This is a genomic window from Pannonibacter sp. I15F10I1, assembly GCF_900185665.1.
Taxonomy (GTDB): domain Bacteria; phylum Pseudomonadota; class Alphaproteobacteria; order Rhizobiales; family Stappiaceae; genus Pannonibacter; species Pannonibacter indicus.
Genome location: NZ_FYAN01000026.1, coordinates 286,533 through 343,343 on the forward strand (window position 1 = coordinate 286,533; position 56,811 = coordinate 343,343).

Consider the following 56,811-nt stretch of genomic DNA (forward strand, 5'->3'; position numbering starts at 1 on the left):
GATGATCGTCATCACCCACTACCAGCGCCTGCTCGATCATATCGTGCCGGATGTCGTCCACGTTCTGTCCAAGGGCAAGATCGTCAAGACCGGCGGCAAGGAACTGGCGCTTGAGCTGGAGAAGAACGGCTACGCCGATTACGCCGGCGCGGCGGCCTGAGCCACGGGGAGTGACCATGACTGCGAACCTGCGTGTCGTCTCGACACAGGCCGAAACCGATCTTGAGGCGCATTTTGCTGCGCTCAAGGACGGTGGCGCCGATCTGATCAGCCTGCGGGAAGCCGCCTTCGCCCGGTTCCGGGCGACCGGCCTGCCGCACCGGCGGATCGAGGAGTGGAAGTACACGGACCTGCGCGCCTTCCTGAAGAGCTACGCTGCCCCGGCAGCCGCGGCTTCCCTGGAGGCGGTCAAGGCTGCTCTCGCAGATGCCGAGACCTATGCGGAGCTGGAGCGCCTGCGCATCGTGCTCGCCAATGGCCGTCTTGTGGCCGAAGTGTCCGATCTGACGAAGCTGGAAGCAGCTGGCGTTGAGGTTTCAAACTTCAATGACGCTGTGAAAAATTCTGCACAAGCCCTTCTTTCCAATTCGGAAATCGCCGGAGTTAATCCGGCACTTGAACTCAATACGGCGCTGCTGCAGGGCGGTGTGGTGCTGAAGGTCAAGGCGGGCACGGCCGTGGACCTGCCGGTCGAAATCGTGCATCTGGCGCTTGGTGGCGCGGTCTATTCCCGCGTGCGGACCGAACTGGCCAAGGGCGCGAGCCTGACCCTGCTGGAGAGCTTCGTCACCGCCGGTGAGGATGCTGTCGTCAACGCCGTCTCCGATCAGGTGCTGGCCGATGAAGCTGCACTGACCGTAACCCGCCTGATCGTGGGCTCGGGCCGTGCGCCGCATATCTCCACCGGCTTCTCGCATCTTGGCGCGAAGGCCGAGCTGAAGACGCTCGGCTTCATCGCCGGGACCGACTTTGCCCGCAACCAGTCCTACGTCACCTTTGCCGGAGAGCATTCCACGGCGAAGCTCTATGGTGTGACCATGGTGCGCGGCCAGCAGCTGGGCGACCAGACGCTGGTGGTGGACCATGCGGTGCCGAACTGCGAGAGCCGGGAATTCTTCAAGACGGTGATCGACGCCGGTGCGAAGGGCGTCTATCAGGGCAAGATCATCGTGCGGCCGCACGCCCAGAAGACGGACGGCCGCATGATGACGCAGGCACTGCTCCTGTCCGAAGATGCCGAGATGGCCAACAAGCCGGAACTGGAAATCTTCGCCGATGACGTGCAGTGCGCCCACGGTGCGACGAGCGGCCAGATCGATGAAGACCTGCTGTTCTACCTGCGCGCCCGCGGCATTCCGGAGGCGGAAGCCCGCACCCTGCTGGTCCTCGCCTTCCTGTCGGAAGCCATCGAGGAATTCGGCAGCGAGAGCGTGACCGAGCTGCTGGAGACCCGCGTGCGGGAGTGGCTGGCTATCGCCGGCTGACCGTAAGCTGCTGTTGATTGGAGAGAATGATGACCGCCAGCCAGACTGCTGCTGCCCCTGCCACCGGCTATGACGTTGCCGCCGTGCGCCGTGATTTCCCGATCCTGTCGCGGGAAGTCTACGGCAAGCCGCTCGTCTATCTGGACAATGGCGCCTCGGCGCAAAAGCCGCAGGCGGTCATCGATGCCATGGTGAAGGCCTATTCGCAGGAATATGCCAACGTGCACCGTGGTCTGCATTTTCTCTCCAACACGGCGACGGAGAACTACGAAGCCGCGCGCGAGACCGTGCGCCGCTTCCTCAATGCGGGATCCGTGGACGAGATCGTCTTCACCCGCTCCACGACCGAGGCCATCAATCTCGTGTCCTACGGTCTTGGCCCGGACACGTTCGGCCCGGGCGATGAGATCGTCTTGTCGATCATGGAGCATCATTCCAACATCGTGCCCTGGCACTTCCACCGCGAGCGCAACGGCGCGGTGCTGAAGTGGGTCTATGTGCGCGAGGATGGTTCCTTCGATCTGGAGGCCTTCGAGGCTGCGCTCACGGAACGCACCAAGCTCGTCGCCATCACCCAGATGTCCAACGTGTTGGGCACCGTGGTGCCGGTGAAGGACGTCTGCCGCATCGCCCATACGCGCGGCATCAAGGTGCTGGTGGATGGCAGTCAGGCTGCCGTGCACATGCCCGTCGATGTGCGCGACATGGACTGCGACTACTATGTGCTGACCGGCCACAAGGTCTACGGCCCGACCGGCATCGGCGTGCTCTATGGCAAGCCGGAGGCGCTGGAGCGGCTGCGCCCGTTCTGCGGCGGCGGTGAAATGATCGCCGATGTGACCGAGGATATCGTCACCTATGCGAAGCCGCCGCACCGGTTTGAGGCCGGTACGCCGCCCATCGTGCAGGCGATCGGCCTTGCCGCTGCGCTTGACTACATGGACAGCCTCGGGCGCGAGAACATTGCCCGGCATGAGGCATCGCTGCTGGCCTATGCCACGGAGAAGCTCGCCGGTTTCAACTCCTTGCGCATCTTCGGCTCGGCGCCGGGCAAGGGCGCGATCATCTCCTTCGAGATGAAGGGCGCCCATGCGCATGACGTGGCCACCGTGCTGGACCGGGCAGGCGTCGCGGTACGGGCCGGCACCCATTGCGCCCAGCCGCTGCTGGCGCGCTATGGCGTCACCTCCACTTGCCGTGCCAGCTTCGGCCTTTATAACACCTTCGAGGAAGTGGACGCCCTTGCGGCCGCCCTGCAGAAGGCGCAGGACTTCTTTGCCTGAGGATCGACCCATGAACGACAGTCCCGCTCACGTTTCCGCTGAGCCGGAAACCGCCGCAGACACCAGCTCTTCCGCCATCCCGGCCGAGGAACTGGCGCGGATGACCGATGACATCATCGCGGCGCTGAAGACCGTCTATGACCCGGAAATCCCCTGCGACATCTACGAGCTTGGCCTCATCTACAAGGTCGATATCGAGGATGACCGCTCGGTGAAGGTGGACATGACGCTGACCGCGCCGGGCTGCCCGGTGGCCGGGGAAATGCCGGGTTGGGTGGAGAATGCCATCAGCGCGGTGCCCGGCATCGGCGCCGTCGACGTCAGCATGGTGTTTGACCCGCCGTGGACGCCGGACCGCATGTCCGAGGAAGCCCGCGTCGCGCTCAACTGGTATTGAGCGCGGGCAGGGGAGGCAAGCCGGTTGGAAAGCTGAGCGGAATCCCCATATAATACCCATCGGTTTATTTGAAGGGGGCATTTCCCCCGCAAAGGAACAAGCCCATGGCACTGGCCCGCAAGATGCAGATCATGAAGGTGAGCCCGGCAGCCGCAGAGCGCGTGCGCGAACTGGTGGACGGCGCCGATGAGCCCAAGGCCGGCCTGCGCATCAGCATCAAGAAGGGCGGCTGCGCCGGCATGGAATATGCCATGGCGCTCGTTGATGGCGTTCAGCCGGGCGATGACGTGATCGAGGCGGATGGCGCGAAGGTCTTCATCGATCCGGCGGCGGTGCTCTATCTGATCGGCAGCGAGATGGATTTCGAAACGACGAAATTTCGCTCCGGCTTCGTCTTCCGCAATCCCAATGAAGTGTCTTCCTGCGGCTGCGGCGAATCCGTATCGCTGAAGGCGGCCGATCCGGCTGCGCTTTCCGCCTGACACGTCTTTCGCCTGACATCTCCGCCAGAATCTTCAGAAGGCAGATCCATGAGTTTCTTTGCCCGCCTGCGTGAGGCCGCCGGTCCGGACTGGACGGCCTATGTCGAGCATTCCTTTGTCCGCCAGATGCAGGACGGCACGCTGCCGCAAGCCGCTTTCCGGCATTATCTGGTGCAGGACTATCTGTTCCTCATCCAGTTTGCCCGGGCCTATGCGCTGGCCATCTACAAGAGCCCGACGCTCGGCGACATGCGCCACGCGCTTGCCGGGGTGAAGGCCATTCTCGACATGGAGATGGATCTTCACGTCGAGCTCTGCGCCGGCTGGGGTCTTTCGCGCGAGGATCTGGAAAAGGCGCGGGAAGAGCGCCAGACCATGGCCTACACCCGCTTCGTGCTGGATGCGGGCGGGCAGGGGGATCTGCTGGATCTTCTCGTCGCGCTGGCCCCTTGCGTTCTGGGCTATGCCGAGATCGGCGCCAGGCTCGCAAAGACGCCGTCCGGCTCGGACCCACAGAACCCTTATGCCCGCTGGATCAGTGAATACGCCAGTGAAGCCTATCAGGACGTCGCCAGCGGCTTTGCCGCCTGGATGGACCGGCTGGCGGCAGACTATGAAACACCGGCACGCAAGGCCCGGCTGGAGCATCTGTTCCGGCAGGCCAGCGTTCTGGAGGCTGATTTCTGGCAGATGGGGCTGGACGGGGCCTGAACAGTGCCCGAACAGGGCGCGGTCCACTGAGGGGTGTCAGGCGACGCGGCTGCCGTTCTGATGGGCCGCAAGCTCGTTGCTCTGCAAGCTGCGGACGGCGTTGCGGCCGCTGTGCTTGGCGGCATAAAGTGCAGCGTCGGCGCGGCCGATGATCATCTGGCTCGTATCACCGCCTTCATACAGACTGACGCCGATCGACAGGGTCAGGCGGCCCAGATTTTCACCCGTCGAGCGCTTCACCAGTTCCTTGCCCATGACGGCCTTGCGGATCTGCTCTGCCACCTCCATGGCATCGTCGATCTGCGCCTCGGGCAGGATAATGGCGAATTCCTCGCCACCGTAGCGGCAGGCAATGTCCTGACCCTTGATGCTCTGCTTCACGGCCAGAGACACGAGCCGCAGAACCTGATCGCCGGTCTGATGACCAAACCGGTCGTTGAAGCTCTTGAAGTGATCGATATCCGTCAGCAGCAGGGCAAAGCCTTCGCCGGTGCGTGAAGCCAGTTCGATCGCCCGGTCAATGGCAAGGTCAAAATGCCGCCGGTTGCTGAGCGTGGTCAGTTCATCGGTGAGGGATTCGTAGCGGATCGCTTCGAGGTTTTCCTTGAGTGTCCGGATCTGCCGGTTCGATTCCAGCAGCTGACTTTCGAGATTGCGGTTGGCTGCAATGGCGGCATGGGTCGCCTTGACCATGGCCGAGGTCAAATCCCTCAGCCCTTCATCATTCAGCGCTTCATGCAGCTTGCCCAGAACATTGTCGAGGGCTCTTCCGAAGTCAGACGTCGCATCGGTGCTGATGCGGATCGCATCGACCAGGTCCTGCACTTCTTCGGCAACGCGTGTGCCCACCTCGTCAACCCGGTCACCAAGCCGGTTGGGAGACAGGAAGCGCGAATAGATTCGCTGCAGATCGTCGGCTGAGATCGAGCCCTTCGTCGCGATCAGATCGTTGATCGCGCGATTGAGGGCCTGGTTGAAACCGGCCGCATATGTATACCAGGTTTCGTAATTGCGCGGATGCGCAGGAATCACATTGCGTCGAATATACGAGAGCGCCGCTTCACCATAAGTGATGGTTCTCTTGAAATCCTCCGCATCTGCCATCCTGGCCCCCACCAAAAAAGAGCGCCACTTGCAAAGAGGCGCTTCGATATGTTGTAACACTAGTAGTATGTAATTTAACGCTGAGTTAAATTGCGCATAAATCTGGGGCGGTTGCCCTCCGTTCTACTGTATACAATGTTTCCGTTACGGCCAGAGATTGCCCTGTACGTTCCGGCTGCAGTTGGCGCAGGCTGCGTTGCCGCAGCAAAACGCCGCCGCACTGATCAGATGCGGCGGCGCTTCCACACCTGACTTCAGAACCTGGATCAGGACGCCTTTTTAGCGCGCGGATCCCGGAGCAGGAAAGCGGGAATGTGATCGCCGAGGCCGATAACCGGCTGGTCGTCATCCTGATGGCGGCCGCGGCGGTTGTTGCCGCCGTTGCGGTCGCGCTGCGGCTGATTGCGGTTGCCGTCGCGGGGGGGCCGGTCGTTGCGCTCGCGGCCGGTGTCCTGCGGCTGTGCCTGCTGCGGGGCAATGCGCGGCTGCGGAGCGTCTTCCGCCATCACGGCCGGCGCCGCATCCTGCACCTCGGCCGTCTCGCTCTTGCGCGGACGGCGTGTCCGGGTGCGGGCGGGTGCCTTGGCCTCAGCAACCTCTGCAGCTTCCTCGCGCGGGCTTTCGTCCGGCGCAGCCTCCTGGGTGCGGCTGCCGCCGCGGGGGCGGCGGGCAGGGCGCTCGGCTTTGGCACCGCCGGAGCGGGCGGCCTTGCGGCGCTCCTTGCGCTCGGCAATGGCAGCTTCAAAGTCCAGCGGCTCGCCCAGCCAGTCGATGCTCTTGCCGATCACCTTCTCGATGGCGCCCAGATACTTCTGGTCGTCGCCGTCAACCAGCGTATAGGCAACGCCGAGGCGTCCGGCGCGGCCCGTACGGCCAATGCGGTGGACATAGTCTTCCGCATGGATCGGCACGTCGAAATTGAACACGTGGCTCACATCCGGAATGTCGAGACCACGGGCAGCCACGTCGCTGGCGACGAGCAGCTTCAGGTTCCCCTTGCGGAAATTGTCCAGCATGGTCATGCGGGTGCGCTGGTCCATGTCGCCATGCAGCGCGCCGACATTGAAGCCATGCCGCTCCAGCGAGCGGAACAGGGTGGCCACGTCAACCTTGCGGTTGCAGAAGACGATGGCGTTCTGCAGATCTTCGGCCTGGGCGAGAAGATCGCGCAGGGTCTGGCGCTTCTCGTAATCCTCGCCGCCGGTCGCCACCAGATGCTGGGTGATGGTCGAGGACGTGGAGGAGCGTGTCGAAACTTCAACCTTGGCCGGGTTCTGCAGGAAGGTCTCCGTCAAGCGCTGGATTTCCGGCGGCATGGTGGCCGAGAAGAACAGGGTCTGGCGGGTGAAGGGGATCAGCTTGCAGATCCGCTCGATGTCCGGGATGAAGCCCATGTCGAGCATGCGGTCGGCTTCGTCGATCACGAGGATCTCAACGCCCTGCAGCAGCAGCTTGCCGCGCTCGACGTGATCCAGCAGACGGCCCGGGGTGGCGATCAGAACGTCGGCACCACGGTCAATCTTCTTGTCCTGCTCGCCGAAGGAAACACCACCGATCAGCAGGGCGACATTCAGCTTGTGGTTGACGCCGTACCGCTCGAAATTCTCCTGAACCTGCGCCGCGAGTTCGCGCGTCGGTTCAAGGATCAGGGTGCGGGGCATACGTGCGCGGGCGCGGCCCTTTTCGAGAAGGGTGAGCATCGGCAGCGTGAAGGAAGCCGTCTTGCCGGTGCCTGTCTGGGCGATGCCCAGAACATCGCGCCGTTCCAGCACGTGGGGAATGGCGCCCTTCTGGATGGCAGTCGGTTCGTTGTAACCGGCAGCGGTGACTGCCTGAAGTACTTTCTCGCTGAGGCCGAGAGTGTCAAATGACATTGAGAACGAGGTCCGATTCTGGGTCGCTGTAGCTGGACGGACCCAAGCTCTGCCCGGGTCCGGAATTGGCGCCACCCTACAGTTAAAGGCCCTCTTGTCAATGTTTTCCTGAGGTTTTGACCCTGAAACGGCCCTGTTAATGCTAACAGCCGCCAGTTGGGAGCAAATCAGCAGGCACGCGGGCGCCTGCCTCTCATCGCAAATGCCGCAGCTTGACTTCGCCGTCAGCTTGAAGCGGGCGCTTCACGCTCAGATATCGAGGTCATGCGCGAATTCGGCGCGGTCCTGGATGAAGCGGAAGCGGGCTTCCGGCTTGTTGCCCATCAGCTGTTCGACGGTGTCGCTGGTGCCGGCCTCGTCGCCCGCCACCACCTGCACCTTCAACAGGGTGCGCTTGGACGGATCCATGGTGGTTTCCTTGAGCTGGCCCGGCAGCATTTCACCAAGGCCCTTGAAGCGGCCGATCTCGACCTTGCTCTTGCCCTTGAAGACGGTGGCCATCAGCTCGTCCTTATGCTCATCCGTGCGGGCATAGATGGTCTTGCCGCCCTGCGTCAGGCGGTAGAGCGGCGGCACGGCGAGATAGAGGTGGCCGTTGTGGATCAGCTCCGGCATCTCGCGGTAGAAGAAGGTGATCAGCAGCGAGGCGATATGCGCACCGTCCACGTCGGCGTCGGTCATGATGATGACCTTCTCGTAGCGCAGGTCCGCATCCTTGTAGTGGGTGCGGGTGCCGCAGCCGAGCGCCTGGATCAGATCCGCCAGCTGCTGGTTGGCGACCAGCTTGTCACGCCCGGCATTGGCAACGTTCAGGATCTTGCCGCGCAGGGGCAGCACGGCCTGATTGTTGCGGTTGCGGGCCTGTTTGGCGGAGCCGCCGGCCGAGTCACCCTCGACGATGAAGAGCTCCGTGCCTTCCGACTGGTTGGCCGAACAATCCGCCAGCTTGCCCGGCAGGCGCAGCTTGCGCACGGCGGTCTTGCGGGCCACGTCCTTTTCCTGGCGGCGGCGCAGGCGTTCTTCTGCCCGGTCGATCACCCATTCCAGCAGCTTGTTGGCCTGGGTGGGGGAGGCGGTCAGCCAGTGGTCGAAGGCATCGCGCAGGGCATTCTCAGTGATGCGCGTTGCCTCGTTCGTGGCCAGCTTGTCCTTGGTCTGGCCGACAAACTCCGGCTCGCGGATGAAGACCGACAGCATGCCGGCGGCCGAGGTCATGATGTCTTCCGAGGTGAGGATCGCGGCCTTCTTGTTGCCGACGAGATCCGCATAGGCCTTGAGGCCGCGCAGCAGTGCGTAGCGCAGGCCCGCCTCATGCGTGCCGCCTTCCGGCGTCGTCACCGTGTTGCAGTAGGAGGACAGGAACCCGTCGCCCGCAAACCAGGTCACGGCCCATTCCACGGCACCATGCTTGCCGGGCTGGCCCAGCTTGCCGGCGAAGATGTCGTCGATGACCTTGCGCTCCTTGCCGAGCTTTTCGGAAAGGAAGTCCTTCAGGCCGCCAGGGAAGTGGAACACGGCTTCGGCCGGTGTCTTGTCCTTCTCGTCCAGAAGCGCCGGGTCGCAATGCCAGCGGATCTCGACGCCGCCGAACAGATAGGCCTTGGAGCGGGCCATGCGCAAAAGACGCGCCGGTTCGAACTTTGCTTCCTTGCCGAAGATCTGCCAGTCGGGCTTGAAACGCACCAGCGTGCCGCGCCGGTTCTGCACGTCGCCGACGAGTTCCAGCGGCCCCACGGGCTTGCCGCGCTGGAAGACCTGACGGTAGAGCTTGCGCGCCCGCGCCACCTCGACCACCATTTCCTCCGACAGGGCATTCACCACCGACGAGCCCACGCCGTGCAGGCCGCCCGAGGCCTCGTAGACCTTGCTGTCGAACTTGCCGCCCGCATGCAGCGTCGTCATGATGATTTCGAGCGCGGACTTGTCCTTGAACTTGGGATGCGGATCGACCGGAATGCCGCGGCCATTGTCCGTGATGGTGATATAGCCATCGGCGCCAACGGCAACGTCGATCCAGGTGGCGTGTCCGGCCACCGCCTCATCCATCGAGTTGTCGATGATTTCGGCAAAGAGGTGATGCAGCGCCTTTTCGTCGGTACCGCCGATATACATGCCCGGACGGCGCCGCACCGGCTCAAGGCCTTCCAGCACCTCGATGTCGGCTGCCGTATAGTCCTCACCGGCTGCGGAACTGCGCTGCGGTGCCGGGCTTGCCGCTTCAGCCGGTGCTGTTGCGGCCGCTAGGACGGCGGGCGCGGGCGCAAGGGCTGCTTTGCTGGCTGCCTTGGGGGCTGCCTTTGCGGGCGCACTCCCTGCCGCTGCTGCTGATCCTGCGAAGAGATCTTCGTCTGCGCTCATGCCGTTTCCATGTTCCATAGTCTGTGGGGCAGGCCCTTGCGTGTGACGCAAATGGCCGTGCCGTGTGTCCGGTTCCCGTTGCCGGAGTCCGATTCGCTGCTGCCCGATTCGGCGCGATTGTCTCAGCCGCCAGCCTGCGGCGAAAGGGGAAAGCCCCGGAACCGCGCGGATTTCCAACGAAACGGCGCTTTTGAACGGTCTGGACAACCGAATGTCAACCGCTTTCATCCAGTGTGAGTGCAAGGGCCGTCCGGCCCCGCGCCAGTCCCTGCCATGAAGCAGCAAGAGGAGCTGTGCAGCCGTGAATGGTTGCCCGGCTTGCTTTTTGGAAGGTGTTCTGGCGGCAGGACGCGGCAGAAACCTTGAGCTTTGCGGCGCTCAGGGTGGCGGGATTGAATAAAAAACAGACGCGAGTCTGTGGCGCCGCCGCAACAGTCAGACGCGATGTGATGCGCTATGACTTGTGGCGCCGGAATTGCCGCCGTTCAGCCACGATTGGGCTTCAACCCTTTCTGGCATGGAAGGGCAGAATGATCTTCAGCAAATTGCCGCCGCCCCCTTGGGGGAATGAGTGGCAGGCATGAAGAGCGAGGCAGTCAAGCGGGCATACGCATCAGTGTGTATGCCATTGGATCAGGGGTTTGGTGTGCGCGTTATCTTTGCGTTGAACAGGACAGGGAATGACGGGATGACATCCCGAGTCTGTCTTTACAGCGGTGAAACGCATTCCTCTTTCCTTGGTTCCATCTCCCGCAGATTTTTTTCGCATGGTGCCGCAGCTGCCAGCTCAAATACCGGCGGCCGGAACGCTGCTGGCCCAAATGCTGCCGGAATGCCGGGGTATTTTTCTCTCCATCGAATTCACACAGGGCCAGCGCCGCACGGCGCCACGGGCATGGCGGTCAGGCTGGCTGCCAGCCGCGCTGCAGCTTTGGCCGGAAAAGGTGCGCCAGTCCGCACCAAGGTGAGATCCAGAGTCATGCGTATCTTGCGGAATCTCGTCCAGATAGCCGGTCTGCAGCTCATGCTGTTGGTGCCTGCTCATGCCTTTGACGGAACACCGGCCAGCAACGAGCAGATCACGCCGGAGCGCATGACTGCGAGCGAGGCGCTGCGCCTTGGCGCCAGGAAATACTATTCCGGCGACAAGCAGGCCGCCCTTGATTCCCTGCGCTACGCGGCCGAAAACGGACAGCCGATGGCTGCCTGGAAGCTGGGCCAGATGTATGCGGCCGGTGACGGCGTTGCCGAGGACGACTACAAGGCTTTCGAGTATTACAATCAGGTCGTAAGCCTCTATGGCGACGAAAGCCCCACCTCTCCGCAGGCACCTTTCGTCTCCAGCGCCTTCGTGGCGCTTGGCAAATACTACATGACCGGCATCAAGAATACGCAGGTCAAGGCCAATCCGGCCCGTGCCCGCCAGATCTTCACCCACGCCGCCTCGTATTTCGGCGATGCGGAGGCCCAGTATGAGCTGGGGCAGATCTACCGCGAGAACAATGATCTGATGGCCGTGCGCTGGTTCAACCTTGCGGCCCTCAAGGGGCACATCGGGGCGCAGGCGCTTCTGGGCGAGACCCTGTTCAACCTGGCCGACTCGCTGGAAAACCGCGAACGCGGGCTGATGTGGATGACCATTGCCCGCGCCCATGCGGCTGAAGAGGGCGTTGGCGATCTGGGCTGGGTCGTCGACATGCAGGAGCGGTATTTCTCGCTGGCAAGTGAGGATATCCGCCGCTCCGCCGCCCGCCGTGCCGATGCCTGGATGGCCAAGCATGAGCCGATGCGCGCGCCTTCTGCCGAAGCGCTCAGCGCATCGACGCTGCGGTAACATCTCTTTGCATCACGTGGAAATTGACGCCTGTGGCCTGCGCCGCAGGCGTTTTGCCATTCCGCGCCGCAGGCGTTTTGCTATTCAGCCACGGGAAGGGCATCCGGCGCATTACGCCTTGAAATCGCTCAAACGCCGCACGGGCTTGATCAACTTCCGATGAGCCAAGCTCATTCGAAGTTGGCATAAGCCAGATCCGTGGGCTCGCCGGTTTCAGGCACCGGAGCTTCAACCGAAGGGCAGGGGGCCTTGCTCACGTCCCAGGAGGTCACGTTCTGTGACATCACGCATTGGGCGATGACGCCGCGCAGGCAAATCACATCGCCCACGTGATAGTCCTGACTGTTGGCCTTGCAGATGCAGTTGACCTTCGGCTTCTCGCCGGCCCCCGCAGGAGCCGGGAGAGTTGCCGTGATCAGGGCGGGGATCAGTGCCGATAGCAGAGCCCCGGGGATCAGGCGCAAGGTCTTCATGGCTTGAGCGTAGCACGGGAGGCGCGGTCTTCAAGCCGCAAGGGCACTGATTACGGTAATCACACCCGGATGGCGACGGCTCACCAGCCGTTTACACGCGGCCACCAGCCCGTCACGGCACCGCTTTCGATCATGTTGGTAGCCGTATAGGCCGCCGCCGTCATGCAGGCGTGGCTGGGCAGAACCCGGAACCGCGAGCCGGCCGGATAGGCCGAAAGATCCACCGGCGAGCCGTCGAGGCTCGTCACATATCAGGCGGCGAGGTCGACCCAGACCGGCACATGGTCGGAGGGCTTTTCCCAGCCGCGAACATGGGCGTCGATGCCGCAGCCGCGCATCAGGTCGCTTGCCTGCGGCGACAGCAGGATGTGGTCGATGCGGATGCCGTTGTTCCGCTGCCAGGCGCCTGCCTGATAATCCCAGAAAGTGTAGGTTTCGGCGGCATCCGTCGAGGCGCGCACGGCTTCGGTGAAGCCGAGATTGACAAGGCTGCGGAAGCGGCTGCGGCTCTCGGGCTGGAACAGGGCGTCGCCCAGCCAGTCCTGCGGATTGCGCGCATCCTTCGGCTCGGGGATGACGTTGTAGTCGCCCAGCAGCAGGAACGGCGTTTCTTCGGCAAGGCGCGTGCGGGCATGGGCGATCAGCCGGTCCATCCAGCGCAGCTTGTAGGGGAATTTTTCCGTGCCCAGCGGGTTGCCGTTGGGAAGGTACAGGCAGCCGACGCGCAGCGCCCCGCCGTCTGTCGAAACGGTTGCTTCGATGTAGCGGGCCTGCTCGTCGCTGTCATCGCTCGGCAGGCCGCGCTGGATGTCCTCCAGCGGCTGGCGGGAGAGGATCGCAACACCGTTGAAGCCCTTCTGCCCGTGGGTGGCGACGTGATAGCCCAGTTCCTCGAAAGGCGCGGAAGGGAAGGCCTCGTCCACCGACTTGATTTCCTGGAAGCAGGCAATGTCCGGTTTTGCCTCGGAAAGCCATTGCAGCGCCGTGTCGATGCGGGCCTTGACCCCGTTGATGTTCCAGGTGGCGATCTTCATCCCCGCAGCCCGTCCTTCTGCCGATCTCATGTTTTCCGGCTGACAGTGTTAGCAGGCACATGGGGGGATGGCCAGAGAGGGGGGATTGGCAGCAGGTGGATTGCAAGGAAATGCTGGTGTGAGTGGGCAACTTGCCTTGCTCCAGCTCTTCCATCGTCATCCCGGCCGAAGCGAAGCGGAGAGCCGGGACCGGTGAGCCAAGGCCTTCCAGATATGGTTCGCGGCACAAACAACAACTGCCCCGGCTCACCGGTCCCGGATCGCGCGGCGCGCGTCCGGGATGACGATGGAGAGGTATTGTAAACACTTGGCGCATCCAGCGCGGAACTGCGCCGGACTGCGCCTCAGATCGTAAAACTCGTGCCGCAGCCGCAGCCGGCGACGGCGTTGGGATTGCGGATCTGGAAGGACTGGCCCATCAGATCGTCGATGAAGTCGATTTCCGAGCCTTCCATGTACTGGAGCGACACCGAATCGACCAGAACCGTGGCGCCCTCGCGCTCGATCACCAGATCATCCTCCTCGCGGGCGGTGACCACGTCATACTTGTACTGAAGGCCCGAGCAGCCGCCGCCTTCGACGCTGACGCGCAGCATGGAGCCGGGCGTTTCGCCGGAGAGAATCTTTGCAACACGGCGGGCGGCGCGGGCGCTCAGGGTGACCGGGGTGGCGGCTTCCAGGGTGTCTGTGCTCATGAAATCGGCTTCCCTTGGGGTGCGGCGCTGGATTTCTGCAGGAAAATGGCCATATCCAGCCATTCACAGGGTGTCATCACAGTTGCGCCTTGTCTTGACTAATAGGTATGTACGCATTGGGCCTGCGTCAATTGCAGAAGCGCAAGGTCAGGAATGCCGTCCGGTACGGTCTGCTTGCAGGTGGGGTGATTTGAATGACAGTAGCGAGCCTTGGTTATGGGGCGCAGGCACGGGCCGTCTATGCACAGGACCCGGCACAGACGCAGGGGCGTCTTCACCCCGAGCCGGAGAGCCCGACGCGCACGCCCTTCCAGCGCGACCGGGACCGCATCATTCATTCCACCGCCTTCCGCCGCCTGAAGCACAAGACGCAGGTTTTCGTCTATCACGAGGGCGATCACTACCGCACGCGTCTGACCCACACGATCGAGGTGTCGCAGATCGCCCGCGCGCTCGCCCGCGCCCTGAGGCTCGATGAGGATCTGGCCGAATGCCTGGCGCTCGCCCATGATCTCGGCCACACGCCCTTCGGACATGAGGGCGAGGATGTGATGCATGAGTGCATGGCCCCTTACGGCGGCTTTGACCACAATGCCCAGTCCCTGCGCGTGGTCACCTCGCTGGAACATCGCTACGCCGAATGGGACGGGCTGAACCTCAGCTGGGAAACGCTGGAAGGCCTTGTGAAGCACAACGGCCCACTGGTGGATGCCTCCGGCGCGCCCCTCGGCAAGTTCAAGGACAGCGTGCTGCCCTTCGCCATCCGCAGCTATGCGGACAAGCAGGATCTGCGCCTCGACAGCTGGCCAAGTGCAGAGGCCCAGGCCGCCGCCATTGCCGATGACATTGCCTATGACGCCCATGATCTCGATGACGGGCTGCGGGCGCGGCTGTTCAACATTCAGGACATCGCCGAAGTGCCGTTCCTGGCGGATATCCTGCAGGAAGTCGACAGCCGCTATCCGGGGCTGGACGAGCCGCGGCGTATCCATGAGATCGTCCGCCGCCAGATCACCCGCATGGTGGAAGACGTGATCCGCGAGGGCATCCGCCGCCTGCGCGAGCTGCAGCCGAAAAGCGCCGAGGACATCCGCAACGCCGGTCATCCGGTGGTGGACTTCTCCGCCGAAATGAGCAAGGCCGAGAAAGAAGTGAAGCGCTTCCTCTTTGCCCGCATGTACCGGCATCCGGATGTGCTGTCGGTGCGCAAGCTGGTGGCGCGGATCACGCGCGAGCTCTTTGCCCATTACATGGCCACACCGGCCGACATGCCGCGCGAATGGGCTGCCGGGGCTGCCGGCCTTGCACCGGAAGCGAGGGCGCGGCGCGTGTGCGACTTCATCGCCGGCATGACCGACCGCTATGCCATCGAGGAACACCGCCGCCTGTTTGACGATACACCGGATTTGGGCTAGGCCCGCCGCCAGACATGCCCCAGGGTGAAACCGGGGCGCTCAAGCCATTCCTTTTCAAGACAAGCCAGATTGGCCATACGATGAACATCTTTGCTGAATTCACCACCCGGGTGCAGGCTGCCGTCAAGGCGCTCGATCTTCCCAGCCCCTTGAGCGATCAGGATCTTGCCCGCATCACCGTGGAAAGCCCGCGCGATCCGGCCCATGGCGACCTTGCCACCAACGCGGCCATGGTTCTGTCCAAGCCGCTCGGCATGAAGCCGCGCGATCTGGCCGACCAGATTTCCGCAGCTCTTGCCAAGGATGCCGAAGTTGCAGAGGTCAGCGTTGCCGGTCCCGGCTTCATCAACCTGCGCGTCAAGCCCGTGGTGTGGCAGCGGATCCTGAAGGCTGTCGTCAGCGGCGGCCTTGACTTCGGCCGCTCCGCACTGGGCGGCGGCGCCAAGGTCAACGTGGAGTATGTTTCGGCCAACCCGACGGGCCCGATGCATGTGGGCCATACGCGCGGCGCGGTCTTCGGCGATGCGCTGGCCAACCTGCTGGCCTATGCCGGTTATGAAGTGACCCGCGAATACTACATCAACGACGCAGGCTCGCAGATCGACACGCTCGCCCGCAGCGCCTTCCTGCGCTACCGCGAGGCTCTGGGCGAGGACATCGGCGAGATTCCGGCTGGCCTCTATCCGGGCGACTATCTGAAGCCGGTGGGCGAGGAACTGGCCAAGGCTCATGGCAAGGCGCTGCTCGACATGGGCGAGGATGCGGCTCTGCCCATCGTCAAGGAAGCTGCGATTTCGGGCATGATGGAGCTGATCCGCGGCGATCTGAAGCTCCTCAACGTGCATCACGATGTGTTTTTCTCCGAGCGCACCCTGCATGAGCGCAGCGAAGGCGGAGAATCGCCCATCGACCGGATGCTGGACGTGCTGCGCGGCCGTGATCTCGTCTATGAGGGCACCCTGCCGCCGCCGAAAGGCCAGTTGCCGGAAGACTGGGAAGACCGCGAGCAGACCCTGTTCCGCGCCACCGGTTTTGGCGATGACATCGACCGGCCGCTGAAGAAGTCCGACGGCTCCTACACCTACTTTGCCGCCGACGTTGCCTATTTCCTGTCGAAATACGAGCGCGGCTTCAAGGAGATGGTCTATGTGCTGGGCGCCGACCACGGCGGCTATGTGAAGCGTCTGGAGGCGGTCGGCAAGGCCATCTCCGGCGGTTCGTCCGAAGTGATCGTGCGCCTGTGCCAGCTGGTGAAGCTGTTCCGGGCGGGCGAGCCCGTGCGCATGTCCAAGCGTGCCGGCGATTTCGTCACCCTGCGCGATGTGGTGGAGGAAGTGGGCCGCGATCCGGTGCGCTTCATGATGCTGTTCCGCAAGAATGACGCGCCGCTCGACTTCGATTTCCAGAAGGTGACGGAACAGTCGAAGGACAATCCCGTCTTCTACGTGCAGTATGGCCATGCCCGCTGCTGCTCTGTGCTGCGTCAGGCGGCTGAGGAGCTGAAGGGACAGGATTTGTCGGACGCTGCGCTTGCCGCGGTGAGCTACGAAGGCCTGAGTGATTCTGGCGAACTGGAGCTGATCGGCAAGCTTGCGATGTGGCCGAAGATGGTCGACGCCGCCGCCGAGGCGCATGAGCCGCACAGAATCGCGTTTTTCCTGCACGATCTGGCAAGTTCCTTGCATGCGCACTGGAACCGTGGCAAGGAAATGCCGCAATTACGTTTTATTAACCCTGAAAATACAGAGTTGACTCTCGCGCGTCTTGCTCTTGTGAGGGCAGTATCTTTGGTTCTTGCTTCTGGGCTTGCAATTCTTGGAGTCGACGCCCCCCAGGAAATGCGCTGAGGCAGGAGAGCGTGTCCGGCCGGGTGATCCCGGATAGCCAGTTGGCCTGGCCGGATGCCATCGGTGGAACGCAACACGAATATGTCTCAACGCTCTGACTTTCCCAGATCCGATTCTTTCCGTGAGGCAGATGCTGCCGCACGGCATACGGACGATCAGCTGGGCGCTGAGGATCCGCTGGTTCAGCTGGCGCGCATCGTCAACCGCAACCGTCCCGCATCTTCAGAATCTGGCGGCGATTACTTCGCAGCACTGGATCAGGATGATCTGCTGCGGGAGCCGGCGGGGCAACCTCCGGTTTCCGAGCCTGCCGGCTACGGCGGTGACGAGAGCCAGGGCGCTTACGGCCAGCCGGAGAGCTATGCTGGCCAAGAGGCTTATTCCGGCGCCGGATCCTATGCGGATGAGCCGTACGAAGCCTATCCGGACCAGCCGGACTATGGCGCTCCGGCCGTGGCCCTGCCTGAGGACTTCCATCTGGAAGACCCCTATGGCACTCCCCGCAGCGAGGAGAGCGGCTACCCTGAGGTCGTGTCGCAGCCTTTCGTGACACCGGATCTGCGCGGCGGCGGTGATCCCTTGCGCTATGAAGAGGCAGAGCCGGCGCAGTATGCCCCGTCAGTGGAGAGCTATGGCTTGCGCGGCTCGTCCGGCCTTCAGTTGGACGAAGATGCCTTCGCCTCTTCGCTGGCTGCCGGTGAGGGGGACTATTACGCTGGTGAGAGCGCTGAGGACGAGGCCGTTGCCAGCCTGCGCCCGGGCTTGAACCTGTCTCTCGATCCGGAAGAGCTCGCGGGCTATCCGCAAGATGATGCCGCCATGACCGGCGGCGAGGTTTACACAAGTCAGTCTTATGGCGCATCGGCCTATGCTGACGAGGGCTACGCAGACGATGGCGCTTACCCGGCAGAAGAAGCCTATACGGAAGCGGCTTATCCGGCTGAGGACTACGCTGGCAATCTGACGGCGGCTGGCAGCCGGTATGACGCCGGGGATCAGGGCGCGTTGCGCGGGTCTCTGGATCGGGGAAGCGGTTTTGATTTTGCTGCCAGCCTGGAGCAGGGGCTGGAGGATGAGCTGCAGGGCGCCTTCGAGGCAGGGCTTCAGGAACAGGGCCGCGTTCAACCGGCCTCTTCCTTCGCTGGATATGGCGAGGAGAGGCCTGCTCCTTCCGCTCATGGCCCAGAGGGGGGATCCATGGCGGCAAGTCTTTCGGCCGCTCTTGCCGGGTCGCTGGTGTCTGCGCTGAGCGAAGAGGTTTCTCCGGCCGGGGCAAAATCTGCGGAACGGACCTTCAAGCCGCGCGCAACACCCCAGATGCCTCAGGCCAAGGCCGAGCCTTCGAACAAGGCCGCCAGTGCGCCGTCCTACGGAGGCTATGACCCCGAGGCCCTGGCTGCGGCGCCCCAGCCGAGCAAGGCGGCCACCGCTGCTGTTCCCTTTGTGCCGGATGCCACGCAGCCCTGGCCATCGCTGGCGTCCGATGCAGCCGTGCGCAGCGCAAAGGAGGCTTCGGCCAGCTTTGCCGAGCTTGATGATCTGGTCGGGTCCCTGTTCAAGGATGAAAGACTGCAGCGGGGCAATGAGCCGGAGCGCAAGTCCTCCGGCCTTGATCCTGCCGATATCGATGACATGGCCTGGCCGGACGCCTTGCGCAATCTTCCGCGTGAGGCCGGTCCTGTCGAGGACGACCTGTCTGAGGGCGAGATTGCCGATATCTTTGCCCAGAGCCGTCCGCAGGCTCAGCAGCTGCCGCTGCTGTATGACGAGGACGAGGCACCGCCCCCTCCCGGTGGCTATGACCTTGATGCGGTGGCCCGTGCCATGCAGGAAAGCGATCCGACGCTTGCGGGCGCCGGTATCCTTCCGCCCCATTCCGCCTATGAAGAGCAGGCAGCTCCGCATTCGGGCAACAACCGCCGGGGCCTGAAGATTGCCGCCGCCGTGCTTGGCGTTGCCGTTGTCGGAGGGGCTGCCTTTGCGCTGCTCGGATCTGGCGGCTCGTCCGTGCCGGATGGCCCGCCGCAGGTGATTGCAGGGCTCGAAGAGCCGCTGAAGACCTATCCCGAACCGGCCGAAAGCGGCGCCAGCCAGCCCGCCAAGCTCATCTATGACCGTGTTGGCGGAGAGCCGGCCGATGGTGAGCGCATGGTCGTGCAGGACAGCCCGGAGCCGGCCGAACTTCCCCCCGCACCGGTGGATGGTTCTGCATCGGATCTGACGCCGGGGGCACCGAAGCGGGTGCGCACGCTCGTGGTGCGGCCCGACGGCACGATTATCAACGGCGCTTCGAGCGCTGACACGGCCGGTGCAGGGACAGTACGGACCGTTTCGCCCACGCCGGTTGCGCAGACCCCGGCACTGGAAACGCCGGGCATGCCCGGCGCAGCCGGTGCACTGGCTCCGGTTGCGGCCCTGACGCCGGCGCCGGGCGCCGAGGAGGCCGCAGGGCCTCTGACGCCGGTAACGCCGGAAGAACAGCGGGCTGCGGATGCGATTTTCAACGGTGCAACACCGCGGGTGAAGCCGGGTCCGGGCGCGCAGGTTGCGGCTGTTCAGCCGCAGCCGGTTCCGGCCCAGCCTTCCACGCCGCAGCCTGTCAATTCCGGACCACTCAACCTGACTCAGCCGGCGGCACCCCAGCCCGTTGCGGCTCAGCCCGCGCAGCAGCCGCAGGCCACCGCTCCGGCCGCGTCTTCGATTGCGCCGGGCACCTATGTGGTGCAGGTGACGTCTCAGCGCAGCCAGGAACAGGCGCAGACCGCCTACGCCGCCCTTCAGCGCCGCTACCCGTCGGTGCTGGGCGGGCAGACGCCGGTGATCGAGCCGATCGAGATCGAAGGCCGCGGCACGTTCTACCGCGTGCGCATTCCGGCCGGGTCCAAGGACGCTGCCGACGCGCTCTGCGGCAGCTTGCAGTCCGCCGGCGGCGATTGCTTCGTCCGCCGCAACTGAGACGGACAGCCAGAGACGAAAAAACGCCGGTCACGTGACCGGCGTTTCTCTTTTAAGGGTAATGCTTTACATCAATGCCTTCACAAGGTGCGGCAGGCTGCGCTCCAGCCGGTAGTCGATGGAGGAGTGGTTGTCCGGGAACTCCTCATAGACATGCGCGACGCCCCTTGCGGTCAGCGTCTGGTGCAGGCGGCGGGCGCCGTAGAGAAGATTGTACTGGTCGACGTCACCGCAATCGATCCACAGCGCCTTGAGGCTTGCAAGCGCGTCCAAATGCTGGGTGACGATCTGCGCCGGGTCATGTGCCAGCCAGTTGGCCCAGCGTTCCGGGATGAGCTCGCATGTGCCGGAGGTGACCGGCAGGCGGATGCCGCAGAAACTGTCCGGGTCCGGATCATAGCTCGCGGCCATGGCGAGAGACATCAGCACATGCATGTCGGCGCCGGAAAACTTCGGTCCTGCCTCGAAGTCGGTGATGAAACGCTCCACCGAGCCGCCCTTGCGCGCCAGCGTGCGCAGCACGTTGGGCATGTCGGGCAGGTAGCACAGCTCGAAACCCATGTCGCCGGAATGACAGGCGGCCGCCGACCACACATCCGCGTGCCGCATGGCATGCATGATGGCGCCATAGCCGCCGGAAGACTTGCCGAAAAGCCCGCGCTTGCCCTTGCCGCCGCAGCCGAAGCGGCCCTCGACCGCCTCCAGCATCGGGCCGGTGAGATATTGCGCCCACAGGCCCATGGCGGCCGAATCGACATACTGGTTGCCGCCCAGCCGGGTGAAGCAATCGGGCATGGCAATGACAACCGGGGGCAGGGTGCCATCTTCGATCATCCGGTCCAGCCGCTCGGGCAGGTTCTCGCCGAAATTCTTCCAGGCGGCATGGCCGGGGCCCGATCCGGTGAAGCCCGCAAGATCGACGAGAAGCGGAAGCCCCTTGCCATCATGGCCATGGGGCACGTAGACGATGACCTCGCGCTCTGCCGGATCGCCCAGGAGATTGGCTGCCAGCAGGGGGCTTGCGACCGTGAGGCTGTGAAGACTTCCCTTGGGTGTGTCGTGGCGCTTGCGCATGATGGCATCCTGTGATTGGCACATGGGTCTCAGGGCATGTTTATGAGCCAGGCGCACAGAGGGTGCAAATCAGCCCTTTGTGCGGCCTGACAGATCCGGGCGGTTCCTGTGGAAGGACGCCCGCAAAGGTGTTTGATGACGAAGGCATTCATCACGGGCTGTGCGGGGCTGGAACTTTCGCAGGATGAGCGCGCCTTTCTGGCTGCCGAAGACCCGTGGGGGCTCATTCTCTTCCGCCGCAACTGCGAGAGCCGCGAGCAGATCGGGGCGCTGACAGCCGCCTTCCGTGAGGCAGTTGGCCGCAGCGATGCGCCCGTGCTGATCGACCAGGAAGGCGGGCGGGTGCAGCGCCTGCGCCCACCGCTCGCCCCGTCCTATCCGGCTGCGCGCCGCTTCGGAGCGCTTTATGAGCTGGACCGGGAAAAGGGCCTGCGCGCCGCCTTTCTCGGCGCGCGGCTGATCGCCCATGACCTGGCCGAGCTCGGCATCACCGTAGACTGTATGCCCGTGCTGGACGTGCTGTTCCCGCAGACCGTGGATGCCATCGGCGACCGGGCCTATGCGGAGGAGCCGGAGACGGTGGCGGCACTTGCCCGGGCCGCCTGTGACGGCCTGCTGGCAGGCGGAGTGCTGCCGGTGATCAAGCATCTTCCCGGACACGGGCGGGCGGAAGTCGACAGCCATTTGGAACTGCCGCGCGTGCGGGCACCGCGCACTGATCTGGAAGCGGTGGACATGCTGCCGTTCCGCAAGCTTGCAGATTTGCCGCTGGGCATGACCTGTCATCTGCTGTTCGAGGATATCGATCCGGATCATCCGGCCACCCAGTCGAAGATCATCATTGAAGAGGTCATCCGCGGCCAGATCGGCTTTGACGGCGTGTTGATGAGTGACGATCTTTCCATGGAGGCTCTGGGCGGCGATATTGGCAGCCGGGCTGCGAAATCCTTTGCTGCGGGCTGCGATCTTGCGCTTCACTGCAACGGGGATCTCAAAGAGATGCGGCAGGTGGCGGCAGTTGCGCCGGTGCAGCAAGGCGGCAGCCTTGACCGCTGCGCGCGGGCCCTTGCCGCGCGCCGGATGCCGGAAACGGGCTTTGATACGCTTGCGGCGCGGGCGGAAATGGATGAACTGCTGGGCGGTGCGGGGCTTGCCTGAATTTGTGTGACCCGGAACCAGCGCGTGAAGGAAACGGCAGATGGTGATACAGCCGGACTTTCTGGAAGGCCCGCCCATCGACAATGAGCGGGCGGTGTCCGATCCGCAGCTTGTCGTGGATGTGGACGGCTTTGAAGGCCCGCTCGATCTGCTGCTGACGCTGGCGCGCGGCCAGAAGGTGGATCTCACCCGCATTTCCATTCTGGCGCTGGTGGAGCAGTATCTTGCCTTCGTCTCCGAAGCCCACAAGATGCGGCTGGAACTGGCGGCCGACTATCTGGTGATGGCGGCCTGGCTCGCCTATCTGAAGTCGCGCCTGCTGATCCCCGAGCAGAAGAACGAGGATGAGCCGACAGGCGAGGAACTGGCCGCAGCACTCGCCTTCCGCCTGCAGCGCCTTGAGGCGATGCGCAATGCTGCCGCTGCGCTGATGGCGCGCAACCGGCTGGGCCGGGATGTGTTTGCCCGCGGCGCGCCGCAGCAGCTCGCCGTGCAGCGCAAGAGCGTCTGGACGGCGACCATCTACGAGCTTCTGACCGCCTATGCGGCGCAGCGTCAGCGCCAGTCGGTCACCCACGTGCGGGTGCGGCTCAGGACCGTGTGGTCACTGCAGGAGGCGCGCGAAATCCTCACGCGCCTTGTCGGCAGTATGGCGGACTGGGCGCCGATCAATTCCTATCTGATGGACTATCTGATGGACGATCAGGAACGGGCGACCGTGCTCGCCAGCACGTTCTCCGCCAGCCTCGAAATGGTGCGTGAAGGGCATATCGAGCTGCGCCAGTCCGGCCCGTTCGAGCCGGTCTATATCAGAAAACGGCAGGAGGGTTCCCGCGATGGCGGATGAGATCGACCGGGATGGCCTGCGCATGGTGGAGGCGCTGCTCTTTGCCTCTGCCGAGCCGCTGGCGCGGGACGACATTGCCGCCCGGCTGCCGCAGGGCATGGATGTGGATGGCCTTCTCTCGGAGCTGAAGCGCCATTATGCGATGCGCGGCGTCAATCTGGTGCGGGTGGCCGGCAAGTGGGCCTTCCGCACCGCCGAGGATCTGGCCTATCTGTTGCAGCGCGAGGCGGTGGAACAGCGCAAGCTCTCGCGGGCGGCGCTGGAAACCCTTGCCATTATCGCCTATCACCAGCCGGTGACCCGCGCCGAGGTGGAAGAAATCCGCGGCGTTTCGACCAACAAGGGCACGCTGGACGTGCTGATGGAAACCGGTTGGATCCGCATGCGCGGCCGCCGCAGGACACCGGGCCGCCCGGTCACTTACGGCACCACGGATGCCTTTCTCGACCATTTCGGGCTGGAGGTCATCGGCGATCTGCCGGGCCTTGAGGAGCTGAAGGGGGCAGGGCTGCTCGACAGTGCCATCCCCGCCAGCTTCCATGTGCCGATGCCTGACGATTCGGATGCCCTTGCCCCGGATGAAGATCCGCTGGAGACAGGGGAACTGTTCGATTTCGAGGAGCTTGAAGAAGAGGAACCGCAGCAATGAGCGCAACCGCCCTGAAGGAACGGCCCGAAAGCGGCGATACCCCCGGCTGGGGGGCGCGCGGCACGGCGGGGGCGGCTTTCGCAGCTGGTCTGGCCTTCGAGAATGTCTTTCATGCCTATGATGGGGTGCCGACGCTGCATGGTGTCAGCCTCAGCATCGAGCCGGGCGAAATTCTCTGCCTTCTGGGGCATTCGGGCTGCGGCAAGACAACGCTGATGCGCATTGCGGCCGGTGTCGAGCCGCAAACGTCCGGCCGTGTGCTGATCAACGGTGAGGAAGTTGCCGGGCCTGCCCGCTTCCTGCCGCCCGAGAAACGCGGTGTGGGCCTGATGTTCCAGGACTATGCGCTGTTTCCGCATCTCACCAACCGTGAGAACGTGATGTTCGGCCTGACGCAGTTGAGCCGTGATGCGGCCCGCTCGGTGGCCGGGCAGATGCTGGCGCGGGTGGGGCTGGCGGGCTACGCGGATGATTATCCCCATTCTTTGTCCGGCGGCGAGCAGCAGCGCGTGGCGCTGGCCCGTGCAATTGCGCCGCGCCCTGGCATCCTGCTGATGGATGAGCCGTTTTCGGGCCTTGACCGGCGCCTGCGCGACGATGTGCGCGAGGAAACCCTGATGATCCTGCGCGAGACGCGGGCGACCTGCATCATGGTGACCCACGACCCGGAAGAGGCGATGCGCATGGGCGACCGGATCGCCCTCATGCGGCGCGGACGGCTGGTGCAGTTCGGCACGGCGCGGGAGCTTTATCTCCAGCCCACAAGTCGGTTTGCCGCCCGTTTCTTCTCCGAGGTCAATGAACTGGAGGGCGTGGCCACGGCAGACGGGCTGGACTGTGCCCTGGGCCGGCTGGCGCTGGAGCCGGAGCGCTGCTTGCCTGCCGGCACGAAACTGGACATCTGCGTGCGCCCGGAAGGCGTGATTCTTTCCGGCGCAGAGGGCAAAGGCTGCAAGGGGCGCATTCTCAGCCGCCGCTTCATCGGCATGGCAGATCTGGTGCTTGTGGACGTGGAAGGACTGTCCCAGCCCCTGAAGGCGCGGTTGCGCGGTGATGAGGGCCTTACTGCAGGTTCCGATGTGAGTGTGGAGCTTGATCCACGGGATGTACTTGCCTTTGCCAAAGAGGCCGTAACCGACTAGAAGGAGCTTGCGGGGCCGTGTTCCGGGTCCCACATCTATCGGGCGCGGCGCTTCCTGGAAAAGCGTCCTGCGCCAGGGGCAAGGGTGCACGAGGGCAGGGCATTGCGTATCTGACCCATATTGGGAGTTCAGGGAATGAGTATTGGTATCTGGCAGCTGCTGATCATCGCAGTGATCGTCATCCTGCTCTTCGGGCGTGGCAAGATCTCCGACCTGATGGGCGACGTCGCCAAGGGCATCAAGAGCTTCAAGAAGGGCATGGCCGAGGACGACACGGCCGAGAAGGCTCCCGAAGCGTCCAAGACCATCGAACACAAGCCGGCCGATCCGGTTGCTGCCGACAAGGTACAGGACCAGTCCAAGGCTGGCTGATCCGTCAGTCGCTTTGTCGCTAGGGATGGCGGTTATTCATGTTCGATATCGGATGGGCTGAACTTATGGTGATTGCCTGCGTGGCGATCATTGTCGTTGGCCCGAAAGACCTGCCGCGGATGCTGCGGACCTTCGGTCAGATCGTCGGCAAGGCGCGGCGTATGGCGAACGAGTTCCAGTCGACCTTCAATGATGCCATCCGCGAGGCTGAGCGTCAGGCCGACATCGACGACATGCGCAAGGCGGCCGACGCTGCTGCCAACTTCAATCCTCTGGGGGACCTGAAGAAGTCGATTGAAGGGGACCGCGCGGCCGGCAAGGAAGCCGCCTCTCCGGCTCCAGCTGCGGATGCAGCGGCACCCGTTTCGCCGCCGGTGCCCGTTTCCGCCGCCAGCTCGACGGAAGACCAGCCGCTGGCGGTTCCCGTGACGGGGCCTCAACCACCCGAACCCGTGGTTGAGCCCAAGTCTGAGCCTGCTCCAGCCGCTCCGGCCACCCCCGCAGAAGCACAGGCTGCACCCGCTTCCCAGGACAAGACAGCATGAGCCAGGACGACATCGACGCCTCCAAGGCGCCGCTCATCGAGCACCTGATCGAGCTGCGCTCCCGCCTGCTGAAGTCGGTCATCGCCTTCATCATCATGTTTGTCGTGTGCTTTTACTTCGCGACGGACATCTACAACATCCTGACGGTGCCGTATCTCAAGGCAGTGGGATCGGCCAAGCCTGTGGAGATGATCTTCACGGCGCCGCAGGAGTGGTTCTTCACCCAGATGAAGCTGGCGCTGTTCGGCGCCCTGTTCCTGGCGTTTCCGGTGATTGCCTCGCAGATCTACATGTTCGTGGCGCCGGGGCTCTACAAGAACGAGCGGCGGGCCTTCCTGCCGTTCCTGGCGGCCACGCCGGTTCTGTTCCTGATGGGGGCATGCCTCGTCTATTTCTTCGTCATGCCGATGGCGATGGGCTTCTTCCTGTCGATGGAGCAGACGGGCGGCGAGGGCAAGGTGGCCATCCAGCATCTGGCCAAGGTGAGTGAATATCTCGGTCTCATCATGACCCTGATCTTCGCCTTCGGCCTCGTGTTCCAGCTGCCGGTGGTTCTGACGCTGCTGGGCCGCTCCGGCTTCCTGACGTCGCAGACGCTCAAGGAAAAGCGGAAATATGCGATCGTGGTGGGTTTCATCGCGGCCGCCGTTTTGACCCCGCCCGATCCCATCAGTCAGATCGGCCTTGCGGTCCCGACCTTGCTTCTCTACGAAGTGTCCATTCTTTCGGTGCGGATGATCGAGCGCAAGCGGGCCGAAAAGGAAAAGGAAGACGCGGCGGCGTGAACCGCCTCCAGCCTTCCTTGCCTTTGCCCCTTCCGCCGGTCTGTCCGGGCCGCTTTTCCTGTCTTTCAGCGGAAGCCTGACATGTTCGACATCAAGTGGATCCGGGACAATCCCGACGCCTTCGACGCAGCCCTCGCACGCCGTGGCCTCGACAAGGCATCCGCCCGTCTCATCGCCCTCGACGATGCGCGCCGCAGCCACATCGCCCGTCTGCAGGAAGCCCAGGAGCGCCGCAATGCCGCTTCCAAGGAGATTGGCAAGGCCAAGGCCACGAAGGATGAGGCAGCGGCTCAGGCACTGATCGATGAAGTTGCCAAGATCAAGACCTTCATTCAGGAGGGCGAGGAAGAAGAGCGCCGCCTGAACGAGGCACTCGACAAGGCGCTCTGCGTCATCCCCAACCTGCCGCTGGACGATGTGCCTTATGGCGAGGATGAAAGCGGCAACGTTGTCTACCGCACCTGGGGTGAGAAGCCGGAGCTGAGCCTTGGCTTTGCGCCGAAGGAGCATTACGAGCTGGGCGAGGCCAACGGCGGCATGGACTTTGCCGTTGCAGCCAAGCTGTCGGGCGCGCGTTTCGTTGTGCTCAAGGGCCAGCTGGCGCGGCTTGAACGGGCGCTCGGCCAGTTCATGATCGACCTGCACACGACCCAGAACGGCTACACCGAAGTGTCGCCGCCGCTCCTCGTCAATTCCGAAACCCTCTATGGCACCGGCCAGCTGCCGAAGTTCGAGGAAGATCTCTTCAAGGCCGGTGACAACCACTATCTCGTGCCCACGGCTGAAGTGCCGCTGACCAATCTGGTGGCGGGCGAGATCCTGACGGAAGACATGCTGCCGCTGCGCGTCACGGCGCTGACCTATTGCTTCCGTTCGGAAGCCGGTTCGGCCGGCCGCGATACGCGCGGCATGCTGCGCCAGCACCAGTTCCAGAAATGTGAGCTGGTGTCGGTGACAACGCCCGAAACCTCGCTGGACGAGCTGGAGCGGATGCTGGGTTGCGCCGAGATGGTGCTGCAGAAGCTCGGCCTGCATTACCGCGTCATGACCCTGTGCACCGGCGACATGGGCTTCGGCTCGCAGAAGACCTATGACATCGAGGTCTGGCTGCCGGGACAGAACACCTACCGCGAAATCTCGTCCTGCTCGGTTTGCGGCGACTTCCAGGCCCGCCGCATGAGTGCGCGCCTGCGCCCGTCCGATCCGGCGGCCAAGGGCCTGCGCTACGTGCATACGCTCAACGGCTCGGGTCTTGCTGTCGGCCGCACGATGATTGCGGTGATGGAGAACTACCAGAACGCCGATGGCAGCATCACGGTGCCGGAGGTTCTGCGCCCCTACATGGGCGGCCTCGAAAAGATCGGGTGAGCCATGCGCATTCTCATCACCAATGATGATGGCATTCATTCTCCGGGGCTCTATGCCCTGGAGCGGATTGCGAAGACCCTGTCCGACGATGTCTGGATCGTCGCGCCGGAAACCGACCAGAGCGGCGTTGCCCATTCACTGACCTTGTCCGAGCCGCTGCGCCTGCGCCAGGTGAACGACCGCCACTTTGCCCTGCGCGGCACGCCGACGGACTGTGTCATCATGGGGGCCCGCAAGGTGCTGCCAGATATGCCGGACCTCATTCTCTCCGGCATCAACCGGGGTGAGAATGTCGCCGATGACGTGACCTATTCGGGCACCGTTGCAGGCGCCATGGAAGGGGCCATCCTCGGCATTCCCTCGATTGCCATCTCGCAGGCCTATGGCTACGGGCAGGGGCGCAACCCGGACTATTCCACGGCGGAAACGCATGGCCCGGCGCTGTTCCGCAAGCTGCTGGACTTCAGGCTGCCGCGTTACACGCTTTTGAACGTCAACTTCCCCGCCTGTCCGGCGGATCAGGTGGCGGGCGTGCGGGTGACGGTGCAGGGCCATCATGAGCAGACGGGCCTGATGGTGGATGAGCGCGTCGACGCGCGCGGCTTCCCGTATTTCTGGCTTGGCTTTACCGCCCGCACGCATGATCCTGTCGGCAACAGCGATCTCAACGCACTCAATGCCAATTGCATCTCCGTGACGCCGCTGCGCCTGGATCTGACCGCGCATGATCTGGTCGGGCTGGTGGCAGAGCATCTGGCCTGATTGCGGGATGCAACGAGGGGCATGAAAGGGGTGGGGCATGCCGCAGGTGTTCGACACCGGTCCGGAATCGGTCACACAGGATGAGTCGGAGGCCCGTGCGGCGCTGGTTCTGTCCCTGCGCCGCCGCGGGCTGAACGACAGGCGTGTGCTCTCCGCCATCGAACGGGTGCCGCGCCGGCTGTTCCTCTCTGCCCGCCATCACCGCTTTGCCTATGAGGATTCGCTGCTGCCGATCGAATGCGGTCAGGTGGTCAGTGCGCCGTCGATGGTGGCCAGGATGGTGCAGCTTCTGGAGATTGCGCCAAACCACCGGGTGCTGGAGATCGGCACCGGGTCTGGCTACCAGACGGCGATTCTCTCCCACCTGAGCCAATATGTCTTCACCGCAGACCGCTACCAGACGCTGATCAATCTGGCCCGCCAGCGCATTGCAGCGCTGAAGATCCAGAATGTCGAGTTTCATCATGCCGATGGGCTGACGGGTCTGCGCGAGAGAGCCCCCTATGACCGGATCATCCTGACAGGTTCGGTTCCGGCCATCCCTGATTCTGTGCGCCTGCAGCTTGCGCCGGATGGCATCCTTCTCGCCCCGGTCGGCCCTGCGGGACAGCAGCAGGATCTGATGTGCATGCGCAAGGTGGATGGTGAATACCAGAGCAGCAAAGTTGGCGAAGTCCGGCTGGTCTCCTTGCGCGATGGGATCGCACAGGTGCTCTAAACGCCCGCAAATCAAGGAGTTTACCTTTTGTTGATGCGGCGTTTAGGCTTTGTCAACCTTACTCGCTTCTAATGATTGCCAGTGGTTTTCAACTGTGGATCAGAGTAGGGCGATGGCAAATCCGATGCGTGAGTATCGCAGCTCCCTGCGTTTGCGGGTCGCAGCAATCTGTGTACTGGCTTCTGTAGGCGCCGGGTGCAGCGGCAGCATGGAGCGCTTCGCTGACGGCCCCATTTACACCGGCAGCACGCCTAATCAGCGTTCGATCCTTGCAAATTCCGGCGGTGGCCAGCCGACCTATCAGGACGTGGTGGCCGGGCGTGGCAGCAATAATGGGGGCTTGCCTGCTTCCGGCGGCTCGCCCCGCACGACAGGTTCGGTCTCCGGTTCGTCGCTGCCGCCGCTGGCGCAGTCTTCCGGTTCTCCGGTGCCGCAGCCGGTTGCTGCTGCTCCGGCACCTGCCCAGCCCGTGGCTGCTCTTTCGCAGGCACAGGGCGAGCGGTCCTGGCGTGGCTGGTCAAGTGCAGGCGGGACCCGCGTGACCGCACGCCAGAACGAAACCGTGACTTCCATGGGCCAGCGTTTCGGCGTTCCTGCCGATGCCATCGCGGCCGTCAACGGGATCGACAAGAACGCCCCGCTGCAGGCCGGGCAGACAGTGCTGATTCCCACTTATTCCACGGCAGGCGTTTCGGCTCCGCAGGCAACGCTGCCGCCCGCCGGCGGGGCTCCTGCAACAACCGGAACCATTGCGCCTGCTCCGCAGCAGCTCGCTGCCGTGTCAGCGCCGGACCGCAAGCCGACTAATGCCCGGCAGGCCGCAAATGCTCCGGCCCCGGCCAAACCGGTGACCCGCACGAATGAGCCGAAGCCGGCTGCCCCGATCGCCGCCCTGCGTGAGGTGCAGCCTTCCAGCCTGCCGGCCAATGACAAGCCGGCCATAGAGGCTCTGAATTCTGCCGCCGGTGAAGGCAAGCCGGTGCAGACCGCGTCCATCGACCCGGATGAGGCCGTAGGCGGGCCGATGTTCCGCTGGCCGGTGCGTGGCCGCATCATTTCCGAATTCGGCTCCAAGCCGGGCGGCGCGCGCAATGACGGCATCAATCTGGCGGTGCCGGAAGGCACGCCGGTGAAGGCCGCCGGTGATGGTTCGGTCATCTATGCCGGAAATGAGCTGCAGGGCTTCGGCAATCTGGTTCTGATCCGCCACGCGGATGGCTGGGTTTCGGCCTATGCCCACAACAGCGAGATCCTGGTCAAGCGCGGTGACGAGGTGCAGCGCGGTCAGGTGATCAGCAAGGCGGGTGCCACCGGCAACGTGACCCAGCCGCAGGTGCATTTCGAGCTGCGTCAGGGCAACCGTCCGGTGGATCCGACGCGCTATCTGCCCAAGGGCTGACCGGCGCTTCGGATAAGCTCAATGAAGAACAAGGCCCGGAAAGCATGTGCTCTCCGGGCCTTGTTGATTCTGTGCCGCAGTTGCCTCAGGACAATGGTTTGCCGAGGCGCCCTGCCAGATCCTGGATATACTGGAAGGCAACGCGGCCCGAACGTCCGCCCCGGGTGGTGGACCATTCGAGAGCCTCTGCCCGCAGCGTTGCGGCATCGATCTCCAGCCCGAAATGTCGCACATAGCCGCCGACCATCTCCAGATAGTCGTCCTGGCTGCAGTTGTGGAAGCCGAGCCACAGGCCGAAACGGTCGGAGAGGGAGACCTTTTCCTCCACCGCCTCGGCCGGATTGATCGCGGTCGAGCGCTCGTTCTCGATCATGTCACGCGGCAGCAGGTGGCGGCGGTTGGAGGTGGCGTAGAAGATGACATTCTCGGGCCGTCCCTCGATGCCTCCTTCCAGAACCGCCTTCAGCGACTTGTAGGAGGTATCATCGTGATCGAAGCTCAGGTCGTCGCAGAAGATGATGAAGCGGTGCGGGGCGCCCTTGATGATCTTCATCAGGGCGGGCAGGGTGTCGATATCCTCGCGGTGGATCTCGATCAGCTTCAGCGCGGGCACGCCGCCGTCAGAATTGATCGCCCCGTGAACGGCCTTCACCAGCGACGATTTGCCCATGCCTCTGGCGCCCCACAGCAGGGCGTTGTTGGCCGGAAGCCCCTTGGCAAAGCGCATGGTGTTTTCAAAGAGGAGGTCCCGCACGCGCGAGACGGCGCACAGAAGGTCCAGGTCCACCCGGTTGACCTTCGGCACGGGCGACAGTTCGCCCGGGTGAGGCTGCCAGACAAAAGCGTCTGCAGCGGCAAAGTCCGGGGCAGACGGCTCAGCGGGAACAGCCCGGGCGATGAGGCTGATCAGTGTGTCGAGCTTTGCCGACAGCAACTGGAAGTCCGGGTTGATTTGTGGAAAATCTTTGGCGCCTTGGGTCATCTTGCAGGTGTAACTCGCGGTCTGAGTGCCTATATGGCGCGAGGAAACGCGTCTTTGTCAGGCTTAGCATGTGGGGAAGGGGGCCGAAATGCCGGTTTTGGCTGGATCGGTACGCTCAATATTGCAGCATGGCTTGAATTGCGGGGCTCCCTCGGTATAGTCCGCGCAATCTGATGAAGGCGAAACCAGAAATAAACTGGTGGTGCCATCCGCCAATGGTGAGAATCGCCCTTCTGCGAGGAGAGCTTGATGTTGATTACCCCTGCCTATGCCCAGACCGGTGCCGGTGGCCCCGACTTCCTGATCCAGATGCTGCCCTTCGTGGCCATCTTTGCCATCATGTATTTCCTCATCATCCGCCCGCAGCGTCAGCGGGTGAAGAAGCACCAGGAAATGGTCGCCAACCTGCGCCGCGGTGATACGGTGATCACGGCTGGCGGTCTGATCGCCAAGGTGGTCAAGGTGGTTGACGATTCGGAAGTGCAGGTTGAACTGTCTGAAGGCGTGCGCGTGCGTCTGGTGCGCTCCATGGTGCAGGAAGTGCGTTCCAAGTCCGAGCCGGTCAAGGACGGCGAATAATCCCATCCCTGCGGATCCCATTGGCCCGGCCCCTTGTGCCGGGCCTTAATACAGGCGTTTCGACATGCTCTATTTCGCACGCTGGAAGATCGCACTGATCATTGGTGTGATTCTTGCGGGCATTGTGTCCGTCTTGCCGAACTTTCTGCCGGCATCGACACTTGCATCCTGGCCCAAGTGGCTTCCCCAGCGCCAGATTGTGCTTGGTCTCGATCTTCAGGGCGGCGCCTATCTGCTCTATGAGATCGACCGGCAGGACTATATCCAGAAGAGCCTGACGACGCTGACAGGTGAGATCCGCAGCGAACTGCGCAAGGAGCCGCGCATCGGCTACACCGGTCTTGGCATCCAGGGTGAGAGCGTGCAGCTGCGCATCCGCGATATGGACCGCCTGAACGATGTGCGCGAGCGCCTGCAGCCGCTGGTCAATCCGCTGGTGAACTCCCTGTTCGGCGGCGGCTCGGTCAATGAATTTGCCCTCTCGGTGGATAACGACGGCCTCGTCCGCTTTACCTTCACCGAAGACGGCCTCAACCAGCGCATGGCTTCAATCGTGCAGCAGTCGATCGAGGTCATCCGCCGCCGCGTGGATGAACTGGGCACGACTGAGCCCAATATCCAGCGCCAGGGCACCGACCGCATTCTCGTGGAAGCGCCGGGCGAGCAGAACCCGGAGCGCCTGAAGTCGCTGATCGGCCAGACGGCGCAGCTGACCTTCCACCTCGTCGACACCACCATGTCCGCCGAACAGGCCATGCAGGGCCGCCCGCCGGCAGGTACCGTGGTGATCAGCTCGGTGGACGATCCTCCGATGCCGTATCTCGTCGAGGAAGTGCCGCTGATGACCGGCGAGGATCTGTCCGACGCGCAGGTCTCGATCAACCAGCAGACCAACGAGCCTGTCGTGAGCTTCCGCCTGAACACGGCGGGCGCGCGCAAGTTTGCGACTGTCACCACGCAGAACGTCGGCCGTCCCTTTGCCATCGTGCTCGACAACGAGGTGATTTCCGCCCCGCGCATCAATGAGCCGATCACGCAAGGGGCGGGGCAGATCTCGGGCAATTTCACCGTCCAGACCGCCAATGATCTGGCCGTTCTGCTGCGCGCCGGTGCGCTTCCGGCGAGGCTCACCGTGATCGAGGAGCGGGCCATCGGCCCCGGCCTTGGTCAGGATTCCATCGATGCCGGCCGTCTTGCCTCGATGATCGGTGCCGCAGCGGTGATCATTTTCATGCTGCTCGCCTATGGCCGTTTCGGTCTGTTCGCGGACATTGCCCTGGCGGTGAACGTGACGCTGATCTTCGCCATGCTGACGCTCTTGCAAGCAACGCTGACACTGCCCGGTATCGCCGGTATCGTGCTCACCATCGGTATGGCCGTAGATGCCAACGTGCTGATCTATGAGCGCATACGCGAGGAATACCGCAACGGACGCTCGGCCATTTCGGCGATTGACGCAGGTTTCTCCCGCGCGTTCAGCACCATTGTGGACGCCAACGTGACGACGCTGATTGCAGCCCTTGTGCTGTTCCAGCTCGGCTCCGGCCCGGTGCGCGGCTTTGCCGTGACGCTGGCCATCGGCATCCTGACAACGGTGTTCACCGCCTTCACCTTCACTCGGCTTCTTGTCGCGATCTGGGTCCGCAGGGCCCGGCCGACGAAGCTTGCGCTCTGATCCGGGAGAAAAACGTCATGGCTTTGCTCCGTCTCTTTCCGGACAACACCAAATACCGCTTCATGTGGTTCAGGACGGTCAGCTATCCGCTGTCCATCGTCATCGCCATCGTGTCCTTCGGCCTGTTCTTTTCCGTGGGTCTCAACTACGGCATCGACTTCAAGGGCGGCAGCCTGATCGAGCTGAAGACGCAAGGGCCGGCAGACCTCGCCGCCATCCGCGGTGAGCTTTCGGCCCTCAATCTCGGTGATGTGCAGGTTCAGCAGTTCGGCGATCCCGACGAGGTGCTGATCCGCATCGAGCAGCAGGATGGGGGAGAGCTGTCCCAGCAGGCGGCCATCAACAACATCCGCGAGACCTTCGAGGGGCAGGTGGAGTTCCGCCGTGTCGAGATCGTCGGCCCGCGTGTCTCCGGTGAACTGGCGAGAGCCGGCACCATTGGCGTGACCGTGGCGCTGATCTGTATCCTGTTCTACGTCTGGTTCCGCTTTGAATGGCAGTTTGCCGTGGGCGCCATCCTGACGACGCTCAACGATGTGATCGTCACCATCGGCCTTTTCGTGGTTCTGCAGCTCGACTTCACCCTGTCGAGCATCGCGGCCATCCTGACCATCATCGGTTATTCGCTGAACGACACGGTGGTGGTCTATGACCGTATCCGCGAGAACCTGCGCCGCTACAAGAAGATGCCGCTAGCCGAGCTTCTTGATCTGTCGATCAACGAGACCCTGGCGCGTACGACCATGACCTCGGTGACGACGCTGATCGCCCTTCTGGCGCTTTACACCTTCGGCGGTGAGGTCATCCAGTCCTTCACGCTGGCCATGATCATCGGCGTGGTGATCGGCACCTACTCGTCGATCTTCCTGGCGGCTCCCTTGCTCATCCTGTTCAACCTGCGCGGTACCGGCGGCGGTGAGGAAGAGGATGGCGCCAAGGACGGCAAGTCACCGGCCAAGACGGCCTGAAGGCGGTCTCATGGAAATCCGCAAGGCGCATTTTCCCGGACGTGCACCCGTCGACTCCTATGGAGGCGGCGGGTTCCGCTTTGCGGGCATGTCCCATCACGGGTCGATCCTGTGCCTGCCGAGCGGGATCCACGGCTGGGATGTGACGGGCATTGGGGATCTCTCGCCAGACGTGTTTTCCAGGGTGCTGGAGCAGGCAGAGGACATCGAAGTGCTGCTGATTGGCACCGGCGCGGAGCTCAAGCCTCTTGGCAGTGAGTTGCGCTCCCTGTTCCGCGAGACCGGGATCAAGGCCGAGCCCATGTCCACCGGCGCCGCCGTCCGGACGCTCAACGTTCTCCTCTCCGAAGACCGTGCCGCCGCGGCAGCGCTGATTGCGGTGGACTGACCTGAAGGCCAGGCCAGTTCCCTGACACTGTGCCCTTGAGGCATCCGCAGTTCACCGCTCTGGTCCACGCTGGAAAGAGGCCTATTTAGGCAAGAATGCAGACGAATTTTAGCCACGCACAGGCACTGGTGCGCCAGCACGATCCGGACCGTTATCTGACGGCATTGCTCGCTCCGGAAGAGCACCGTGGCGGGTTGATGGCCCTTTATGCCTTCAACATGGAAGTGGCGCGGGTGCGTGAGCTGGTGCGCGATCCTCTGCCCGGCGAGGTCCGCCTGCAGTGGTGGCGGGATTTTCTTGCAGGCAGTGCGCATGGTGATGCCAATGCCAATCCGGTGGCTGCTGCCCTTGCCAGCACCATCGAGCGCTACCGGCTGCCTGTCGAGGCCTTGCAGGGGCTGATCGATGCGCGGGTCTTTGATCTTTACGACGATCCCATGCCAACCCTGCATGATCTGGAGGGCTATACCGGAGAGACGTCCTCGGCGCTGATGCAGCTGGCCTCGATCATTCTGGCGGGCGGGGATGAGGCCGGCACCTGTGACCTTGCGGGACACGCCGGTGTTGCCTACGGCCTTACGGGGCTGCTGCGGGCTCTGCCCTGGCATGCCTCCCGCCGGCAGCTTTATCTGCCGGCCGATGTGCTGGACCGGCATGGGGTGGACCGGGAAACCCTGTTCCGGGGCGAGGCGACGCCGGAACTGGGAGCAGCTCTGGCCGAAATGCATGAGCATATCCGCCATCATCTCGGCCGCGTGAAGAGCCTGAAAACGGTCTGCACGCCTGGTATCGTGCCCGCCTTCCTGCCGGTTGTGCTCGTCGAGGCGTTTCTGGGGAAGATGGAGCAGAAGGGGTATGATCCGCTGCGCTCCGAGGTATCCCTGTCCCAGCTGCGGCGCCAGTGGCTGATCTGGCGCGGTGCCCGGCGCCTGCTCGGCTGACCGCTCAGCTTTTGATCAGGCGTGTCGCTCAGGCCCCGGCAAAGCGCCGGGCCAGAGCCACGAAACCGGCGATATCAATTTCTTCCGCCCGTGCCGTCGGCGCAAGGCCGCAATCATTGATGCGCGTTTCCGCATCCGCCTTCAGCCCCTTCAACGAGGCACGCAGCATCTTGCGGCGCTGACCGAAGGCAGCCGCCGTCACCCGCTCCAGATCCTTCAGATCACAGGGCAGGGGCGCGGGATTGGGCGTGAGATGCACCACCGACGAGGTGACTTTCGGCGGCGGTGTGAAGGCCTGCGGATTGAGGTCAAACAGGATCTTCGCCCGCGTCCGCCAGCCCGCCAGCACGCCCAGCCGGCCATAGGCATCATCCTCAACCGTCGCCACGATGCGCTCGGCCACTTCCTTCTGGAACATCAGCGTCAGCGATTCCCAGAATGGCGGCCAGGTGGGGGAGGTGATCCAGTTGAGCAGGAGCTGTGTGCCGACATTATAGGGCAGGTTGGCGACGATCTTGACCGGATAGCCTTCACTCAAGGCGGCTGGATCAATCGTCAGCGCATCGGCTTCGAGCACCTCGAGGCGGCCCGGATAATGCGCCGAGATTTCGGCAAGGGCCGGAAGGCAGCGGCTGTCCTTCTCGATGGCCACCACCTTGCGTGCGCCATTGGCGAGCAGCGCCCGGGTCAGGCCACCGGGGCCGGGGCCGACCTCGACCACGGTGCAGGCCGAAAGATCTCCGGCGGAGCGGGCAATGCGTGAGGTCAGGTTGAGGTCGAGCAGGAAATTCTGGCCGAGCGACTTCTTCGCGTCGAGGCCGTGCGTACGGATCACCTCGCGCAAGGGCGGCAGGCCGTCGATCTGGCTCATTCAAGATTCTCCGGCTCAGCCAGGACGGCGGCCATGCGCAACGCGGCCGCAAGGCTCTGCGGCCTTGCCTTGCCTGTGCCTGCGATATCGAAAGCCGTGCCATGGTCGGGCGAGGTGCGCACGAAGGGCAGGCCGAGGGTCACGTTCACCGTGTCGTCAAAGGCGATGGTCTTGACCGGGATCAGAACCTGGTCGTGATACATGCCGAGCACGCAGTCATAGGTCTTGCGGGCCTCCGGATGGAAGAGCGTATCGGCCGGCCAGGGACCGCTGACATCCATGCCCTCATTCCGCAGCTGCTCAAGGGCAGGGGCAATGATATCGATATCTTCCCGTCCCATGCTGCCGCCTTCGCCAGCATGCGGGTTAAGCCCGGCAACGGCGATGCGTGGCCTTGCAAGGCCAAAGCGCTTGCGGAAGTCCCTGTCCACAATGCGTGCGGTCTCGAGGATGAGCTCAGCCGTCAGCGTGGCCGGAACGGCACTGAGCGGGATATGGACGGTGACGGGCACCACCATCAGTTCAGGCCCCGCCAGCAGCATCACGGGCGTATGGGGACCTACCCCAAACTGTCCGGCCAGCTCTCCCAGATATTCGGTATGGCCGGGATGGCGGAAGCCGGCGTCATAGAGCGTCTTCTTGGCGATGGGATTGGTGACGACGGCCGCAGCCCGGCCTTCGCGCACATCGGCCACACAGGCGTCAATCGAGGCGATGACGGCGGCGGCGGTGGCTGGATCCGGTGTTCCCGGCAGATCAGCCATGTTGTGACCGTCCGCAACCACCGGAAGCGCGCTGGAAAAGGCTTCGCAGGCATCTTCCGGGGCAACTTCGATGATGGGCACGTCAAGGCCGAGCCGCGCGGCTCGGCTGCGCAGAAGTTCGGGATCTGTCCGCACATAAAAGGGCGGCAGCGCCATAAGGCTCCGCTCTGCCCAGCATTGCAGGGTGACATCCGGTCCGATGCCTGCGGGTTCGCCGCTTGTCACGGCAAGCGGAAGACGGATGTCAGCCATCGGCGGAGCCTTGCCCGGTTTGTTACCTGTAGGAAATCACCGACTGGCGGCGCAGATCCTGGATGTAGCGCCGGGTCAGCTGCTCGCCCTCCTTCTGGCGCAGCTCGTCCTCGATCTCGGTGCGGGCCGCCACATCAGACGCCAGTTCACGCTTGCCGCAAACGGCGATCATTTCAAGCCCGCGCGGGGTGACCTGGGCCGGGGTCAGGCGGCCAACTTCCGTCTTGGCAATCACGTCCTTCATGTCACCCGGAAGCTCGGTCTCCAGACGGAAGCCAACAGTCTTGACGACGACTTCATTGAAGGCCCGTGCCTTCTCAGCAGCCTGTTCGCAGCTAGTGAAGCTCTGGCGGAACTGGTCGGCCTCTCTCTTGCGCTGCGCCTTGAAGTTGCCCGAAGCCTTTTCGGGCACGACGAAGATCACCTGCTCGAGCCTGTATTCGATGCTCTTGAGAGGCTGGTCCTTCTCGTTCCTCAGCTTCTGCAACTGAGCTGCGATATCGGATTCGCTGACCGAGACCCGGCCCTGGAAACGCTGACGAAGTATCTGTGACCAGGCGATTTCCGTGCGCAGGCGATCGCGCAGCGTCTGAGGATCAACACCGCTCTGGCGCAAGGCTGCGGACAAGTTGGCAGGGGTCAGCTTGACGCGTGACGCAATCGTTGCAAAGGCATCGTCGACCTGCTTCTTGGAAACCGAGATGCCGTAGCGCTTGGCTTCCTTGAGTTTCAGCACCTCGTCAATGAGCTCATCCTGAGCCGCTTTGGTGGCCGCAGCGCCGCTCTTGCGTTCGGTCAGGGAAATAAGGCGGGCCCGCTGCCCGATCTGGAACGAGGTGATGGCCTGATCATCCACAACCACCTTGATGGCAGACTGGGCGTACACGCCGACAGGAGTTGCCGCCACAAGGCAAAGGGCGGCGCAGGCGATCATCAGTGATTTTTTCATCTCATCCCAGCCGGCACGTGCTCCCGGCGTCTCCCTTATGACGTCGTGGACATGAATTTGACCCGTAACAAGGCTTAGTCAGTCACGGTCAATGCTTTTATCCACGCAATGCCCTGAAACAATGGCCAAATTGAGCCGTTTACGCAAGTGCTGGCCACCATTTCGTGAACGCATCAAGACGAAAAATGCCACGTCACGGACAAGCTTGCAGGGCAGCAGAAACCTGCTGCCCTGAATGGTTTACAGGCCGCCGCTGCTGGAGACCTGCGTGTCACCAATCGTGCGCAGGCCGAACCGGAAGAAGAATGTCCGGTTCACCGTCTCGCCATTGTTGCGGCTGCGGTCCTGCTGATAGGAAAGCGACATGGAGAAGCCTTCATCATCATAGCCAAGGCCGCCGGAGTCCTGAACAATGTTCTCATTCTTCAGGTCATAGCGCACGCCGCCGAACAGCCGCCAGTTCTCTGCAATCCGCAGACTGCTGGAGGCCAGGATCTCTTCCCGCTTCTTGTCGATGCCAAGATTGGGCTGCTTGTCGAGGAAGGCATAGGCCAGTGTGCTGACAACTGGGCCATATGTCCCAGTCGCCTGCACTTGAAGGCGGCGTAAGGAAAGATTTTCATTATCAAAGCGCGCCTGTGAGCCGAGTGCTATCCCTCGCCGTGTGTCCAGAGCAAAGCCGGCCACATAATCCGACTGGCGTGTATCAAGACCGGAATCCAGCGAAGAGCCGAAGAGGTCCGCTTTGGAGAAGGAGTTGCGTCCCGACAAATGGAAGGACTGCCCTATAAGCGCACTGAAATACTCCCCGCTATCCATCTGCAATTTATAGTTAAATCCCAGGTTCGCGCGAGTGCCGCCTTCGGACCGGTCGTAACCGGAGAATTTGTCATAAGCAAAAAGCGTGGTCGTATCGAAAACCAGGCTCTGAGCATCTTCGTTCGGCAGCTCTCCGATGCGCTGCTCATCCGGCCGTACGATAATCTGCGCGATCGGCTCGAAGATCTGGTTGCCGCCATTGAAGCTGGCGATGAACGGATAGCGGTACTCCAGGCCCACGGCCGGCATGACGCGGCCGACAAAGGCCTCATTCGTCAGCGTGGTGACGTTTTTGTCCTGCGAGGCCAGGAAGAACAGATCGCCGCGCACATAGGCAAAAGGTGTGAACATCTGACCGATCGGATCGATCAGGGTCCGCCGCCATTGTGTGTTCACGCTCCAGCGCGAGAATGTGCCGTCTACACCGCGGTAGCGGTTCACGCCGTTGACGGAATAGGCATCAGTCTCAGCCCGGGTCAGACTGGTGAAGTTGCTGTCGAAAGATAGTTCGCCACCGGCAACTGGATGATCAAAGACATAATTCACATCAGCAACAGGGAAGACATAAGGTTGCTTATCCTGCAGTTTTGAACCAACCGGCGCAAACTGGCCTACCGGATTCTGGCTGCTGGTGGATGTGTAATCTTCCTGCGAAATCGAGAAAGCATAGGCATAAATGGTCGCGGCATTTCTGCCTGAGTAACGTGAGAGTGATATCTCGGACACGTCACTGGTGTTGCCGAGCTGCGTCCTTGCATAGTCGGTGAGGAACGCCCGGTCCGATTTATAGGTCGCGTTCCACGCAAGAGACCAGGCTTCAAAGAGCTGATAGGAACCTTCGGTGTGAAGCGCGCCGCGCCAGCGGCGGTTGCCGCTTGATATCAGAAATTCAGACGGATCGGTCTGAGAGATCAACGCACCGGAGATCAGGTATTGGCCTCTCTCGAGCTCATGCCGCCAGATAGCCGACCCCAAGGCCCCCTGCTTGGTGAACCCGGTTGCCGTCACGGTCAAATCATAATGAGGATCGAGAGCCCAGTAGTAGGGAACTGAAACGCCATAGCCAAGGCGTGAAGAGATGATCCCGGTTGGCGTCAGAAAGCCGGACTTCCGCTTGACCGAAGGATCCGGCATCGACAGGTAGGGAACATAGGCGATTGGGGCGCCGAAGAACTCCAGCTGGGTATCCTCGAACCGGATAACCTTTTCTTCCTGATTGTGGACAATCTTCTGGGCACGCAGGCGCCACAGCGGCGGTTTTTCAGCCGGCTGGCGGGTGTAGACGGTGTAGAGCCCGTTGTTGAAGGTGGTCACGTTACCGCCTTCACGATTCGCGCTTTCCGCGATGAACCGTGTGCGCTGGGGCGAATCCACCTGCAATGAGCGGGCAAAACCTTCGGCGAAGTTGTCCGTCAGTTCCATTTCCTGCGTCGTGACGATGTTGCCATCCGGCTCCGCCATCTTGACGTTGCCCTTGGCAAACATACGCCCGGATCCGCGGTCGAAGATGACTTCGTCCGCTTCCAGCGTGTAGCCGTCATAGAAGATCTGCACCTTGCCGCGCGCCAGGATCTTGTCCCGGTCGTAGTCATAGGTGAGATCATCCGCTTCCAGCAGCATCTCCGCGTTGGGATTCACGTTGGCAGAGACGGACGCAGACGCGGGCGACTGTGCCAGAACCACAGGCGCGGCCCAGGGAGCGGTGATCAGTGAGCAGGCAATAACGGTACCAAGGCCGCGGATGAAAAGTCCGCGAACCGGGGCACAGGCACCCGAATTCAGGAGGCCCGGCTTGAGACGCATCTTGTTCGCCATCTAGCCGTCTTCCTGATTGAGCAGGATCGTCAAACCCATGAGAACTCCAAACACTCCCGGGGCCCAAGCAGCGATCACTGGGGGGACGATACCGGCCCCTCCGAGATCGCGTGCGAGCTCAGAGAGAACGTAAAGCACGAACCCGGCGGCGATTCCACCCAGAATCATCTTTCCGAGACCACCAAAGCGCGAAACCTTTAAAGAAACTGCTGCTGCGATGAGCACCATCGCCAATAAAAGCAGGGGACGAGCCAGAAGCGTTTGATATTGCAGCGTATACCGATAGGCCGGAAGACCGGCGCGGCTGGCCAGTTCAATGAAGCGCGGCAGGTTCCAGAATGAAATTGATTCGGGCGAGCCAATGCTCTCGCGCACTTCCGTCGGCGTCAGGAATGTGCTGACCTGATAGGTGTTGTGGCGCTGCGGATCGGCATTGGTGCGGTAGACAACCGCGTCCTTGAGCACCCAATAGCCGTCATTCAGCTCCGCTTCACGGGCTTCGATCCGCTCATCGAAGCGCCCCTGCCGGTTGAATGTGAAGACGGTGACGCCGCGCAGCGTCGTACCCTGCGCCAGCAGCTGCTCCGCATTGAGAACTGATTCGCCGTCAAGACCATCCTGCCTCATCCACACCGCGTTGGTCGTCTGCAGCAGGAAGCTGTCCTCACCGCCGAAAAGACCCGCGGCAACCCTGTCGGACTGCTGCTGCATCCATACGGCGACCGGATTGTAGAGCACGACCGACAGGCCGCCGAGCACGAGAGCCACCAGAGCGGCCGGTGCGCCGAACTGCCAGACCGAAATGCCCGCCGCCCGGGTGACGACCAGCTCCAGGCCGCGGCTCAGGGTGACAAAGGCGGAGATGGAGCCGAACAGGACGGCAAAGGGGATGACCTGTTCCAGCAGCAGCGGCACGCGCAGAAGTGAAATGATGCTGACACGCAGCACGGAAATATCACCCTGCTCACCGGCACGGCGCAGCAGTTCCAGCACATCGAACAGGAAAATCAGGATCGCAGCCAGCAGGAACAGTCCGAGGATGGACCGCAGGAACCGGCGGGAGAAATAAAGGGAGAGGGTCGGCCCAAGCATTCCGGTCAGGCTCCCTTCGACAGGCGGCGGCTGAGACGGTTCTGCAGGCGCTCGCCGAAGTCTGTCATGCGTTCAACCAGCTTTGCAAGCCAGCGGGGGGCCGCCCCCGTGTCGGACTGGAGAATGAACCAGGCTGGCAGCACGATGCCGAGCACCGGCACGGTATAATAGGCCGCGATGATCGCAGCCGAGCCGCTTGCAAGCGATGTCGCGCCAAAGCCTGCCGTGCGCAGCAGGATGCAGCCGCCAAGCGCTCCCAGCAGCGCAAGCCCGCGGTCCTGACGCGTGGTACGGGCCTGGCCAAGGAAGACAAAGACAATCAGGCCAAAGGCAATGGCATAAAGCGGCTGGCTGAAACGGTTGTGAAGTTCCGCCGCGATCCGCTCCGGATACCGCTGTGAAAACTCGTCAGGCGCCGGATTGCTGATGAGAGCCCATGTGGAGCGCTCGCTGGCCTTGTAGACTGGCTCAACCGCTTCCGGAACAAGGCTCGACAGGTCGAAGGCATAGGACTGGAAGCGGACGATCGAGATGTCGCCGCTCGTCTTCGGACGGCGCTGGATCGTGCCGTTCTGCATCACCAGCAGCGTCAGCCCCTGCACTTCGACAATGTGCCCGACCTCGGATTCATAGGTGAAGATCGTGGCCGGATCGCGTGTGTCATGCAGCAGCAGCCCATCCAGCGCACCATCACCGGAGCGGTTGCGGATATGGAATGTCAGACCATCGGCCATGGAAATGAAGCGGCCGGGTTTGACGATATTCGCCACAAGATCGACCCGCACGCGGGTGATTTCATCGCGCAGCCGTGCCAGCCCCTCCGGCGCCACGTAAAGCGACATGGCGCCCGTCAGGAGGGCGATGCCGAGCGCGAAGATGAGGACTGGCCGGAGCACCAGATAACGGGAGCCGCCGGTGGCATTGATGACGATCAGCTCGCTGTCACTCGACAGGGCGTTGAGAACGAGGATCAGGGCAATCATCAGCGCGAAAGGCGCCACGATGACGACCAGAAACGGCATCGCCAGCATCGTGATGGAGATGAACTGGACAATGGTCTGGCCCTTGGACGTGACCAGATCGAGCTGACGCAGGGCCTGCGTCGCCCACACCACGCCGGTCATGGCCGCGAGGGTCATCGTAAAGACGAAAACAGACCGGCGGATGATGTAACGTTCGAGTGTCTTCATGCTCTCTGCCGGACTGCAACGCGGTTCAACCGCAGACCTGTTCCACCCGATCATGGCCTTTCAAAGCCGCCGGATGCCGGACTGCAGCAGACTGCCCGATTGCAGATTTATTCGGCAAAGGCTTGCTGCACAAGGCATATCAGGCCACATTGCTGGAATTTACCGCATCCTGGCCCGTCTTTTACGGGCGAGTGAACCCAAGATGGAAAAATGAACAAGCTTACGAAAATCCAATTCGGCAAGGCCTCCGCTGCGCCGGCCCCTGCCGCTGTCGTTCTGGCTGACGATTCTCTGGCCGCCGGTCCGCTGGCCGCAGGCCTGCTGGATGCGCTGCCGGGTGGCCTTGCCCGTGCGGCCAGTGCCGGCGGCTTCAAGGGCAAGCGCGGCTCGAAGCTGGATCTCGTGGCGCCCGGCGGGCTTGATCTCGACCGTGTTTTCGTCTTCGGCCTCGGCAAGGCGCAGGACATGCAGGACACCGACTGGCTGAAGCTGGGCGGTTCCGTGCAGGCGGCACTGGCCGGTGCCCGTGCTGCCGATGCCATCGTCTATCTGGAGCTGCCCGGCGGCGGCGAGGTGAGCGCCAAGGCCGCCGCCCAGTTCGCGCTTGGGGCAAAGCTGCGCTCCTACAGCTTCGATGCCTACAAGACGAAGAAGGATGAGGACGGCCAGCCGGTCGAGCTGACGCTCAACATCATCGGCCCGGAGTCCAAGGCTGCCAAGAAGGCCTTTGCCGATGCGGAAGCTGTCGGTGACGGCGTGCTGCTGGCGCGTGATCTGGTCAATGAACCGGCCAATGTGCTCGGACCCGTGGAGTTCGCGGACCGCGCCGCGAAGCTCGAAAAGCTCGGTGTGGAAATCGAGATCCTCACCGAAAAGGAAATGAAGAAGCTGAAGATGGCCGCGCTTCTTGGCGTGGCCCAGGGCTCCGTCCGTCCGCCGCGCCTTGTCATCATGCGCTGGAACGGCGGCAAGAAGGATGAAGCCCCGGTCGCCTTCGTCGGCAAGGGCGTCGTGTTCGACACGGGCGGCATTTCCATCAAGCCGGCGGCCGGTATGGAAGACATGAAGGGCGACATGGGCGGCGCAGCTGCCGTCACCGGCCTGATGCATGCGCTGGCGGCCCGCAAGGCCAAGGTTAATGTCATCGGCATCATCGGCCTCGTCGAGAACATGCCGGACGGCAACGCCCAGCGTCCGGGCGACATCGTGCGTGCCATGTCGGGCACAACCATCGAGATCCTCAACACCGATGCCGAAGGCCGTCTCGTGCTGGCCGATGCGCTCTGGTACACGCAGGAGCGTTTCAAGCCGAAGTTCATGATTGATCTCGCCACCCTGACCGGCGCCGTCATCATCGCCCTCGGCAACCAGAATGCAGGCCTCTTCTCCAACAACGACGAACTGGCGCAGCGCCTGTTTGCCGCTGGCGAGACGACCGGCGAAAGCGTCTGGCGCCTGCCGCTGTCCAAGGCCTATGACAAGCTGATCGACACCCCCAATGCGGACGTGAAGAACACCGGCGGGCGCACCGCTGGCTCCATCACGGCAGCACAGTTCCTGCAGCGCTTCGTCAATGATGTGCCCTGGGCGCATCTGGATGTGGCGGGAACGGCCATGGGCTCCGTCAAGGACGAGATCAGCCAGGGCTGGGCTTCCGGCTTCGGCGTGCGCCTGCTCGACCAGCTGGTGCGCGACCACTACGAAGGCTGACACAGCTCCTAGCTGTTTTGGGGCGGCGGCCTAGCTGCTGCCGCCCGGGTTCCACTTCTGCCGGGGGACGCGATGTATACGCCCGCGCATTTTGCCGAAGCCGATCCCGATGAAATCGAACGCCTGATCAGCGCATTTCCGCTGGCGGCGGTGGTGGCTGACACGCCGGGCGGACTTTGCGCCAATCATCTGCCGCTTTTGCTGTCCGGGGACAGGCTCGCCGGCCATGTGGCGCTGGCCAATGCGATGCACGAAGAGGTGCCGGACGGTGCGCCGGTGCTGGCCATCTTCCGGGGCGGCGATGCCTATGTCAGCCCCAACTGGTATCCCAGTAAAGCCGAGACCCACCGGGCGGTGCCGACCTGGAATTATCAGGTGGTGCATGTCCACGGCCATATCCGCTGGCTGCGGGAGGCGGCGGCCAAGCGCCGGATCGTCAGCCTTCTGACCAGCCGCTTCGAGAAACCGCTGAACGGGGAGGGCGCCTGGAAGATGGGCGATGCCCCGGCCGACTATCTTGAGGACATGATCAGCAAGATCGTTGCGCTGGAAATCTCCATCTTGCGGATCGAGGCAAAGTCCAAGCTGAACCAGAACCACCCCGAGGCAAACCGCCGCGCCGTCGCGCAGGAACTTGCCGCACGCGGCGTTGATCACCTTGCTGCTGCAATGCGCCGGAAGAGCGGGGAGTGAGGCTCTTCAGGACCCAATCTCAACGGCGCCGCAGGTCAAAGGCGGCACGCGTTATCCACAGCATTTCAACAGAAAACCCGCCGGTTTTCCGGCGGGTTTTCAAAACGCTTCTTCACAGGATGCAGCAGGTCTGCAGACCCGCGTCACGCCAGGTTCAGGGGCTCAGCAGGCCTTGTAGGTCTGGCACTGCGTGGTGTTCTCCGTCACCACAAGACCCAGTGCTGCCGTTGCTCCGGCCAGACCCATGACCATGGTGAAGAACAACGCAACGCGAACAAGCATGAAAACCCCCGGGGAAATGGCCGCAAACGGCCCTGAAACTTCTGCGCCGGTTCATTCAGAATCGACCTGAATGTTTTCCGGTTCCTTCACCATACCGGCCGCGCATTTGCGAGCGGTTAATGCTAGATGTCTGTCCGCATGTCCATTCCGGCACAGCACGTTTTGCGCTTATTGCCCGGTGATGTTGCACCTGCGCATCACCAATGGGGCGCCTGCGCGGCGGGCGGGGCAAAAAGGTCTGCAAACGTGGCGCAAGCATGGCAGGCTGGGGCGCTGCCGGGGATAACCCGCAACTTTTCACCGCGCAGCGCGGAAGGCCGCAAGCGACCGGAAATCATGTGAGGAATCATCAGTGAGCACGGAAGTCCTGTTCTACCACCTGACCCGTCAGCCGCTGGAAGACGTGCTGCCGGGCCTGTTGATGAAATGCCTGGAACGGGACTGGAAAGTCGTGGTGCAATGCGGCTCGGATGAGCGCTGCGCCGCACTGGATGCGCATCTGTGGAGTTTCTCCGATCATGAGTTTCTGCCCCACGGTACCATCGCCGACGGCTTCCCCGAGCATCAGCCGGTGTTCCTGACCACAGGGCCGGACAATCCCAATGGGGCTGAGGTGCGCTTTCTGGTGGACCGGGCCGCGCCGCCCCCCATCGAGGGCTATGGCCGTGTCGTCGTCCTGTTCGATGGCAACGATCATGAGGCTCTGGCGGATGCGCGCCAGCACTGGAAGCTGTTCAAGGGGCAGGGGGCCGAGGTCACCTACTGGCAGCAGCGCGATGGCGGCGGCTGGGAGCGCAAGGCCTGACGGTGAGCTTTTCAACGCCCGCTCCTCCTGTTCTGGCGGAAGGCTCGCACCGGTTTCATTGGCTGGCTCAAGAAAAACGCGGCCGCTGCTTTTGTAACCTTCTGAAACCCGTTCGTTTTGCTGCACCGCCGCTGCCTGCAGCCCTGTGCTGCGGCATGTGTTGAAAATCAGTTTTGAATTTTTCTTGCGTTGCAGCTGCCGCAGCTTTCTCTTTTTTACCAAGGCCTCCGGTGTGAGGCCTTGCACTGATGTTGCTGCTATTTGCCCCTGGGCAAGGAAAAGGCGCGTAATTCATCGCCGGGTACCGATTTTCATTGAGTGTTGCGCCCAAAGGGGGTAACAGCCCCCCAACAGGTTTTGTCCCTGTCCTCAGGACCGGATCCGCAAAGGGCACGAGATGATTTCCACCCCCTATTATCTGATCGACAAGTCGAAGCTTCTGCCGAACATGGAGAAGATCGCATGGCTGCGCGAGGCCTCCGGCGCAAAGTCGCTGCTGGCGCTCAAGTGCTTTGCGTCCTGGTCCGTGTTCGATTTCATGTCGAACTACATGGACGGCACCACTTCGTCGTCGCTCTATGAGGTGAAGCTCGGCCGGGAGAAATTCCCCGGCGAGACGCACGCCTATTCGGTGGCCTATGCGCCGGATGAGATCGACGAGGTGATTGCCTCGTCCGACAAGATCATCTTCAACACCATCGGCCAGCTGGAGCGTTTCGAGAGCCAGTCGGCGAACCATGTGCGCGGCCTGCGCGTCAATCCGGGTGTCTCCACCTCGGACTTTGATCTGGCTGACCCGGCCCGCCCGTTCTCGCGCCTTGGCGAGCATGACCCGGAGACCATCGCAAAGGTCGCGGACAAGATCACCGGCTTCATGTTCCACAACAACTGTGAGAACGCCGATTTCGACCGTTTCGACGGCATGCTTGGCCATATCGAGCAGCGCTTCGGCTTTCTCATCCGCCAGATGGAATGGATCAGCCTCGGCGGCGGCATTCATTTCACCGGCGAGGGCTATCCGCTGGAGAAGTTTGCCGAGCGGCTGAAGCGCTTTGCGGGCGAAAACGAAGTGCAGGTCTATCTGGAGCCCGGCGAGGCGGCGATCACAAAGTCCGCCACGCTGGAAGTGACCGTGCTGGACACGTTGCACAACGGCAAGAACCTTGCCATCGTCGACAGCTCCATCGAGGCGCATATGCTGGATCTGCTGATCTACCGGCAGAGCGCCAAGGTCGAGCCGAATGCGGGCGATCACGAGTGGATGGTCTGCGGCAAGTCCTGCCTTGCGGGCGACATTTTCGGCGAGTTCCGCTTTGAAAAGCCGCTGGCTGCCGGTGACCGGCTCTCCATTCAGGATGCGGCCGGCTACACGATGGTCAAGAAGAACTGGTTCAATGGCGTGAAGATGCCGGCGATTGCCGTGAAGGAGCTGGATGGCTCCGTGCGCCTTGCCCGCGACTTCACCTATGACGATTTCACGGCGGCCCTGTCGTGATTTCAGCCTCACACTGAGGCTGTACAACCCTTAGAGACCCAAGGAGGACTATGGGCGAAATGAAGCGCAACGTACTCATCATCGGCGCCGGTGGCGTAGCGCAGGTTGTCGCGCATAAATGTGCGCAGAACAACGACCTGCTCGGCGACATTCATATTGCTTCGCGCACCGTTGCGAAGTGTGAGCGGATTCTGGACAGCGTCCGCGAAAAAGGCAGCCTGAAGGTCGAGGGTGTTCTTCAAGCCCATGCCCTCAATGCGATGGACACTGCCGCCGTTGCGGACCTGATCCGCAAGACCGGCGTGCAGATCGTCATCAACGTCGGTTCGGCCTTCGTCAACATGACCGTACTGGAAGCCTGCATCGAGACCGGTGCGGCCTATATGGACACGGCCATCCACGAAGACCCGAAGAAGATCTGCGAGACGCCGCCCTGGTACGGCAATTACGAGTGGAAGCGCCGCGAGCGCTGCGCTGAGAAGGGCGTCACCGCCATTCTGGGCGTCGGCTTCGACCCGGGCGTCGTCAATGCCTATGCGCGTCTTGCCATCGACGAATATGTGACCGAGCCCGAGTCGATCGATATCATCGACATCAACGCCGGTTCGCATGGCCGCTGGTTCTCCACGAACTTCGATCCGGAAATCAATTTCCGCGAGTTCACCGGCACGGTCTATTCCTGGCAGCAGGGCGCCTGGCAGTCGAACAAGATGTTCGAGGTCGGCAAGGTGTGGGACATGCCGGTCGTCGGCGAGCAGCAGACCTACATGACCGGCCATGACGAGGTGCATTCGCTCTCGGCCAACTATCCGCAGGCGGACGTGCGCTTCTGGATGGGCTTCTCCGATCACTACATCAACGTCTTCACCGTGCTGAAGAACCTCGGCCTCCTGTCCGAACAGCCGGTCAGGACGGCGGAAGGCGTGGAAGTCGTGCCGCTGAAGGTGGTCAAGGCCGTGCTGCCGGACCCGTCCTCGCTCGCGCCCGACTACACCGGCAAGACCTGCATCGGCACGCTGGTGAAGGGCAAGAAGGACGGCAAGCCGGCCGAAGTGCTCGTCTTCAACGTGGCCGACCACAAGGAAGCCTACAATGAAGTCGGTTCGCAGGGCATCAGCTACACCGCCGGCGTGCCGCCGGTCGCCGCTGCCATGCTGATCGCGGATGGCACCTGGGACGTGGGTACGATGAAGAATGTCGAGGAGCTTGACCCCAAGCCCTTCCTCGCCATCCTCAACCGCATCGGCCTGCCGACCGAAATCAAGGACGCCTCCGGCACCCGGACCTTCACGGCCTGACCCGGACTGCACCGCAAGACCTTCTCAGGCCTCCGGGAAACCGGGGGCCTGATTTGTATTTTTGGGGGGATATGGCTGGGGCGCTCACCCCATCACTCCGTCATGCCACGGCTCGACCGTGGCACCCATGCCGTTGCCTCTCGATACGGCGCAGCTTGCAGGTTTCCCATCCGCGCCTGTCCCCGTGCGGTGAATTCAGGGAATGGATGCCACGATCAAGTCGTGGCATGACGAAAGTTGAGAGGGCGTGCCGTGCGGGGAGGCAGTGCAGCGAGGAGGAAGCGCGGCGAGGCGATCGTCCGATCGAGGCGGGGATCCCGGTGCAAGATGCGAGGCTTGAGGTGAGCAGTGCGCTCAACCCATCCTCCGTCATGCCACGGCTCGACCGTGGCATCCATGCCGTTGCCTCTCGATACAGCACAGCATGCGTGTTCCCATCCGCGCCTGTCCCCGTGCGGTGAATTCAGGGCATGGATGCCACGATCAGGTCGTGGCATGACGAAAGTTGAGAGGGCGTGCCGTGCGGGGAGGCAGTGCGCTCAACCCATCCTCGTCCTGCCAGGGCTCGACGGAGGCGGGGAGGGGCAGATTTGGTTATCCTCTTGCGCAGGCCTTTGGCTGCCCGAAGAACGGCAGCGCGCCGTAATCCCGTCGCGTCCCGGCACGCGTGATCATCCGGCCTGGTGGCTGCAGACCGGCGCAGACGTCCTGTTCAGCAGAAGAAGAACATCGGAAAGCGGCATGGGCTGGCCGAGAAGATAGCCCTGCACCTGCGGGCAGCCTATGCTGCGCAAAAGCTCCATCTGGTCTTCTTTTTCGACGCCTTCTGCAATCACCAGCATGCCGAGAGATTTTCCAAGGTCTATGATGCTGCGCATGATCTCCTTGACGCGCAGGTTCGGCTCATTGGGATCAAAACGGGCAATGAAACTGCGGTCAATCTTGAGAATGTCGACCGGTACCCAGCTGAGATACTCAAATGACGAGTAGCCTTTGCCGAAGTCGTCCAGCGCCACCCGCACGCCAAGGGCCCGCCATTCGTTGAGCCGCTCCACGGCAGCCTTTTCGTTGTCCAGAAACACCGATTCTGTGATTTCCAGCTCCAGCCGCTGTGCCGGCAGACCGGTCCGTGCCAGGATATCCGCGACCTTTTGCGCAAAGCGTGCATTGCCGACCTGGACCGGCGAGACGTTGACGGCCACACTGAGATGACCTGGCCATGACCTGGCCTGTTCGCAAGCTGCCGCAAGCACCCATTCGCCAACCTGATCGATCAGGCCCGTTTCCTCCAGAATGGGAATGAACCGGCTTGGCGGAACGGGACGGTTGTGCTGGTTGCGCCAGCGCAACAGCGCTTCGAAGCCAATCAGCCGGCGCGTCATGGTGCAAAAGCGGGGCTGATAGTGCAACTCGAACTTCTGCTCCGAGACGGCTGTCCGCAACGCGGCAACCAGATTCCGGCGGCTGTTGAGTTCATCCAGCATGATCGGCCGGAAGAAGGCGTAGTCGCTGCGTTTCGGCTTGCGGCTCTTGGCGTGGTACATTGCGACATCGGCATCAACCAGAATGTCACGGCGGCCGGCCCTGTCTCCGGTGGCAATGGCGATGCCGATACTGCATCCCATGCGGAAGACGCGCGTGTTGGATTCTATCGGGCTGCCAATGCTGGCGATCAGTTGGCGGGCCAGCGACCGCAGAGCCATTCTGGAGGTCTGGTTTTCCAGCACGACGACGAATTCGTCCCCACCAAGCCGGGCGATGGTGTTTTGTCCGTTTCCACCGGCAGATGCGATGCGTTCTGCCAGAACCTTGAGCACCTGATCGCCGGTGTCATGCCCATAGGCATCATTCACAGCCTTGAAATCATTGAGATCGATCAGCAGCACGGCGAAACCGTTGATGGCACCGGCCTCGAGCCTGGCCGACACGGCCGTGATGTGCTGGCGCAGGAAGGCACGGTTGTGCAGACCTGTCAGCACATCGCGGTAGACGAGTTCCTTGAGTTCACGCTCCCGCTCGCGCAGCTTTGCCGTGATCTGCCATTGTTCCGTGATGTCGATACGGCGCGACATGGTGGCGCCTGTTCGGGACTTCATACGGAAATAGATATAGGTCCTGCCGCCAAGGGTCTGGATTTCCCTGTGGTGGTCAACGAGGGTGCTGGCGAGCTCGGCACGCCCGGCAAGATAGGCATCCGGATCGGTGCGGGCGAGGGGATCATCGATGATGCCTGCTTCAAGGTCGAGCTTGTAGAGATCGAGGTGCCGCGCCCCAAGCAGGCCTTGCCGCCCGGGATAATGCGGAAAGACCCGGTGGTATGCCGGGTTGGAGAACACCACACCATCTTCCTCATCATAAAAGGAAATGGCTTCCTCGCTTTGCTCCAGTGCCTCCAGCACCATCTGCGTGAGCTTCTGACGCTGCAGCGTGCGCAGGCTGCTGTCTGTCAGGCGGATGAGATTCTGCCGGACGGCCTGCTTTCCGGCATCAAGCTGCGGACAGCGCAGGACAACTCCGCCGATGATCTGCCCGTCACTGTGAAGCCGGAAAAATACCGGGCGCTCAAGGCTTGCGGTCCCGGCCAGCTCCGGCTCCGGGTTTTGCCTATCCGCAAGCCAGGCGCTGATCGCTTCCACCGGCAGGTCTGTCATGCCGGCGCAGTAAGCCCGGCGGATGGAACGTCTGTTCAGAGCAGCAACGAAGCCGGCAAGCTGGGTTGGCCCCAGCATCCGTTCACAGGCGGTATGGAGCGCCTGGAAAATCCCGGTTTCATCCGCTGCCTGTTCCATGCCGATAACGGCGTCCGTAAAATCACGGGAAAAAGCAACGGCTTGGGTCATAATCTCTTTCAAAGAATCAGGTGGCGGGAGTCGGAGCAGAACTCATCTCGAACTTGATGATAAACGACATTATTGGCATGACAGTTTGATGTCATTTTGGTTCAGCGTTTTCGCTGAGGTGTTTGACAGGCTGTCTGCTGCATTTGGTTGTGAAGTTTTTGGTATATATCTTTGGTTGATTTTGTATGGAGCTGCCTGAGCGCGCCCGGCAGTGGAAATTACTGCAGGGCAGAGCCTGAAGCCTGAGCTTTGACGCAGAGGTGTGACGGCTGGCCGTGGCATGCAGGTGTCCCTCCGCGCCTGTCGCCGTGCAGTGAATTCAGGGAATGGATGCCACGATCAGGTCGTGGCATGACGAAAGCGGGGAGGGCGTGCCGTGCGGGGAGACAGTGCAGCGGGGAGGCAGCGCGGCGGGGCGATTGTCCGTTGAGGGCGGGGAGCTTGGTACGAGGGGCAAGGCTTGAGGTGAGCAGTGCGCTCACCCCATCCTTCGTCATGCCACGGCATGACGAAAGCGGGGAGGGCGTGCCGTGCGGGGAGACAGTGCGGAGGGAGGTTGTGCGGCGGGGCGATTGTCCGTTGAGGGCGGGGAGCCTGGTACGAGGAGCAAGACTTGAGGTGAGCAGTGCGCTCACCCCATCCTTCGTCATGCCACGGCTTGACCGTGGCACCCATGCCGTTGCCTCTCCACACAGCGGATCATTCGTGTTTTGTCGCCGTGCGGTGAATTCAGGGAATGGATGCCACGATCAAGTCGTGGCATGACGAAAACGGGGAGGGTGGCGGAACGAGCGCCCCTCAGAACGGCAGAAGCCGGGTTGCCTTTGGCGTAATCCCCTCGCGCATGAGGAATTTGCGCAAGGGCGGGAAGCGGCCGGCGGCATAGAGGCCGAGGGAGCGCAGGGCCTGAACGGGGAGCATGTCCGTCAGCAGCGAGCGGTTGAGGAGATCCACGGCCGTGGTGCGGCTGGTGATGTCCGGCTTGCGGGCGCTGTCATAGCGGGCGAGCGTCAGAGCGCTGCCCACATCCTCGCCACGGGCCTTGGCCTCGCCTGCGATACGGGCGAGATCGGCCACATCGCGCAGGCCCAGATTGAGGCCTTGCGCACCGATGGGCGGGAACACATGCGCCGCCTCGCCGATGAGGGCGCAACGGTTGGCGGCGGCTTTCTTCGCGATCATGCCGCTGAGCGGATAGACCTGACGGGGGCTGGCGATGCGGAAGGCGCCGAGCACCGAATGGGCGCGCCGCTCCAGCTCCAGCGCCAGTGCGCCATCTTCGTAAGCCTTGAGATGCGTGGCTGTTTCCGGCGTGACGACGCAGACGAGCGACGACATGCGCCCCGGCAGCGGCACCAGCGTGAAAGGGCCGGTGGGCGTGTGGAATTCGGTGGAGACCGAGCCATGCGGCCGGTCATGCTCCAGGTTCATCACCAGCGCCATTTGCGGGTAGGACCATTCGCGCACGTCAATTCCGGCGGCTTGACGAACCATGGACGTGCGGCCATCGGCACCCACGGCGAGGGCAGCCGTCAGCGTGGCACCGTCTTCCAGTGTCAGACGCACCTCTGCCTCGGCAGGCTCAAGCTTTGCAAGGCGGGTCTTGATCCATGTGAGGCCGTCAGCCTTCAGGACGGCGGCTTCCAGTTCCGCGTTCAGCTCCCGGTTCAGCACATTGTAGCCGAAGGCCTCCAGTCCCAGTTCCGAAGCATCAAAGGTGGTTTCGGGTGCGCGGATCAGGCGGCGGGTGTCGTCGATGAGACGCATGTGGGCAAGAGGCGCAGACCGGGCGGCGAGCTTGTCCCAGACGCCGATTTCGTCCAGCAAGGCGACAGAGGCCTGCAGCAGCGCCGTGGTGCGAGCGTCTTTGGTGTTCACCTCCGGCGCGACGAGAGCGGTGCGCAAGCCCCTGCGGGCCAGCAGCAGGGCAGCGGCCATGCCGGAAGGCCCCGCACCAATGACGGCAGCGTCAAAATCCGTGGTGCGGTTCTGGCCCTCTGCCTTGTCCATCGTGCCTGCTGCGGAAGCTGTGTTCATGTCTCTTGCCCGATCTGTGGCCTGATCTTTTGACCTGTTGAGGACAGGATGGCGCCCCATGAGGGAAATGCAAGGCCTTGACCTTGCGCAAAGCGTCGCGCCCCGCGCCGGGGTAAGGGGTATGACACTGACAGGCAAGTGCTTTCGCTGCAGGGGCCGGAACACTTGACCGGTGGACGGCAGGAAAGATGCTCATGAGCAGCAGTGCGCCAATGCCTGAGAACGTCAAGGCTGAGGAAGCGGGGGAAAAGACCGGGGGCAGCGATGCATCCGGCGGACGCCGTCTCGTCATCCTTCTGTGCAGCCTGCTGGCGGTGGCTGGATGGCTTTACCTTGCCGCCGTGGTCGCGGCGATGGTTCCGGTCATGGATATGACCGAGGCCGGGCCGGGCATGGGTCTCTTCAACGCCTTCAATATTTTCGACGGGTTGCCGAAGGACGTGCGTGCTGCGCTGGCCGTGCTGTGCCTGCCAGCGGGTGCCACCACATTCGGCATGCCGGCCGAGGACTGGGGCGTGGGCGGGGCGGGGCTTGTCTTCCTCATGTGGATGATGATGACGCTGGCCATGATGCTGCCCACGGCGATGCCGGTGTTTCTGTCGCATGCGAAGCGCCGTGCCGGTGCCGTCTCCGGTCCTTCAGCCGCGGTCACGGTCAGCCTGCTGGCGCTCGGCTATCTCACCATCTGGACCGCCTATGCGCTTGCCGCGACTCTGGTTCAATGGCTGCTGACGGATTACGGCCTGCTGTCGTCCATGATGGCCCCGGTGTCTCTGGTGTTCTCGGCCACCACGCTGATTGCTGCCGGGTTGTACCAGTTCACCCCGGCCAAGCAGGCCTGCCTGCTGCGCTGCTGGTATCCGCGCTGGTCCAGCCCTGTTTCGGGCGGTGCGGCGGCGGCATTCTACCGGGAAGGCCTGATCCAGGGGCTGGCCTGCCTTGGCTGCTGCTGGGCGCTGATGACCGTCATGTTCGCGGTCGGCATCATGAACATCATCTGGGTGGGGCTGCTCGGGGCGGTGATGGCGCTGGAAAAGAACCTGCCGAGCCGCTGGTTCTACAAGGCCGCCGGCGTTTTCCTGCTGCTGTGGGGAGCTTCGCTGATGGGGGCCATGCTGTTTCTCAGCGGAAAAATTTGAGCTCAAATTCGCAGAAATCCGCCGGATTTCCTGAAAATCCTGCTTTGCTGCCTGTCATGATATTGAAATATTGCCCAAACAGGTGCATTGATCTTGCTTGCGCAGGTGTGAGCCGGGCGTGGTGGGAACCAATGCGCCGGCCGTGTGTTATGTCACGGATGCGGGCAGGGGCGTGCCGGCATCCGGTTCAAGGAACCGGTTCTGGCAGGATCTGTGCCTGCCGCGCGCAAGAAGCGTGAAAGCATGGACAGATGTGCCGTTGAAGGCACCGGCATCCGGACTGCCGCAGGGCGGGCCGGGCAAAGGGAAAGTGAACGCCGTGACTGACATTACCCCTGAAAAGCGGTCCCATGTGCCGGCGCTGTTCCTCATCCATGTGCTGACGGCCTCCGGCGCGCCGATTGCTCTTGCTGCGCTCCTGGCTGGCGCACGCGGCAACTGGCAGGAAATGTTCGTCTGGCT

At 62.8% G+C, this 56,811-nt stretch carries 51 protein-coding genes (2 of these 51 running past the window's edge); 34 read left to right on the plus strand and 17 right to left on the minus strand.

From position 1 onward, the window contains the following. The 6 genes from sufC to tenA form a co-directional block, all read left to right on the plus strand. On the plus strand, positions 1-160 hold the end of the coding sequence (gene sufC / locus IF10I1_RS14600; protein ID WP_058899867.1) for a Fe-S cluster assembly ATPase SufC. It extends 596 nt beyond the left edge of the window; only the last 160 of its 756 coding nucleotides appear in the window; its start codon lies beyond the left edge, outside the window; it ends in the stop codon at positions 158-160. Between the two features lie 16 nt (positions 161-176). Further along, complete coding sequence (sufD, locus tag IF10I1_RS14605) at positions 177-1,484, plus strand: Fe-S cluster assembly protein SufD (RefSeq protein ID WP_186415512.1); 1,308 nt, start codon at positions 177-179, stop codon at positions 1,482-1,484. A 26-nt stretch (positions 1,485-1,510) separates the two neighbouring features. Next, positions 1,511-2,767: a cysteine desulfurase gene (locus tag IF10I1_RS14610; RefSeq protein WP_186415511.1), complete on the plus strand. Its 1,257-nt coding sequence runs from the start codon at positions 1,511-1,513 to the stop codon at positions 2,765-2,767. Positions 2,768-2,777: 10 nt separating this feature from the next. After that, positions 2,778-3,164 carry an SUF system Fe-S cluster assembly protein gene (locus IF10I1_RS14615; RefSeq protein WP_050475198.1) on the plus strand — a complete coding sequence of 129 codons (387 nt, stop codon included), beginning with the start codon at positions 2,778-2,780 and terminating at the stop codon, positions 3,162-3,164. A 104-nt stretch (positions 3,165-3,268) separates the two neighbouring features. Then, positions 3,269-3,646 carry an iron-sulfur cluster assembly accessory protein gene (locus IF10I1_RS14620; protein WP_174235467.1) on the plus strand — a complete coding sequence of 126 codons (378 nt, stop codon included), beginning with the start codon at positions 3,269-3,271 and terminating at the stop codon, positions 3,644-3,646. Between the two features lie 48 nt (positions 3,647-3,694). Then, entirely contained in the window at positions 3,695-4,357 is a 663-nt protein-coding gene (gene tenA, locus IF10I1_RS14625; RefSeq protein ID WP_058899864.1) for a thiaminase II, read from the plus strand. 36 nt (positions 4,358-4,393) lie between these two features. Here tenA and IF10I1_RS14630 read toward each other — a convergent pair whose 3' ends face one another. The 3 genes from IF10I1_RS14630 to parE form a co-directional block, all read right to left on the minus strand. After that, positions 4,394-5,461, minus strand: a complete 1,068-nt coding sequence (locus tag IF10I1_RS14630; RefSeq protein WP_186393361.1) for a GGDEF domain-containing protein — start codon at positions 5,459-5,461, stop codon at positions 4,394-4,396. Positions 5,462-5,727: 266 nt separating this feature from the next. Then, a complete protein-coding gene (locus IF10I1_RS14635; protein WP_186393362.1) occupies positions 5,728-7,335 on the minus strand; it encodes a DEAD/DEAH box helicase in 1,608 nt (535 codons plus the stop codon). Positions 7,336-7,584: 249 nt separating this feature from the next. Next, the gene (parE, locus tag IF10I1_RS14640) at positions 7,585-9,693 is read right to left on the minus strand and encodes a DNA topoisomerase IV subunit B (protein WP_058900830.1); all 2,109 of its coding nucleotides are present in this window, start codon (positions 9,691-9,693) and stop codon (positions 7,585-7,587) included. 305 nt (positions 9,694-9,998) lie between these two features. Here parE and IF10I1_RS14645 point away from each other — a divergent pair, with 305 nt between their 5' ends. Continuing rightward, positions 9,999-10,277 (plus strand): hypothetical protein, encoded by a 279-nt coding sequence (locus IF10I1_RS14645; RefSeq protein ID WP_186393363.1) that lies wholly within the window; start codon positions 9,999-10,001, stop codon positions 10,275-10,277. Positions 10,278-10,672: 395 nt separating this feature from the next. Beyond that, positions 10,673-11,527 (plus strand): tetratricopeptide repeat protein, encoded by an 855-nt coding sequence (locus tag IF10I1_RS14650; RefSeq protein ID WP_082206155.1) that lies wholly within the window; start codon positions 10,673-10,675, stop codon positions 11,525-11,527. A gap of 170 nt (positions 11,528-11,697) precedes the next feature. Here the strand turns inward: IF10I1_RS14650 and IF10I1_RS14655 are convergent, their stop codons facing one another. From IF10I1_RS14655 to erpA, 4 genes are all read right to left on the minus strand, one after another. Next, positions 11,698-12,000: a hypothetical protein gene (locus IF10I1_RS14655; protein ID WP_186393364.1), complete on the minus strand. Its 303-nt coding sequence runs from the start codon at positions 11,998-12,000 to the stop codon at positions 11,698-11,700. An 80-nt stretch (positions 12,001-12,080) separates the two neighbouring features. After that, positions 12,081-12,248 carry a hypothetical protein gene (locus IF10I1_RS14660; protein WP_162936367.1) on the minus strand — a complete coding sequence of 56 codons (168 nt, stop codon included), beginning with the start codon at positions 12,246-12,248 and terminating at the stop codon, positions 12,081-12,083. 3 nt (positions 12,249-12,251) lie between these two features. Further along, a complete protein-coding gene (gene xth, locus IF10I1_RS14665) occupies positions 12,252-13,034 on the minus strand; it encodes an exodeoxyribonuclease III (RefSeq protein ID WP_186393365.1) in 783 nt (260 codons plus the stop codon). A 344-nt stretch (positions 13,035-13,378) separates the two neighbouring features. Beyond that, complete coding sequence (gene erpA, locus IF10I1_RS14670) at positions 13,379-13,729, minus strand: iron-sulfur cluster insertion protein ErpA (RefSeq protein ID WP_050475213.1); 351 nt, start codon at positions 13,727-13,729, stop codon at positions 13,379-13,381. Between the two features lie 194 nt (positions 13,730-13,923). On the opposite strand from erpA, the gene IF10I1_RS14675 reads away from it, so the two are divergent. The 3 genes from IF10I1_RS14675 to IF10I1_RS14685 all read left to right on the plus strand — a co-directional run bounded on the left by IF10I1_RS14675 (position 13,924) and on the right by IF10I1_RS14685 (position 19,946). Then, the gene (locus IF10I1_RS14675) at positions 13,924-15,144 is read left to right on the plus strand and encodes a deoxyguanosinetriphosphate triphosphohydrolase (RefSeq protein ID WP_186393366.1); all 1,221 of its coding nucleotides are present in this window, start codon (positions 13,924-13,926) and stop codon (positions 15,142-15,144) included. Between the two features lie 80 nt (positions 15,145-15,224). After that, positions 15,225-16,991, plus strand: coding sequence for an arginine--tRNA ligase (gene argS, locus IF10I1_RS14680; protein WP_186393367.1), 1,767 nt, complete (start codon positions 15,225-15,227; stop codon positions 16,989-16,991). Positions 16,992-17,072: 81 nt separating this feature from the next. Then, positions 17,073-19,946 carry an SPOR domain-containing protein gene (locus tag IF10I1_RS14685; protein ID WP_186393368.1) on the plus strand — a complete coding sequence of 958 codons (2,874 nt, stop codon included), beginning with the start codon at positions 17,073-17,075 and terminating at the stop codon, positions 19,944-19,946. Between the two features lie 66 nt (positions 19,947-20,012). On the opposite strand, the gene IF10I1_RS14690 is transcribed toward IF10I1_RS14685, so the two are convergent. After that, a complete protein-coding gene (locus tag IF10I1_RS14690; protein WP_164477567.1) occupies positions 20,013-21,020 on the minus strand; it encodes an alpha/beta hydrolase family protein in 1,008 nt (335 codons plus the stop codon). Positions 21,021-21,155: 135 nt separating this feature from the next. Between IF10I1_RS14690 and nagZ the strand changes: the two genes are divergently transcribed. The 11 genes from nagZ (at position 21,156) to IF10I1_RS14745 (ending at position 30,765) form a co-directional block, all read left to right on the plus strand. Continuing rightward, positions 21,156-22,178 carry a beta-N-acetylhexosaminidase gene (gene nagZ, locus IF10I1_RS14695; protein WP_186393369.1) on the plus strand — a complete coding sequence of 341 codons (1,023 nt, stop codon included), beginning with the start codon at positions 21,156-21,158 and terminating at the stop codon, positions 22,176-22,178. A gap of 40 nt (positions 22,179-22,218) precedes the next feature. Next, positions 22,219-23,025 (plus strand): ScpA family protein, encoded by an 807-nt coding sequence (locus IF10I1_RS14700; protein WP_186393370.1) that lies wholly within the window; start codon positions 22,219-22,221, stop codon positions 23,023-23,025. Continuing rightward, positions 23,015-23,674, plus strand: a complete 660-nt coding sequence (gene scpB, locus IF10I1_RS14705; RefSeq protein ID WP_050475187.1) for an SMC-Scp complex subunit ScpB — start codon at positions 23,015-23,017, stop codon at positions 23,672-23,674. Before IF10I1_RS14700 ends, scpB begins: the two co-directional genes overlap by 11 nt. Beyond that, positions 23,671-24,816, plus strand: a complete 1,146-nt coding sequence (locus tag IF10I1_RS14710) for an ABC transporter ATP-binding protein (RefSeq protein WP_186393371.1) — start codon at positions 23,671-23,673, stop codon at positions 24,814-24,816. Before scpB ends, IF10I1_RS14710 begins: the two co-directional genes overlap by 4 nt. Positions 24,817-24,951: 135 nt before the next feature. Next, positions 24,952-25,188, plus strand: a complete 237-nt coding sequence (locus tag IF10I1_RS14715) for a twin-arginine translocase TatA/TatE family subunit (RefSeq protein WP_050475185.1) — start codon at positions 24,952-24,954, stop codon at positions 25,186-25,188. A 38-nt stretch (positions 25,189-25,226) separates the two neighbouring features. Continuing rightward, complete coding sequence (gene tatB, locus IF10I1_RS14720; protein WP_050475184.1) at positions 25,227-25,733, plus strand: Sec-independent protein translocase protein TatB; 507 nt, start codon at positions 25,227-25,229, stop codon at positions 25,731-25,733. Then, complete coding sequence (tatC, locus tag IF10I1_RS14725; protein WP_050475183.1) at positions 25,730-26,518, plus strand: twin-arginine translocase subunit TatC; 789 nt, start codon at positions 25,730-25,732, stop codon at positions 26,516-26,518. Before tatB ends, tatC begins: the two co-directional genes overlap by 4 nt. A gap of 81 nt (positions 26,519-26,599) precedes the next feature. Then, positions 26,600-27,886 (plus strand): serine--tRNA ligase, encoded by a 1,287-nt coding sequence (gene serS / locus IF10I1_RS14730; protein ID WP_186393372.1) that lies wholly within the window; start codon positions 26,600-26,602, stop codon positions 27,884-27,886. A 3-nt stretch (positions 27,887-27,889) separates the two neighbouring features. Next, a complete protein-coding gene (gene surE / locus IF10I1_RS14735; RefSeq protein ID WP_186393373.1) occupies positions 27,890-28,648 on the plus strand; it encodes a 5'/3'-nucleotidase SurE in 759 nt (252 codons plus the stop codon). Positions 28,649-28,685: 37 nt separating this feature from the next. Next, complete coding sequence (locus IF10I1_RS14740) at positions 28,686-29,366, plus strand: protein-L-isoaspartate(D-aspartate) O-methyltransferase (protein ID WP_050475180.1); 681 nt, start codon at positions 28,686-28,688, stop codon at positions 29,364-29,366. 208 nt (positions 29,367-29,574) lie between these two features. Continuing rightward, complete coding sequence (locus IF10I1_RS14745; RefSeq protein ID WP_244284726.1) at positions 29,575-30,765, plus strand: M23 family metallopeptidase; 1,191 nt, start codon at positions 29,575-29,577, stop codon at positions 30,763-30,765. 85 nt (positions 30,766-30,850) lie between these two features. Here IF10I1_RS14745 and IF10I1_RS14750 read toward each other — a convergent pair whose 3' ends face one another. Next, positions 30,851-31,747, minus strand: a complete 897-nt coding sequence (locus IF10I1_RS14750) for an ATP-binding protein (protein ID WP_050475178.1) — start codon at positions 31,745-31,747, stop codon at positions 30,851-30,853. A 249-nt stretch (positions 31,748-31,996) separates the two neighbouring features. Here IF10I1_RS14750 and yajC point away from each other — a divergent pair, with 249 nt between their 5' ends. From yajC to IF10I1_RS14775, 5 genes are all read left to right on the plus strand, one after another. Next, positions 31,997-32,326: a preprotein translocase subunit YajC gene (gene yajC / locus IF10I1_RS14755; protein WP_050475177.1), complete on the plus strand. Its 330-nt coding sequence runs from the start codon at positions 31,997-31,999 to the stop codon at positions 32,324-32,326. A 64-nt stretch (positions 32,327-32,390) separates the two neighbouring features. After that, entirely contained in the window at positions 32,391-34,001 is a 1,611-nt protein-coding gene (gene secD, locus IF10I1_RS22975) for a protein translocase subunit SecD (protein WP_050475176.1), read from the plus strand. Positions 34,002-34,018: 17 nt separating this feature from the next. After that, complete coding sequence (gene secF / locus IF10I1_RS22980) at positions 34,019-34,969, plus strand: protein translocase subunit SecF (RefSeq protein ID WP_050475175.1); 951 nt, start codon at positions 34,019-34,021, stop codon at positions 34,967-34,969. 10 nt (positions 34,970-34,979) lie between these two features. Then, positions 34,980-35,357 carry an Mth938-like domain-containing protein gene (locus IF10I1_RS14770; protein WP_186415509.1) on the plus strand — a complete coding sequence of 126 codons (378 nt, stop codon included), beginning with the start codon at positions 34,980-34,982 and terminating at the stop codon, positions 35,355-35,357. A 95-nt stretch (positions 35,358-35,452) separates the two neighbouring features. Then, a complete protein-coding gene (locus tag IF10I1_RS14775) occupies positions 35,453-36,298 on the plus strand; it encodes a phytoene/squalene synthase family protein (protein WP_186415508.1) in 846 nt (281 codons plus the stop codon). Positions 36,299-36,326: 28 nt separating this feature from the next. Here IF10I1_RS14775 and rsmA read toward each other — a convergent pair whose 3' ends face one another. From rsmA to lptF, 6 genes are all read right to left on the minus strand, one after another. Further along, on the minus strand, positions 36,327-37,169 hold the full coding sequence (gene rsmA, locus IF10I1_RS14780; protein ID WP_186415507.1) for a 16S rRNA (adenine(1518)-N(6)/adenine(1519)-N(6))-dimethyltransferase RsmA: 843 nt from the start codon (positions 37,167-37,169) through the stop codon (positions 36,327-36,329). Beyond that, positions 37,166-38,185, minus strand: coding sequence for a 4-hydroxythreonine-4-phosphate dehydrogenase PdxA (gene pdxA / locus IF10I1_RS14785; protein ID WP_186415506.1), 1,020 nt, complete (start codon positions 38,183-38,185; stop codon positions 37,166-37,168). The genes rsmA and pdxA overlap by 4 nt, the downstream gene beginning before the upstream one ends. A 22-nt stretch (positions 38,186-38,207) precedes the next feature. Beyond that, the gene (locus tag IF10I1_RS14790) at positions 38,208-39,134 is read right to left on the minus strand and encodes a SurA N-terminal domain-containing protein (protein ID WP_208977436.1); all 927 of its coding nucleotides are present in this window, start codon (positions 39,132-39,134) and stop codon (positions 38,208-38,210) included. A 240-nt stretch (positions 39,135-39,374) separates the two neighbouring features. Further along, on the minus strand, positions 39,375-41,768 hold the full coding sequence (locus IF10I1_RS14795) for an LPS-assembly protein LptD (RefSeq protein ID WP_186393379.1): 2,394 nt from the start codon (positions 41,766-41,768) through the stop codon (positions 39,375-39,377). Continuing rightward, the gene (gene lptG / locus IF10I1_RS14800; protein ID WP_050475168.1) at positions 41,769-42,860 is read right to left on the minus strand and encodes an LPS export ABC transporter permease LptG; all 1,092 of its coding nucleotides are present in this window, start codon (positions 42,858-42,860) and stop codon (positions 41,769-41,771) included. 5 nt (positions 42,861-42,865) lie between these two features. Continuing rightward, positions 42,866-44,050: an LPS export ABC transporter permease LptF gene (gene lptF, locus IF10I1_RS14805; RefSeq protein WP_186393380.1), complete on the minus strand. Its 1,185-nt coding sequence runs from the start codon at positions 44,048-44,050 to the stop codon at positions 42,866-42,868. Positions 44,051-44,260: 210 nt separating this feature from the next. Here lptF and IF10I1_RS14810 point away from each other — a divergent pair, with 210 nt between their 5' ends. The 5 genes from IF10I1_RS14810 to IF10I1_RS14830 all read left to right on the plus strand — a co-directional run bounded on the left by IF10I1_RS14810 (position 44,261) and on the right by IF10I1_RS14830 (position 50,333). Then, positions 44,261-45,760 carry a leucyl aminopeptidase gene (locus IF10I1_RS14810; RefSeq protein WP_186393381.1) on the plus strand — a complete coding sequence of 500 codons (1,500 nt, stop codon included), beginning with the start codon at positions 44,261-44,263 and terminating at the stop codon, positions 45,758-45,760. A 72-nt stretch (positions 45,761-45,832) separates the two neighbouring features. Further along, a complete protein-coding gene (locus IF10I1_RS14815; RefSeq protein WP_186393382.1) occupies positions 45,833-46,453 on the plus strand; it encodes an FMN-binding negative transcriptional regulator in 621 nt (206 codons plus the stop codon). A 634-nt stretch (positions 46,454-47,087) separates the two neighbouring features. Continuing rightward, positions 47,088-47,540: a DNA polymerase III subunit chi gene (locus IF10I1_RS14820; protein WP_058899843.1), complete on the plus strand. Its 453-nt coding sequence runs from the start codon at positions 47,088-47,090 to the stop codon at positions 47,538-47,540. Between the two features lie 397 nt (positions 47,541-47,937). After that, entirely contained in the window at positions 47,938-49,035 is a 1,098-nt protein-coding gene (locus IF10I1_RS14825; RefSeq protein ID WP_174235466.1) for a carboxynorspermidine decarboxylase, read from the plus strand. Positions 49,036-49,094: 59 nt separating this feature from the next. Then, the gene (locus IF10I1_RS14830; RefSeq protein ID WP_186393383.1) at positions 49,095-50,333 is read left to right on the plus strand and encodes a saccharopine dehydrogenase family protein; all 1,239 of its coding nucleotides are present in this window, start codon (positions 49,095-49,097) and stop codon (positions 50,331-50,333) included. A 671-nt stretch (positions 50,334-51,004) separates the two neighbouring features. On the opposite strand, the gene IF10I1_RS14835 is transcribed toward IF10I1_RS14830, so the two are convergent. Beyond that, the gene (locus tag IF10I1_RS14835) at positions 51,005-53,173 is read right to left on the minus strand and encodes a bifunctional diguanylate cyclase/phosphodiesterase (protein WP_186393384.1); all 2,169 of its coding nucleotides are present in this window, start codon (positions 53,171-53,173) and stop codon (positions 51,005-51,007) included. Between the two features lie 798 nt (positions 53,174-53,971). Continuing rightward, positions 53,972-55,210, minus strand: a complete 1,239-nt coding sequence (locus IF10I1_RS14840; RefSeq protein ID WP_186393385.1) for a UbiH/UbiF family hydroxylase — start codon at positions 55,208-55,210, stop codon at positions 53,972-53,974. 212 nt (positions 55,211-55,422) lie between these two features. On the opposite strand from IF10I1_RS14840, the gene IF10I1_RS14845 reads away from it, so the two are divergent. Both IF10I1_RS14845 and IF10I1_RS14850 read left to right on the plus strand, forming a co-directional pair. After that, entirely contained in the window at positions 55,423-56,349 is a 927-nt protein-coding gene (locus IF10I1_RS14845; protein WP_208977435.1) for a DUF2182 domain-containing protein, read from the plus strand. A 319-nt stretch (positions 56,350-56,668) separates the two neighbouring features. Next, positions 56,669-56,811 carry the beginning of a phosphatidylcholine/phosphatidylserine synthase gene (locus tag IF10I1_RS14850; protein ID WP_050471835.1) on the plus strand. Its footprint extends 574 nt past the window's final position, so 143 of the gene's 717 nt are visible here — the first part of the coding sequence; its start codon is at positions 56,669-56,671; the stop codon falls past the right edge of the window.

Bases quoted from the DNA above. Each gene is read 5' to 3' on its own strand.
- IF10I1_RS14635 (WP_186393362.1), bottom strand. From the start codon at position 7,335: ATGTCATTTGACACTCTCGGCCTCAGCGAGAAAGTACTTCAGGCAGTC.
- IF10I1_RS14675 (WP_186393366.1), top strand. From the start codon at position 13,924: ATGACAGTAGCGAGCCTTGGTTATGGGGCGCAGGCACGGGCCGTCTAT.
- IF10I1_RS14775 (WP_186415508.1), top strand. From the start codon at position 35,453: ATGCAGACGAATTTTAGCCACGCACAGGCACTGGTGCGCCAGCACGAT.
- IF10I1_RS14645 (WP_186393363.1), top strand. From the start codon at position 9,999: ATGGTTGCCCGGCTTGCTTTTTGGAAGGTGTTCTGGCGGCAGGACGCG.
- yajC (WP_050475177.1), top strand. From the start codon at position 31,997: ATGTTGATTACCCCTGCCTATGCCCAGACCGGTGCCGGTGGCCCCGAC.
- xth (WP_186393365.1), bottom strand. From the start codon at position 13,034: ATGAAGATCGCCACCTGGAACATCAACGGGGTCAAGGCCCGCATCGAC.
- surE (WP_186393373.1), top strand. From the start codon at position 27,890: ATGCGCATTCTCATCACCAATGATGATGGCATTCATTCTCCGGGGCTC.
- IF10I1_RS14685 (WP_186393368.1), top strand. From the start codon at position 17,073: ATGTCTCAACGCTCTGACTTTCCCAGATCCGATTCTTTCCGTGAGGCA.
- secD (WP_050475176.1), top strand. From the start codon at position 32,391: ATGCTCTATTTCGCACGCTGGAAGATCGCACTGATCATTGGTGTGATT.
- erpA (WP_050475213.1), bottom strand. From the start codon at position 13,729: ATGAGCACAGACACCCTGGAAGCCGCCACCCCGGTCACCCTGAGCGCC.
- nagZ (WP_186393369.1), top strand. From the start codon at position 21,156: ATGACGAAGGCATTCATCACGGGCTGTGCGGGGCTGGAACTTTCGCAG.
- IF10I1_RS14690 (WP_164477567.1), bottom strand. From the start codon at position 21,020: ATGCGCAAGCGCCACGACACACCCAAGGGAAGTCTTCACAGCCTCACG.
- IF10I1_RS14700 (WP_186393370.1), top strand. From the start codon at position 22,219: ATGGTGATACAGCCGGACTTTCTGGAAGGCCCGCCCATCGACAATGAG.
- IF10I1_RS14810 (WP_186393381.1), top strand. From the start codon at position 44,261: ATGAACAAGCTTACGAAAATCCAATTCGGCAAGGCCTCCGCTGCGCCG.
- scpB (WP_050475187.1), top strand. From the start codon at position 23,015: ATGGCGGATGAGATCGACCGGGATGGCCTGCGCATGGTGGAGGCGCTG.
- rsmA (WP_186415507.1), bottom strand. From the start codon at position 37,169: ATGAGCCAGATCGACGGCCTGCCGCCCTTGCGCGAGGTGATCCGTACG.
- IF10I1_RS14845 (WP_208977435.1), top strand. From the start codon at position 55,423: ATGCCTGAGAACGTCAAGGCTGAGGAAGCGGGGGAAAAGACCGGGGGC.
- tatB (WP_050475184.1), top strand. From the start codon at position 25,227: ATGTTCGATATCGGATGGGCTGAACTTATGGTGATTGCCTGCGTGGCG.
- IF10I1_RS14745 (WP_244284726.1), top strand. From the start codon at position 29,575: ATGGAGCGCTTCGCTGACGGCCCCATTTACACCGGCAGCACGCCTAAT.
- IF10I1_RS14815 (WP_186393382.1), top strand. From the start codon at position 45,833: ATGTATACGCCCGCGCATTTTGCCGAAGCCGATCCCGATGAAATCGAA.
- IF10I1_RS14750 (WP_050475178.1), bottom strand. From the start codon at position 31,747: ATGACCCAAGGCGCCAAAGATTTTCCACAAATCAACCCGGACTTCCAG.
- tenA (WP_058899864.1), top strand. From the start codon at position 3,695: ATGAGTTTCTTTGCCCGCCTGCGTGAGGCCGCCGGTCCGGACTGGACG.
- IF10I1_RS14770 (WP_186415509.1), top strand. From the start codon at position 34,980: ATGGAAATCCGCAAGGCGCATTTTCCCGGACGTGCACCCGTCGACTCC.
- IF10I1_RS14835 (WP_186393384.1), bottom strand. From the start codon at position 53,173: ATGACCCAAGCCGTTGCTTTTTCCCGTGATTTTACGGACGCCGTTATC.
- lptG (WP_050475168.1), bottom strand. From the start codon at position 42,860: ATGCTTGGGCCGACCCTCTCCCTTTATTTCTCCCGCCGGTTCCTGCGG.
- IF10I1_RS14630 (WP_186393361.1), bottom strand. From the start codon at position 5,461: ATGGCAGATGCGGAGGATTTCAAGAGAACCATCACTTATGGTGAAGCG.
- IF10I1_RS14825 (WP_174235466.1), top strand. From the start codon at position 47,938: ATGATTTCCACCCCCTATTATCTGATCGACAAGTCGAAGCTTCTGCCG.
- tatC (WP_050475183.1), top strand. From the start codon at position 25,730: ATGAGCCAGGACGACATCGACGCCTCCAAGGCGCCGCTCATCGAGCAC.
- IF10I1_RS14610 (WP_186415511.1), top strand. From the start codon at position 1,511: ATGATGACCGCCAGCCAGACTGCTGCTGCCCCTGCCACCGGCTATGAC.
- pdxA (WP_186415506.1), bottom strand. From the start codon at position 38,185: ATGGCTGACATCCGTCTTCCGCTTGCCGTGACAAGCGGCGAACCCGCA.
- sufD (WP_186415512.1), top strand. From the start codon at position 177: ATGACTGCGAACCTGCGTGTCGTCTCGACACAGGCCGAAACCGATCTT.
- lptF (WP_186393380.1), bottom strand. From the start codon at position 44,050: ATGAAGACACTCGAACGTTACATCATCCGCCGGTCTGTTTTCGTCTTT.
- IF10I1_RS14740 (WP_050475180.1), top strand. From the start codon at position 28,686: ATGCCGCAGGTGTTCGACACCGGTCCGGAATCGGTCACACAGGATGAG.
- IF10I1_RS14710 (WP_186393371.1), top strand. From the start codon at position 23,671: ATGAGCGCAACCGCCCTGAAGGAACGGCCCGAAAGCGGCGATACCCCC.
- IF10I1_RS14790 (WP_208977436.1), bottom strand. From the start codon at position 39,134: ATGAAAAAATCACTGATGATCGCCTGCGCCGCCCTTTGCCTTGTGGCG.
- IF10I1_RS14715 (WP_050475185.1), top strand. From the start codon at position 24,952: ATGAGTATTGGTATCTGGCAGCTGCTGATCATCGCAGTGATCGTCATC.
- IF10I1_RS14795 (WP_186393379.1), bottom strand. From the start codon at position 41,768: ATGGCGAACAAGATGCGTCTCAAGCCGGGCCTCCTGAATTCGGGTGCC.
- secF (WP_050475175.1), top strand. From the start codon at position 34,019: ATGGCTTTGCTCCGTCTCTTTCCGGACAACACCAAATACCGCTTCATG.
- IF10I1_RS14830 (WP_186393383.1), top strand. From the start codon at position 49,095: ATGAAGCGCAACGTACTCATCATCGGCGCCGGTGGCGTAGCGCAGGTT.
- IF10I1_RS14615 (WP_050475198.1), top strand. From the start codon at position 2,778: ATGAACGACAGTCCCGCTCACGTTTCCGCTGAGCCGGAAACCGCCGCA.
- IF10I1_RS14655 (WP_186393364.1), bottom strand. From the start codon at position 12,000: ATGAAGACCTTGCGCCTGATCCCCGGGGCTCTGCTATCGGCACTGATC.
- IF10I1_RS14840 (WP_186393385.1), bottom strand. From the start codon at position 55,210: ATGAACACAGCTTCCGCAGCAGGCACGATGGACAAGGCAGAGGGCCAG.
- IF10I1_RS14620 (WP_174235467.1), top strand. From the start codon at position 3,269: ATGGCACTGGCCCGCAAGATGCAGATCATGAAGGTGAGCCCGGCAGCC.
- serS (WP_186393372.1), top strand. From the start codon at position 26,600: ATGTTCGACATCAAGTGGATCCGGGACAATCCCGACGCCTTCGACGCA.
- argS (WP_186393367.1), top strand. From the start codon at position 15,225: ATGAACATCTTTGCTGAATTCACCACCCGGGTGCAGGCTGCCGTCAAG.
- parE (WP_058900830.1), bottom strand. From the start codon at position 9,693: ATGAGCGCAGACGAAGATCTCTTCGCAGGATCAGCAGCAGCGGCAGGG.
- IF10I1_RS14650 (WP_082206155.1), top strand. From the start codon at position 10,673: ATGCGTATCTTGCGGAATCTCGTCCAGATAGCCGGTCTGCAGCTCATG.